Annotated in this window: 58 protein-coding genes (1 of these 58 cut by a window edge); 23 read left to right on the top strand and 35 right to left on the bottom strand. The window is 66.9% G+C overall.

All coding sequences use genetic code 11. The annotated features are described in order from the left end of the window. Positions 1-905 (top strand): calcium-binding protein (locus LJ725_RS21020; RefSeq protein ID WP_268990798.1); only part of this gene is annotated, 905 nt, incomplete at its 5' end. A 65-nt stretch (positions 906-970) separates the two neighbouring features. On the opposite strand, the gene LJ725_RS21025 is transcribed toward LJ725_RS21020, so the two are convergent. The 13 genes from LJ725_RS21025 to LJ725_RS21085 all read right to left on the bottom strand — a co-directional run bounded on the left by LJ725_RS21025 (position 971) and on the right by LJ725_RS21085 (position 13,140). Continuing rightward, entirely contained in the window at positions 971-2,167 is a 1,197-nt protein-coding gene (locus tag LJ725_RS21025; protein WP_230552792.1) for an acyl-CoA dehydrogenase family protein, read from the bottom strand. Between the two features lie 114 nt (positions 2,168-2,281). Continuing rightward, complete coding sequence (locus tag LJ725_RS21030; RefSeq protein ID WP_230552794.1) at positions 2,282-3,241, bottom strand: tripartite tricarboxylate transporter substrate-binding protein; 960 nt, start codon at positions 3,239-3,241, stop codon at positions 2,282-2,284. A gap of 57 nt (positions 3,242-3,298) precedes the next feature. Further along, positions 3,299-4,162, bottom strand: coding sequence for a TauD/TfdA dioxygenase family protein (locus tag LJ725_RS21035; protein WP_230552795.1), 864 nt, complete (start codon positions 4,160-4,162; stop codon positions 3,299-3,301). Positions 4,163-4,263: 101 nt separating this feature from the next. Beyond that, positions 4,264-5,223 carry an OmpA family protein gene (locus tag LJ725_RS21040; RefSeq protein WP_230552796.1) on the bottom strand — a complete coding sequence of 320 codons (960 nt, stop codon included), beginning with the start codon at positions 5,221-5,223 and terminating at the stop codon, positions 4,264-4,266. 165 nt (positions 5,224-5,388) lie between these two features. Then, positions 5,389-6,171, bottom strand: a complete 783-nt coding sequence (locus LJ725_RS21045; RefSeq protein ID WP_216959018.1) for a 3-hydroxybutyrate dehydrogenase — start codon at positions 6,169-6,171, stop codon at positions 5,389-5,391. A 24-nt stretch (positions 6,172-6,195) separates the two neighbouring features. Next, positions 6,196-6,951, bottom strand: a complete 756-nt coding sequence (locus tag LJ725_RS21050; protein WP_230552797.1) for an acetoacetate decarboxylase — start codon at positions 6,949-6,951, stop codon at positions 6,196-6,198. Then, on the bottom strand, positions 6,948-8,102 hold the full coding sequence (locus LJ725_RS21055) for a patatin-like phospholipase family protein (RefSeq protein ID WP_230553103.1): 1,155 nt from the start codon (positions 8,100-8,102) through the stop codon (positions 6,948-6,950). Before LJ725_RS21055 ends, LJ725_RS21050 begins: the two co-directional genes overlap by 4 nt. Positions 8,103-8,248: 146 nt before the next feature. Then, entirely contained in the window at positions 8,249-9,385 is a 1,137-nt protein-coding gene (locus tag LJ725_RS21060) for a nucleotidyltransferase domain-containing protein (RefSeq protein ID WP_230552798.1), read from the bottom strand. A 34-nt stretch (positions 9,386-9,419) separates the two neighbouring features. Then, positions 9,420-9,635 (bottom strand): hypothetical protein, encoded by a 216-nt coding sequence (locus LJ725_RS21065; protein WP_230552799.1) that lies wholly within the window; start codon positions 9,633-9,635, stop codon positions 9,420-9,422. Between the two features lie 14 nt (positions 9,636-9,649). Beyond that, positions 9,650-10,030 carry a PqqD family protein gene (locus tag LJ725_RS21070; protein WP_230552800.1) on the bottom strand — a complete coding sequence of 127 codons (381 nt, stop codon included), beginning with the start codon at positions 10,028-10,030 and terminating at the stop codon, positions 9,650-9,652. Next, positions 10,024-11,772 (bottom strand): asparagine synthase-related protein, encoded by a 1,749-nt coding sequence (locus LJ725_RS21075; RefSeq protein ID WP_230552801.1) that lies wholly within the window; start codon positions 11,770-11,772, stop codon positions 10,024-10,026. The genes LJ725_RS21070 and LJ725_RS21075 overlap by 7 nt, the downstream gene beginning before the upstream one ends. 1 nt (position 11,773) lies before the next feature. Next, positions 11,774-12,202, bottom strand: a complete 429-nt coding sequence (locus tag LJ725_RS21080; RefSeq protein WP_230552802.1) for a lasso peptide biosynthesis B2 protein — start codon at positions 12,200-12,202, stop codon at positions 11,774-11,776. Continuing rightward, on the bottom strand, positions 12,199-13,140 hold the full coding sequence (locus LJ725_RS21085) for an HPr kinase/phosphorylase (RefSeq protein ID WP_230552804.1): 942 nt from the start codon (positions 13,138-13,140) through the stop codon (positions 12,199-12,201). The genes LJ725_RS21080 and LJ725_RS21085 overlap by 4 nt, the downstream gene beginning before the upstream one ends. Positions 13,141-13,274: 134 nt before the next feature. Here LJ725_RS21085 and LJ725_RS21090 point away from each other — a divergent pair, with 134 nt between their 5' ends. Together LJ725_RS21090 and LJ725_RS21095 are read left to right on the top strand one after the other, a co-directional pair. Then, on the top strand, positions 13,275-14,063 hold the full coding sequence (locus tag LJ725_RS21090; RefSeq protein WP_230552805.1) for a phytanoyl-CoA dioxygenase family protein: 789 nt from the start codon (positions 13,275-13,277) through the stop codon (positions 14,061-14,063). Further along, a complete protein-coding gene (locus LJ725_RS21095) occupies positions 14,063-15,058 on the top strand; it encodes a phytanoyl-CoA dioxygenase family protein (protein ID WP_230552808.1) in 996 nt (331 codons plus the stop codon). Before LJ725_RS21090 ends, LJ725_RS21095 begins: the two co-directional genes overlap by 1 nt. Here the strand turns inward: LJ725_RS21095 and LJ725_RS21100 are convergent. The 3 genes from LJ725_RS21100 to LJ725_RS21110 all read right to left on the bottom strand — a co-directional run bounded on the left by LJ725_RS21100 (position 14,977) and on the right by LJ725_RS21110 (position 18,837). Next, complete coding sequence (locus LJ725_RS21100) at positions 14,977-15,936, bottom strand: hypothetical protein (RefSeq protein ID WP_230552810.1); 960 nt, start codon at positions 15,934-15,936, stop codon at positions 14,977-14,979. The two genes, LJ725_RS21095 and LJ725_RS21100, sit on opposite strands and share 82 nt — an antisense overlap. Then, a complete protein-coding gene (locus LJ725_RS21105) occupies positions 15,933-17,645 on the bottom strand; it encodes an ATP-binding cassette domain-containing protein (protein WP_230552811.1) in 1,713 nt (570 codons plus the stop codon). Before LJ725_RS21105 ends, LJ725_RS21100 begins: the two co-directional genes overlap by 4 nt. A gap of 73 nt (positions 17,646-17,718) precedes the next feature. After that, positions 17,719-18,837: an LLM class flavin-dependent oxidoreductase gene (locus LJ725_RS21110; RefSeq protein WP_230552813.1), complete on the bottom strand. Its 1,119-nt coding sequence runs from the start codon at positions 18,835-18,837 to the stop codon at positions 17,719-17,721. Positions 18,838-18,914: 77 nt separating this feature from the next. Here LJ725_RS21110 and LJ725_RS21115 point away from each other — a divergent pair, with 77 nt between their 5' ends. From LJ725_RS21115 to LJ725_RS21130, 4 genes are read left to right on the top strand one after another with little or no spacing between them, the layout of a single operon-like run. Continuing rightward, positions 18,915-19,604: a LolA family protein gene (locus LJ725_RS21115; RefSeq protein ID WP_230552814.1), complete on the top strand. Its 690-nt coding sequence runs from the start codon at positions 18,915-18,917 to the stop codon at positions 19,602-19,604. A gap of 43 nt (positions 19,605-19,647) precedes the next feature. Further along, on the top strand, positions 19,648-20,184 hold the full coding sequence (locus LJ725_RS21120) for a GNAT family N-acetyltransferase (RefSeq protein ID WP_230552816.1): 537 nt from the start codon (positions 19,648-19,650) through the stop codon (positions 20,182-20,184). A gap of 13 nt (positions 20,185-20,197) precedes the next feature. Beyond that, positions 20,198-21,733 carry a class I adenylate-forming enzyme family protein gene (locus tag LJ725_RS21125; protein ID WP_230552817.1) on the top strand — a complete coding sequence of 512 codons (1,536 nt, stop codon included), beginning with the start codon at positions 20,198-20,200 and terminating at the stop codon, positions 21,731-21,733. Beyond that, entirely contained in the window at positions 21,733-22,680 is a 948-nt protein-coding gene (locus tag LJ725_RS21130; RefSeq protein ID WP_230552819.1) for a DMT family transporter, read from the top strand. Before LJ725_RS21125 ends, LJ725_RS21130 begins: the two co-directional genes overlap by 1 nt. Here the strand turns inward: LJ725_RS21130 and LJ725_RS21135 are convergent. Next, positions 22,628-23,005, bottom strand: coding sequence for a YkvA family protein (locus LJ725_RS21135; RefSeq protein ID WP_230552821.1), 378 nt, complete (start codon positions 23,003-23,005; stop codon positions 22,628-22,630). The two genes, LJ725_RS21130 and LJ725_RS21135, sit on opposite strands and share 53 nt — an antisense overlap. A gap of 93 nt (positions 23,006-23,098) precedes the next feature. Between LJ725_RS21135 and LJ725_RS21140 the strand changes: the two genes are divergently transcribed. Together LJ725_RS21140 and LJ725_RS21145 are read left to right on the top strand one after the other, a co-directional pair. After that, positions 23,099-23,860 carry an SDR family NAD(P)-dependent oxidoreductase gene (locus LJ725_RS21140; protein ID WP_230552823.1) on the top strand — a complete coding sequence of 254 codons (762 nt, stop codon included), beginning with the start codon at positions 23,099-23,101 and terminating at the stop codon, positions 23,858-23,860. Positions 23,861-23,879: 19 nt separating this feature from the next. Beyond that, positions 23,880-24,248 (top strand): hypothetical protein, encoded by a 369-nt coding sequence (locus LJ725_RS21145; RefSeq protein WP_230552825.1) that lies wholly within the window; start codon positions 23,880-23,882, stop codon positions 24,246-24,248. A 15-nt stretch (positions 24,249-24,263) separates the two neighbouring features. Here the strand turns inward: LJ725_RS21145 and LJ725_RS21150 are convergent, their stop codons facing one another. Next, positions 24,264-24,875 carry a hypothetical protein gene (locus LJ725_RS21150; protein WP_230552826.1) on the bottom strand — a complete coding sequence of 204 codons (612 nt, stop codon included), beginning with the start codon at positions 24,873-24,875 and terminating at the stop codon, positions 24,264-24,266. Positions 24,876-25,071: 196 nt separating this feature from the next. Here LJ725_RS21150 and LJ725_RS21155 point away from each other — a divergent pair, with 196 nt between their 5' ends. From LJ725_RS21155 to LJ725_RS21165, 3 genes are read left to right on the top strand one after another with little or no spacing between them, the layout of a single operon-like run. Beyond that, entirely contained in the window at positions 25,072-25,902 is an 831-nt protein-coding gene (locus tag LJ725_RS21155; protein ID WP_230552827.1) for a chromate resistance protein ChrB domain-containing protein, read from the top strand. Then, complete coding sequence (gene chrA / locus LJ725_RS21160) at positions 25,899-27,263, top strand: chromate efflux transporter (protein WP_230552828.1); 1,365 nt, start codon at positions 25,899-25,901, stop codon at positions 27,261-27,263. The genes LJ725_RS21155 and chrA overlap by 4 nt, the downstream gene beginning before the upstream one ends. 7 nt (positions 27,264-27,270) lie before the next feature. After that, positions 27,271-27,516 carry a DUF3297 family protein gene (locus tag LJ725_RS21165; protein ID WP_230552829.1) on the top strand — a complete coding sequence of 82 codons (246 nt, stop codon included), beginning with the start codon at positions 27,271-27,273 and terminating at the stop codon, positions 27,514-27,516. 187 nt (positions 27,517-27,703) lie between these two features. Here the strand turns inward: LJ725_RS21165 and LJ725_RS21170 are convergent, their stop codons facing one another. Beyond that, complete coding sequence (locus LJ725_RS21170; protein WP_230552830.1) at positions 27,704-28,981, bottom strand: SGNH/GDSL hydrolase family protein; 1,278 nt, start codon at positions 28,979-28,981, stop codon at positions 27,704-27,706. Between the two features lie 79 nt (positions 28,982-29,060). On the opposite strand from LJ725_RS21170, the gene LJ725_RS21175 reads away from it, so the two are divergent. Then, positions 29,061-29,996, top strand: coding sequence for a TAXI family TRAP transporter solute-binding subunit (locus LJ725_RS21175; protein WP_230553105.1), 936 nt, complete (start codon positions 29,061-29,063; stop codon positions 29,994-29,996). A 50-nt stretch (positions 29,997-30,046) separates the two neighbouring features. After that, the gene (locus LJ725_RS21180) at positions 30,047-30,274 is read left to right on the top strand and encodes a hypothetical protein (RefSeq protein WP_230552832.1); all 228 of its coding nucleotides are present in this window, start codon (positions 30,047-30,049) and stop codon (positions 30,272-30,274) included. 14 nt (positions 30,275-30,288) lie between these two features. On the opposite strand, the gene LJ725_RS21185 is transcribed toward LJ725_RS21180, so the two are convergent. Continuing rightward, positions 30,289-31,263: a Bug family tripartite tricarboxylate transporter substrate binding protein gene (locus LJ725_RS21185; RefSeq protein ID WP_230552834.1), complete on the bottom strand. Its 975-nt coding sequence runs from the start codon at positions 31,261-31,263 to the stop codon at positions 30,289-30,291. Between the two features lie 270 nt (positions 31,264-31,533). On the opposite strand from LJ725_RS21185, the gene LJ725_RS21190 reads away from it, so the two are divergent. Then, on the top strand, positions 31,534-31,920 hold the full coding sequence (locus LJ725_RS21190) for a hypothetical protein (RefSeq protein WP_230552836.1): 387 nt from the start codon (positions 31,534-31,536) through the stop codon (positions 31,918-31,920). Here LJ725_RS21190 and LJ725_RS21195 read toward each other — a convergent pair whose 3' ends face one another. The 3 genes from LJ725_RS21195 to LJ725_RS21205 all read right to left on the bottom strand — a co-directional run bounded on the left by LJ725_RS21195 (position 31,921) and on the right by LJ725_RS21205 (position 34,403). Next, positions 31,921-32,289 carry a copper-binding protein gene (locus LJ725_RS21195; protein ID WP_230552838.1) on the bottom strand — a complete coding sequence of 123 codons (369 nt, stop codon included), beginning with the start codon at positions 32,287-32,289 and terminating at the stop codon, positions 31,921-31,923. Between the two features lie 156 nt (positions 32,290-32,445). Continuing rightward, positions 32,446-33,420, bottom strand: coding sequence for a tripartite tricarboxylate transporter substrate binding protein (locus LJ725_RS21200; RefSeq protein WP_230552840.1), 975 nt, complete (start codon positions 33,418-33,420; stop codon positions 32,446-32,448). A gap of 65 nt (positions 33,421-33,485) precedes the next feature. Continuing rightward, positions 33,486-34,403, bottom strand: a complete 918-nt coding sequence (locus LJ725_RS21205) for a TauD/TfdA dioxygenase family protein (RefSeq protein ID WP_230552841.1) — start codon at positions 34,401-34,403, stop codon at positions 33,486-33,488. A gap of 87 nt (positions 34,404-34,490) precedes the next feature. Between LJ725_RS21205 and LJ725_RS21210 the strand changes: the two genes are divergently transcribed. After that, on the top strand, positions 34,491-35,210 hold the full coding sequence (locus tag LJ725_RS21210; protein ID WP_230552844.1) for a GntR family transcriptional regulator: 720 nt from the start codon (positions 34,491-34,493) through the stop codon (positions 35,208-35,210). Positions 35,211-35,213: 3 nt separating this feature from the next. Here the strand turns inward: LJ725_RS21210 and LJ725_RS21215 are convergent, their stop codons facing one another. Beyond that, positions 35,214-35,507, bottom strand: a complete 294-nt coding sequence (locus LJ725_RS21215) for a 4a-hydroxytetrahydrobiopterin dehydratase (RefSeq protein ID WP_268990801.1) — start codon at positions 35,505-35,507, stop codon at positions 35,214-35,216. Positions 35,508-35,582: 75 nt separating this feature from the next. Here LJ725_RS21215 and LJ725_RS21220 point away from each other — a divergent pair, with 75 nt between their 5' ends. Beyond that, on the top strand, positions 35,583-37,121 hold the full coding sequence (locus tag LJ725_RS21220; RefSeq protein WP_230552847.1) for an ABC transporter substrate-binding protein: 1,539 nt from the start codon (positions 35,583-35,585) through the stop codon (positions 37,119-37,121). Between the two features lie 55 nt (positions 37,122-37,176). On the opposite strand, the gene LJ725_RS21225 is transcribed toward LJ725_RS21220, so the two are convergent. From LJ725_RS21225 to LJ725_RS21240, 4 genes are read right to left on the bottom strand one after another with little or no spacing between them, the layout of a single operon-like run. Beyond that, positions 37,177-38,139: an ABC transporter ATP-binding protein gene (locus tag LJ725_RS21225; RefSeq protein ID WP_230552849.1), complete on the bottom strand. Its 963-nt coding sequence runs from the start codon at positions 38,137-38,139 to the stop codon at positions 37,177-37,179. Next, positions 38,136-39,092: an ABC transporter ATP-binding protein gene (locus LJ725_RS21230; RefSeq protein ID WP_230552850.1), complete on the bottom strand. Its 957-nt coding sequence runs from the start codon at positions 39,090-39,092 to the stop codon at positions 38,136-38,138. The genes LJ725_RS21225 and LJ725_RS21230 overlap by 4 nt, the downstream gene beginning before the upstream one ends. Next, on the bottom strand, positions 39,089-39,955 hold the full coding sequence (locus LJ725_RS21235; RefSeq protein WP_230552852.1) for an ABC transporter permease: 867 nt from the start codon (positions 39,953-39,955) through the stop codon (positions 39,089-39,091). The genes LJ725_RS21230 and LJ725_RS21235 overlap by 4 nt, the downstream gene beginning before the upstream one ends. A gap of 10 nt (positions 39,956-39,965) precedes the next feature. Continuing rightward, positions 39,966-40,880, bottom strand: coding sequence for an ABC transporter permease (locus tag LJ725_RS21240; RefSeq protein ID WP_230552853.1), 915 nt, complete (start codon positions 40,878-40,880; stop codon positions 39,966-39,968). 134 nt (positions 40,881-41,014) lie between these two features. Here LJ725_RS21240 and LJ725_RS21245 point away from each other — a divergent pair, with 134 nt between their 5' ends. Further along, positions 41,015-41,470, top strand: a complete 456-nt coding sequence (locus LJ725_RS21245; protein ID WP_230552855.1) for a metallopeptidase family protein — start codon at positions 41,015-41,017, stop codon at positions 41,468-41,470. 52 nt (positions 41,471-41,522) lie between these two features. Here LJ725_RS21245 and LJ725_RS21250 read toward each other — a convergent pair whose 3' ends face one another. The 4 genes from LJ725_RS21250 to LJ725_RS21265 are packed head-to-tail and all read right to left on the bottom strand — an operon-like array spanning position 41,523 to position 45,171. After that, the gene (locus LJ725_RS21250) at positions 41,523-42,236 is read right to left on the bottom strand and encodes a superoxide dismutase (protein ID WP_230552857.1); all 714 of its coding nucleotides are present in this window, start codon (positions 42,234-42,236) and stop codon (positions 41,523-41,525) included. 34 nt (positions 42,237-42,270) lie between these two features. Then, positions 42,271-43,683, bottom strand: coding sequence for a DUF1254 domain-containing protein (locus LJ725_RS21255; RefSeq protein WP_230552859.1), 1,413 nt, complete (start codon positions 43,681-43,683; stop codon positions 42,271-42,273). After that, on the bottom strand, positions 43,680-44,222 hold the full coding sequence (locus tag LJ725_RS21260) for a mismatch-specific DNA-glycosylase (RefSeq protein WP_230552860.1): 543 nt from the start codon (positions 44,220-44,222) through the stop codon (positions 43,680-43,682). The genes LJ725_RS21255 and LJ725_RS21260 overlap by 4 nt, the downstream gene beginning before the upstream one ends. After that, positions 44,197-45,171, bottom strand: coding sequence for a Bug family tripartite tricarboxylate transporter substrate binding protein (locus LJ725_RS21265; protein WP_230552862.1), 975 nt, complete (start codon positions 45,169-45,171; stop codon positions 44,197-44,199). The genes LJ725_RS21260 and LJ725_RS21265 overlap by 26 nt, the downstream gene beginning before the upstream one ends. A gap of 183 nt (positions 45,172-45,354) precedes the next feature. Between LJ725_RS21265 and LJ725_RS21270 the strand changes: the two genes are divergently transcribed. The 3 genes from LJ725_RS21270 to LJ725_RS21280 are packed head-to-tail and all read left to right on the top strand — an operon-like array spanning position 45,355 to position 48,774. Further along, complete coding sequence (locus tag LJ725_RS21270) at positions 45,355-46,515, top strand: acyl-CoA dehydrogenase family protein (protein ID WP_230552863.1); 1,161 nt, start codon at positions 45,355-45,357, stop codon at positions 46,513-46,515. Between the two features lie 10 nt (positions 46,516-46,525). Continuing rightward, positions 46,526-47,671 carry a CaiB/BaiF CoA transferase family protein gene (locus tag LJ725_RS21275; protein ID WP_230552864.1) on the top strand — a complete coding sequence of 382 codons (1,146 nt, stop codon included), beginning with the start codon at positions 46,526-46,528 and terminating at the stop codon, positions 47,669-47,671. Further along, the gene (locus LJ725_RS21280) at positions 47,668-48,774 is read left to right on the top strand and encodes a CaiB/BaiF CoA transferase family protein (protein ID WP_230552865.1); all 1,107 of its coding nucleotides are present in this window, start codon (positions 47,668-47,670) and stop codon (positions 48,772-48,774) included. Before LJ725_RS21275 ends, LJ725_RS21280 begins: the two co-directional genes overlap by 4 nt. A 105-nt stretch (positions 48,775-48,879) precedes the next feature. Here LJ725_RS21280 and LJ725_RS21285 read toward each other — a convergent pair whose 3' ends face one another. Both LJ725_RS21285 and LJ725_RS21290 read right to left on the bottom strand, forming a co-directional pair. Further along, positions 48,880-50,673: an acyl-CoA dehydrogenase family protein gene (locus LJ725_RS21285; RefSeq protein ID WP_230552866.1), complete on the bottom strand. Its 1,794-nt coding sequence runs from the start codon at positions 50,671-50,673 to the stop codon at positions 48,880-48,882. A gap of 23 nt (positions 50,674-50,696) precedes the next feature. Continuing rightward, positions 50,697-51,431: an NAD-dependent deacylase gene (locus tag LJ725_RS21290; protein ID WP_230552867.1), complete on the bottom strand. Its 735-nt coding sequence runs from the start codon at positions 51,429-51,431 to the stop codon at positions 50,697-50,699. Positions 51,432-51,466: 35 nt separating this feature from the next. Here LJ725_RS21290 and LJ725_RS21295 point away from each other — a divergent pair, with 35 nt between their 5' ends. After that, positions 51,467-51,952, top strand: a complete 486-nt coding sequence (locus LJ725_RS21295; protein ID WP_230552868.1) for a low molecular weight protein-tyrosine-phosphatase — start codon at positions 51,467-51,469, stop codon at positions 51,950-51,952. Here the strand turns inward: LJ725_RS21295 and LJ725_RS21300 are convergent. Then, on the bottom strand, positions 51,936-54,086 hold the full coding sequence (locus tag LJ725_RS21300; protein ID WP_230552869.1) for a N,N-dimethylformamidase beta subunit family domain-containing protein: 2,151 nt from the start codon (positions 54,084-54,086) through the stop codon (positions 51,936-51,938). The genes LJ725_RS21295 and LJ725_RS21300 overlap by 17 nt on opposite strands. A gap of 54 nt (positions 54,087-54,140) precedes the next feature. On the opposite strand from LJ725_RS21300, the gene LJ725_RS21305 reads away from it, so the two are divergent. After that, positions 54,141-54,275, top strand: the start of a protein-coding gene (locus tag LJ725_RS21305) for a Bug family tripartite tricarboxylate transporter substrate binding protein (RefSeq protein ID WP_230552871.1). Its footprint extends 888 nt past the window's final position; 135 of the gene's 1,023 nt are visible here — the first part of the coding sequence; it begins with the start codon at positions 54,141-54,143; its stop codon lies beyond the right edge, outside the window.

Genomic DNA, 54,275 nt, shown 5'->3' on the forward strand with positions numbered 1-54,275 from the left:
GGATCTATGGTGCCGCCGGCAACGACACGCTATCAGGCGACCACGGAAGCGACCGCCTCTATGGCGAAGAGGGCAACGACACGCTGTCCGGCGGAGGTGGTGCCGATCACCTGTTCGGCGATGACGGCAACGACACGCTGACGGGCGGCGGTGGAAACGACCGGCTCGTGGGTGGCACCGGGGCGGACGCGATGAGCGGCGGGCTCGGCAACGACGTCTACTACGTCGACGACGCTGGCGACGTGGTGACCGAGGTGGCCGGCGAGGGCATCGATTCAATTTATACCAGCGTCAACCTGACCCTGACCGCGGGCCAGGAGATCGAGTCCCTGTGGGCGAATGCCGGCGCCACCGGCCTCGTTCTCGGCGGCAACGATTTTAACAACCGGATCTATGGTGCCGCCGGCAACGACACGCTATCAGGCGACCACGGAAGCGACCGCCTCTATGGCGAAGAGGGCAACGACACGCTGTCCGGCGGAGGTGGTGCCGATCACCTGTTCGGCGATGGCGGCAACGATACGCTGAACGGCGGCCATGGCAACGACAGGCTCAACGGCGGCACCGGGATGGACCAGCTCACCGGCGGCGCCGAAAGAGACACGTTCATTTTCAACGCCCCGCTCGACGGCGCGACGAACGTGGATACGATCATGGATTACGTGGTTGCCGACGACTCCATCTATCTTCACCAGACCTACTTCGACGGGCTGGCCATGGGCAAACTGCGTGCTTCGGCATTCGCGCTCGACAGCGCCACCGGCTCGGCCGCGCAGATCGTGTATGACACGACGACCGGTGCGCTATCCTACGACAGCAACGGCGCCCTCGCGGGCGGTGCGACGCAGTTTGCCATAATTCACGGCGCGCCGACCCTCAGTGCGAACGAGTTCCTGATCGTCTGAGGACGGGCGAGCCCGCTGATTGCCCGTCCCGATCATGCCCGGCGCAGGAGCGCGCCGGCACCGCCTCAGATGTTCTGGAGCTTGTTCTCGACACCCAGGATGTGTCGCCCGACCATCTCGACATGGCCCATCATGCCCTGCAGGTGCTGACTGGCGCTCATGGCGTCGCGAAAGCGCCGCTCGAACGGGGCGCTGTCCAGGATCGCCGTCGTTCCCGCCGCACGATAGGCGGCGATCGCCACGTCGCTCGCCTCGTTCATGCCGTGCGTCGTGGCCAGCCGCAGCCGCATCCGCCGGTCGATATCGAGCGTGCCCGTCGAGGCTGCGTCGTAATTCGCACGAACCTCGGCATGCAGGAAGGCGCGGGCGGCCGAGAGGCGGGCGTCGAGCAGGGCGATCTCGCGCTGGATGGCATTGTTGGACGCCATGGAATTGATCGATGCGCGGCTGTGCTTGCCGCGCGCCAGGTCGACATAGGCCTCGAGCAGACGCCGCGCCAGGCCGATGGTGACGCTGCAGAAGCCGCTGGCATAGAGGAGCGTCGAGCCGATCGTGTAGATCGGCCCGGTCTCACGCCGTTCCTGCAGCGCGTCGCGCGCCGGCGCCATCGCGTCGGGAACGAAGAGATTCTCCACCGTGTAGGTGTCGCTGCCGGTGCCGCGCAGGCCGAGCACGAACCAGTCGTCGACGATCCGTGCCTCGCTGCGCCGGAACACGAAACTGCGGTCGTCGGGCCGGCCGTAGCGCAGGTGCGGCGTGCCGTCGGGGTTCTGCACGGCGCTGTGCGCGCCCATCCAGGTCGAATGGCGTCCACCGCTGGCGAAACTCCAGGTGCCGGTCAACCGGTAGCCGCCCTCGACGCGGATCGCCCTGCTGGCGCCGTGGCGCGCGCCCCAGGCGAGGCCCACGCCCGGGCTGCCGAAGGTGGCGAGCGCCGCTTCGTGCGGCATGGCGGCGGCCGAGGTCGCGGAGGAAACGTTTGACTGGTTGACGAACCAGGCGGTGCTGGCGTCGGCCCAGGCGATCGCCTCAACGGCCTCGCAAAAATCGATCAGCGGCAACTCCTGTCCGCCGAGGCTGCGCGGCAGCAGTAGGCGCAGCATGTCCTGGGCGATCAGCGCCTCCACGACGTCCGGCGTGAGTTCGCGGCGACGGTCGATCTCGGGGCCATCCCGGTCGAGCAGCGGCTGCAGGGCCCGCGCCCGCTCGGGAGCGCTGAGGGTCGGAGCGTTGAGAATAGGGGCCGACTGAACGCTGTCCATGGAAGTCCTCGGGCGATGCCTGTTCCCGCAATACTGGGCCGGATTGGCGGTCCGTCAATCCGGCCAGTCACGAATGCGACTACCCAGCGAAAGAGCCTCGCCAGGCCGAGTCCGCTAGCGGCCGAGGCCCGAGGCGACGCGGCGGTCGCGCGCGATCGCGGCGACGACGGCGGAAGGACCGTCGAACTGCATCGGGATGGCGGCGAGCCGGGCCTGGGTCTGCAGCGCCCTGTCGTCGCGCAATCCGAGCAGCGCCGAGGTCAACCGGCTCGCTACCGCGGGTGCGGTCTTTGCGGGCGCGAACAGGGCGAAGCTGATCGTGTAGGCGACCTTGGGATCACCCACCAGTTCGGCAAGGGTCGGGACGTCCGGAAGCTGCGGCGAACGGTTGGCCCCCGAGGTGGCTAGGACGCGCAGTCTGGTGCGGTTGCGCGCGTTGTGGAGCAGCGCGGACCGCGTATCCATCACCGCGAGATCGGCGCGACGGGTCAGCAGCATGTCGATCGCCGCCGTGCTGCCGCTCACGTCGATGGGCTGAAACGACAGGTTCATCCGGCGCTCGGCGAGAGACAGCAGCAGGCCAATGGTCGAATCGGATCCGGTGGTTGCAGCCCTCAGCCGGTCGGCCTTCGCGGCGGCGACCAGGCCGGTCCAGTCCCGGATGTCTGAGAACTCGTTGACGACCAGTGCCGTCGAGAAGCCGCGCGTGATCTTGGCGATCGGCTGCAGCCGCGACAGCAGCGGCTCGGGCGGTGTCTCGAGCAACACGAGACTCAGGATCTCGGCGATCAGCAGCAGGCGGCCGTCCGGCTCCGCCCCGATCACTTCGAGGGCCGCGCGGCGGCCGCCTTCGCCGAGCGTGTAGTCGAACTCGACCGGTTCCTTGAGAGCGGCGGAAAAGCCATCCTGGATGAGCTGGGCGCAAAGATCGGTCGGGTTGCCGACGCCTAGTCCACAAATCAGCCGGATGGCCGTCGTGGCGGCGGTCGCCTCTCGGCTGCCCGGCCCTGCGGCGGCGAGGGCGGTGGCCAGTGCGGCGGACCATCGAAGCAGGTCGCGGCGGGTCTGTCTCATTCTGGGTCGATGGTACAGGCGGTGCACCCGGCCGAGAAGCAGGTCGGCGGACCGAGCCTAGTCGGCCACGGCGGATTCGCTGGCCGGATCGCCGGCGATGCGGCTGTGCCACATGATGCGCCTCTGGGTCATGTCCCAGGGTGTCGCCTGATGCAGCAGGCAGCGGTTGTCCCACACCACCACGTCGCCCGGCGCCCAGTCGTGATGGTAGGTGCGCGGCGGCTGGCAGGCGAAGTCGATCAGCGCCTGGAGGAAGGCCTCGGACTCGTCGGGCGCCATTCCGGGCACGGCGTGGGCATGCCGACCGATCAGCAGCGACTTGCGACCGGTCTCGGGGTGCGTCTTCACCAGCGGGCGCAGCGGCGCCGGCCCGTCGTGCAGGCCGTAGCCGCTATATTCGCCGTCGGCCTTCTTCGTCTGGTGGCCGAGCTTCGACTGGCTGTAGTGCAGCGAGTGACGGGCCTGCATCGTCTCGATGCGCGCCTTCAGCGCCTCGTCCAGCGCGTCGTAGGCCGCACGCATGTCGGCGAAGCCGGTCTGGCCACCGATCGTCGGTACGATCTCGGCGCTGAACACGGCGCCCTTGGCCTGGATGGGCATATAGGTGCTGTCGGCGTGCCAGCCCATGTTGCCCTTGAGGATCTTCATCATGTCGTCGTTGTCGCTTTCGACCCGCAGGCTGCCGTCCGGGCGCACGTTGCTGATCGCGGCCATCTCGAACTCGAGCGGCCCGAATCGGCGGGCAAAGGCGATCTGCTCATGCCGCTCGAGGTGCTGGCCGGGGAAGACGAGAAGAGCGTAGCGGAGCCAGGCGGCGTGCAGATCCCGCCACCCGGCGTCGTCGAGTTCGGCGAGCCTCACGCCCGTGACGACGGCGCCGAAGGTGGCGTCGAGCGGAGCAATGTCGAAGGCGTGCGTCATGCCTGTCCCTCCCGATCGTTTCAAGAAGTCTAGCGAGTCGCGGCCAAAAGAAAACGGCCGGGGGATGCCCGGCCGTTCCCTTGTTCCGAAGCGACCCGGTCTTACTGGATCACGATCTCGACGCGACGGTTCTGCGGCTCGCGGACGTTCGGGCCGGTCTGCACCAGCAGGCCCTGCTCGCCACGGCCGACGACGGCAATGTTGGTCGCCGGCACGCCCTCGCGGACCAGCGCGTCCTTGACCGCGTTGGCGCGCCGCAGCGACAGCGCCATGTTGTAGGCCTCGGTGCCCGACGTGTCGGTGTGACCGGTCGCGGTGATGCGGGCGTTGCCCTTCTGCTTATAGGCCGAAGCGGCCTGGCGGATGGTGGTCAGCGCCTGTTCGCTCAGGTTCGCGCGATCCCAGTCGAAGAACACCATGAACGACGGCGGGGCGACGGTCTGTGCCGCCGGCGGCGGCGGCGGGGCGGCGGCGGGCTGGCCGAACTTGTACGCCACGCTCAGCATCGTCGTGATGTTGTTGTTCTGGTACCAGCCGGGATTGGTCGTGCCGTAGTAGCGGCCGTCCAGGTTCACGCGGAAGTTCTGGTCGACGTTCCAGCCGAGACCGATGATGCCCTGATAGGCGAACTGCGTGCTGCAGAGCGAGCAGCCGTTGATCGAGGCATCGGCGAAGGCGATACCGGCACCCGCACCGATATATGGCGTGATGGTTGCACCCGGGACGAAGTCGTAGAGCAGGTTGGCCATGATGGCGAGCTGCTCGATACGGCCGCTGGTGTTGCTGAAGATGTTGCCGAAGTTGGCGGTGCCGCGGCCGTTGTTGGAGCGGAAGACGCCTTCCAGCTCGATCCTGGGACCGACGAAGTCGTAACCGACGAAGCCGCCGGCGGCGAAGCCGAGGTCCATGTTGTAGTTGTTGTTGTTGAGCAGCCAGTTCAGGCCGCCTTCACCACCGATGTAGATACCGGGGTTGGACGGGCCGGGACTCCACATCGACTGCGCGTTGGCGGCCATGGGGACAGCCATCAATGCTGCAGCAGCGAGAAGCGCCTTTTTCATCTTCAATAATCCCTCGTTGGGTGACCGCGTCCGGGGCTGACGGACGCATGCCTCACCAACGAGGGTTGCGTGGATCAAGTTGCCGTTCCCGGGGAACCCGACGGCACTCGCCCAGCGACCGTGGCCGCAGGGCAACAGTTCGGCAGGTTCACTGCACGAACATGGTCACTGCATGAACCAGCCGTGGCTGACCACGGCGGACTGGCCGCTGTGCACCGTGCTCTTGGCCGCGGCATAGAAGAGAACGGCGTCGGCCACGTCGTCGGTCGTGGTGAACTGGCCGTCGATCGTGTCCTTCAGCATGACGTTCTTGATCACCTGCTCTTCGGTGATCTTCAGTTCCGCCGCCTGCTCGGGGATCTGCTTCTCGACCAGCGGCGTGCGCACGAAGCCCGGGCACACGACGTTGGACGCCACGTTGTACTCCGCGCCTTCCTTGGCCAGCACCTTGCTGAGGCCGATGAGGCCGTGCTTGGCGGTGACGTAGGGCGCCTTGAGCTTGGAGGCTTCCTTGGAATGCACGGAGCCCATGTAGATCACGCGGCCGTACTTGGCCTTGTACATGTGCTTCAGGCACGCCTTGGTGGTGAGGAAAGCGCCGTCGAGGTGGATCGACAGCAGCTTCTTCCAGTCGGCGAAGGGGAAGTCGACCAGCGGCTTCACGATCTGGATGCCGGCGTTGCTCACCAGGATGTCGATCTTGCCGTACTTGGCGATGGTGTCGGCGACGCCCTTCTCGACCTGGGCCTCGTCAGTCACGTTCATGGCGACGGCGAAGGCGTCGCCGCCCTTGGCCTTGATCTCGTTCGCGGTCGCGGTTGCGGCATCGAGATTGAGGTCGGCGATGACCGGCGTGCCGCCCTCGGCCGCGAGACGCAGCGCGATTTCCTTGCCGATGCCCGAGGCGGCGCCGGTGACGATGGCAATTCTTCCCGTGAAACGCGACATGGCTTGATCCTTCTCTGTCCCTGATTACTTCGCGAGATAGTCGAACACGACTTCACCGAGGCCCAGCGTGAGGTCGGTGACGTAATGGCTGGCCGAGACGACCTCGCGTACCGGCAGGCGCGAGACGTCGCACATCGCATGATCGAATAGCTGGAGCGCCGCCGGCCCGGTCCAGGCGCCCTTCAGCGTGACGTCCTCGCAGTAGTAGCGCACGAGTTCGCAGATGCGCGGCGTGCAGTCGACGTGCGGGACGATCTTGATCATGAAGGCGGGCTTGGCCAGCGCCTTGATCAGCGGCGCGTGGTCGAGTTCGCGGTGCTTGTAGCCCATGGTGGCGTTGACGCAGAGCACCGAACCATAGTGCAGGGTGCAGACCAGCGTCTCGTTCTCGTGGCTGATCTTCGGCGTGGCGAGCTTCTTGGGGAAACCCCAGATTTCGCGACCCCCGGCGATCGGCGAATTGTCGTCGAGGTACATGGCGTGCACGTAGCCGCCTTCCTGCACGGTGCCGTCCTTGTCCTTGAAGCGCACCGGAATCACCTGTCCGGTCTCGGTATAGTCCCCGAAGCCCGTCGAGTCGGGCATGCGGATGAACTCGTAGTTCACCGTGTCGCCGACCACCTCCAGCGGCTCCGGCACCACGGCGCGCAGCAGCTCGGGATCGGTGCGGTACGTGATGACGACGAATTCGCGGTTGTAGAACTTGTACGGCGGCTTCGGATAGCTCGGATTGTTGAGCGGCATCGCGAAGGCGTTCTTGCGGACGTCGTCGATTTTCATTTCTGCGGCTCCTTGCGGCCCTGCAGGGCCAGGTCGAAGGTGAACACGCCGTCCGGGCTCTCCGGACGCTGCAAGACTTCTGGATGTTCGAGCGTGCGGGTCATGTCGGAGTAACCCGACTCCCAATGCTCCTCCATCGTCCGCCGCGAGAACTCGTAGTCCTTCGAGGAGCCCTCGTATTTCCGCGCGTGATAGATCGTGTGGATGATGTTGTAGACCTTGCTGTCGGCTTCCTTCGCGACCAGCTCGGCCTCTGGGCTCTGCCGCAGCTCCGGCGGCATGTCGGCCAGGATCTTGGCCATGGCGCGGCGCAACGCCTGTATCTGCCGGAACTGATCCGTGCCGGCACGCGTGCGGCTGGAATAGCGGATGTCCTTCATGCGCGTGTCGACCTCGACCATGTCGCGCGGCAGGTCGCCCCGCGCGCTCCACAGGTCGATCTGGAAGGCGAGGGTGTCGGCACGCGGGCGGGCGTCCAGCACCCATTGCAATGGCGTGTTGGAGACGACGCCGCCGTCCCAGTAGAACTCGCCGTCCACCTCGGCCGCGGGAAAGCCCGGAGGCAGGGAGCCGCTCGCCATGACGTGCTGCGGGCCGATCGTGTGCGTGTCGTTGTCGAAATAGATGAAGTTGCCGGTCCTGACGTTGGTGGCGCCGACGCTGAAGCGCATTTCCCTGGCATTGATCCGGTCGAAGTCGACCAGCCGTTCGAGCAGGGCCTTGAGGGGCGTCACGTCGTAGTAGGCGAGGTTGCCCGGATTGCCGGCGGGCAGGAAGATCGGCGGCGGGAAACGGGGCTTGAAGAATTCCGGGGCGCCCCACATCAGCGTTGCAAAGGAGCGTATCTGGTTCACCACCTGATGGTGCATGTCGCTGGTGAACTCGAAGCCCTTCATGACGGGCAGACCCAGGGGCGGCTGGGTCACGGTCTCCCAGAAGGCACGCAGCTTCTCGACCCGCGTCTCGGGCGGATTGCCGGCGATCAGCGCCGAATTGATGGCGCCGATCGAGATGCCGGCCACCCAGTCGGGATGCAGGTTGGCCTCGGCCAGCGCCTGGTAGACGCCGGCTTGGTAGGAGCCCAGGGCGCCGCCGCCCTGCAGCAGGAGCGCGATCCGTTCGAAAGGAGGGCGGGTGACTGACGTATTGATCGCGCAATCTCCTCTGAGGGCCCCGGCGGGACGACGCTTTCTGGCGCGCCGTCTGGACCGGAGCAATGACGTTTCCGCAATTTCCGGACCGAAGCCTAATCGGTCGCGGTTCTAGCCGTGTGAAAGGGGGCGGCCCTTGCGCTGTGTCAAGCCCGGCCGAGAACGGCCCTGAAGGCGAGCCGGCACGGGCGAGTCACATAGTAGGCACCCCAGAGCGCGGGCGGCAGCTGCAGGGCCGCATGGTCGCCGGCCGTCGGCGTGAAGGTCAGCTTGAGCCTGGCGGCGGTCCGGTCGATCCACCGGTCGCACAGGAGGAGATCGGTGAAGTGATCGATCCCGCGCGGCGCGTAGGCAGGGTCCCGCAGGGAGGCGGCCACCGCGGCGGTCCGTCGGCGCACCCGGTCGCTGCCCGCGACGAAGTCCCCCAATGCCTCGGGAATGGGTACCTCAAGCAGGGTTTGGGCCACCGAGCAGGCCAGCAGGACCGCCTCTCCGCAGCGACGTTCCCGGGCGCGCCGATACAGCTCTTCCCAGTCCAGATCGGGGTGCCGGTCGACCAGCCGGGCGAAGTCGCTCACCCATTTCAGCATCGTCCAGCCTTCTTTCGTGCCGTGCCCGGCCAGCAGGAGAGCCAGGTTGGGCGTCGACAGGACCGGCACGGTGCGGTTGCCGACCGTCAATGGAATCGCACTCTCCCAGGCGTCGGCCGCCGCCAGCGGGAAGGGAACGTGGGAACCGCTGAAGGCCCAATGCAGGTCGATCGCTGTGTGGGCCTCGTCGCGCACGAAGGCGTATTGCCGCTGCGGCGAGAGGAACATCCGACGGAACGTCCGGTCTCCCTGCGGGCTCCGATAGTCCATCGACAGGATGGCGTCTTCCGCGACGTCCACCTGTTCCGGGGGAACGATCAGGTCGAGGTCGTTGTATTCGCGCCCCGCAAGGTCGCCATAGAGGGCAAGGGAGAGCGTCGGGCCCTTGAAGGCGACGAAGCGGATGGATCGCCCGGCCAGGTCGGCAGCGAGCTGGGCCAGATCGCCCGCGAGCGTGAGGGTCCGCGCCAGATGATACTGGCGAAATCGCTCGAGTTCGGCCCTCTCGGCGGCCGGCATCGAGCCCCATGAAACCTTGCCAAGGCAATCGAGAAGGGCTGGCCGGACGCCATGGGACGCGGCCAGCGTGACGAGAGCGGCGTAGTCTACGCCGTCTCCGAGCGATTGCCGGAAGCGTTCCAGGTTGGGGCGTGGCCGCGCCACCTCCCGAAGAACTTCGAATTCCGCCGTCACCACTTGGCCGGCGGCGTCAACGCGAATGTCCCGTTCAGGGGGAGCAATGCCCGGACAGTCCGTTCACGCCACCGCGCCCGGTGTACCGACTCTTGCGGCCGTCGCGATTGCCTCGCGCGAAGAAGATCGTCATCGTGACGTCGCGCAGGGCGCCCAGCTTGGTGAAGACGGGCGGATCGTAGGGCTTCTTGGCCGCGTCCGGCGCAGGCTCTGTGCCCTCGTCGCCGTTCTGCGTCGATTTCTCGACCATTGATCGTCCTTCCATCAACGGCGGTCTTCTTGAAGAGTCGCCTCCACGAGGCCTTCCGCCTCGAGGCTTGCAAGGATTTTCTCGATATCGGCCTTGCAGACGGATTCCGATACATCAAATTCGGCCATCACGGAACTGCACAGGTCCGCGACGGACTTGGGCTGTTCCAGCGCGTCCCAGATATGGACGCCCACCCCCTGCAAGCCAAAGTAGATCGCACGATCCAGGTCCAAAATCGCGACCTCGTCATTGATCTTGCAGGAAACCTGACGTGTCGTTTTTCTGTAGATGCCGGACGACCCGTTCATACCTGCGACCCGAGAAATGCCAGCGCCAAACCTAACAACAGTTTCTTTGCCGGGCAAATGCAATAAACCTTTGATTTGGCCTAACATTGGCACTTTTCGGCGAGCCAGTCATCGAGGGCATAGACCCCGAGCGACAAGGCCAGATCGGGGTCCTGTGCGGCAAGAATCGGCAGCGAGGCGGGATCCACGAAGCGTCCAACTCCATGCCCCTCGGGCAGCGACGGCAGGCCGGTGGCCCGCATGGTGGCGATCTCCGGATAGCATCCGAGCGGTGTCTTCTCTCGGGCCAGCACTGCCCTGGGGAGACGGCCCCGCATGGAAGTGCGGATCAGGCGCTTCTTCCAGCCCCAGGGAACGGGCGGCACCGCCAGCATGAATTCCAGGACGCGCAGGTCGAGAAAGGGGTAGCGCCATTCGAAGCCCGCCAGTGATTCCTCGAAGGCATGATCGTCGAAGTAGCTCTGCCACGCCGGGCTGGTGAAAGAATCGAAGGCCAACGGGTGCCAGGGATGGGACGAGTCGCCCCCGAGACCCAGCGCTTTCTGGCGTTCCGCAAGGTTCAGCTTCTTTGCGAAATCCTCCCGCAGCCACGGTGGCAAGACGTCAAAAGGCTCCAGCTCGGGGACGTGTCTCATCCCGGTACGACGCGCCAGCGTCTGGCGCCAGCCGGAGAAACCCTTGGCGAAGCCGTACTGGAGGACCGTCTGCGACAGCTTCAGCCACGAACGCCGACGCCAGAGCCAACCGAGATAGGCATTCCGCTCGAGTGTGAGGGCGTTGTCGGGCCCTTCGCCGTCGAGCCAGACCGGCGAAAGCGCGGCCATCTCGCGCCCGACCTGCTGCATGTTGTGCGCGTTGAGCCGCGCGACCGTCGGCTCGGCGGTGCGGAGACTGCGGGATCGCCATTGCGGATCGTGGGCGATGTCGTCGGCGGGCCGGATGCGCAGTTCGATGCCGAGGTGCCGGGCGGCCAGGGTGGCGTAGTGGTCCTCGCGTATGTGCATCAGCCGCTCGTAGTGCTCGCATTCGGCAACGATGCGGGAAGGATTGCCCGTGACCTCGACGGCGGTGGCTGCAAGCGTCGTGGAATCAACGCCGCCGCTCATGGCGATCCCGACCTTGCCGGCGGGCAGCCGGTCGCTCACAGCACGCGACAGCAGCTCGCGAAAGCGCTCGTGGTAGGCGGCGGCCCTGGGGAGATAGAGCGGTTCGGCGAGATCGAGCTTCCAGTAACGGCGGAGCGACAGCCCCCCGTCGTCGAGCCTCAATCGGTGCCCGGGGGGCACCCGCTTGATGTCACGATAGATCGTGCGCTCGAACTCGCGCGAGACGCCGAGGGTGAGGAAGTCCGCAATCCAGTACTCGTCGAGCGGCCGGCCTGCCTCCCATGCCGCGAGCCAGTCGAGAGAATCGCTGACCAACCAGGCCTGCTGGGTCTTCGTCTGGAAGAGGGCTCGCACGCCCAGCCGGTCGCGCACCGCCAACAGGCGCTGGCGTTCTTCGTCCCAGAGGGCAAAGGCGAAGTCGCCGGCGATGTAGTCGGTGAAGGCCTCGCCCCATCTGGCATAGGCTTCCAGGCAAAGGCCGGCGTCCGATGTGTTTGCCGAAAGGCTGCCGAGGCGCGTGCGCAGTTCGTCCCGTGCGTCGAGGCGAATGCGTCCGGTGAGCCACAGGCGGTCTCCCAGCGACGCGTGAACGCCGCCCTGTGCGCAGAGGAGAGCGACACGCCCGGAGCGGCCGACGGGCGTTGGTTTCGCCGCCCCCTGGCTGCCCACCGATCGCGGGATGTCGGGCAGTTGACGGCCGATCCCGAGAATCGCCGCGAACAAGTCAGCCCGCCGAGCCGTACGGCTCGCGCGCTTCCCAGGCGGTGAGCCGCGTGTAGCGCTCGTGCTCTTCCTCGCCGATCACGACGTTGCCGTCGTGAACCAGCCAGGCATGGGCGATGAAGACCGATGCCTCGCGCGCGACGCCGATATGAATTTGCGACCGGTGCCCGTTCGAGGACAGCATGCGCTGCAACGACAAGGCCGAGCTGAGGCAGGTGGTGCCCGGCACGCGGCGGGCCGCCGCGCGTACCGCCCAGATGATGCGATCGGCGGGACGCCTGCCCGGCCGGACATGGCCCGTCCAGTTGCGCAATCGGTCGATCGATACGACGTGCAGCGCGCCGCGCACGCACGCCAGCATGAGACTCGCCTCCATCAGCAGCCACCGGTCGCTGCCCTTCAGCGCAAGGAAGGCGGCCAGCGATTTCATACGCCGATGGCCCGCCGGATTTCACGGGCCACGCCGTCCAGCGCTGCAACGGTCCGCGGATAGCGCAACGCGTGCACCGGCAGCAGGTCAGCAACGCGGGCGGCGAAGCGGATCTGCCGCTCCATGCGGCTGCTCTTGGCGTAACGCGTGTCCATCGCGGAGGAAAGCAGCGTGCGGGCCAGCTCGAGACCGCTCAGCTGCCGGCTCGAAACCGTTGCAGCCTGCTCGTCGGGCGAGCCTATGTGGAACAGGGCGGCGAGCGGCGCGGACCCGCGATGACGGCGCGAGTCCCTGCGGGGGCGAACCATGATCTTCCCGCTCAACGCATTGAAGTGCCCGTCGGTCATGGCATCGGGCAGGAAGCTGGTGGCGGGCCCTTCGAGAAGCTTTAGGCGGTAGGGGCCGGGATGGGCAAGCATTGCCCCGTCGATGAACTCGACGCGCAGCATGTCGTCGGTGATCAGGTCGGCGCCGCGGCTGATCAGATAGGCGGCGAGGGTCGACTTGCCCGCGCCGCTCTCGCCGAGGAGTCCGACCGCCCGACCGCCCATGTCGAGAACAGTGGCGTGAAGCGCTTCCTCGCCCTGCAGCGTGAGCGAGGCGCTGACCACGAAGTTCAGGAGATTGGCCTCGAGGGCTCTCTGCTCGACGTCGCTCAGTTTGCGGCAGGTTGCGGTCCGGCCGTCCGCCGAGATCATGGCTTCGAAGACCTCGCTCGCCTTCAGGTAGACACGCCCGTCGTCCAACACGGCATGCTCGATCCAGTCCTCGGGATCGCCGGGGGCGGGCCGGGCCACGGCGGCGAAGTAATCCGGCGATCCCGTCAGGATCGTGATGTCGGCGGGGCGGTCGTCCGCGGCCGCGTCATGCACCGACGTCAGCGCCAACTCGCTCTCGATCACGAGGCCGTAGACGAGATAGCGGTGACGGGCGTTCATGAGCACTCCTGCCGGCAGCCCGGGATGGACAGCCTGCACTCTCATAGCAGAATGCCTTGACTTCCTCGATTGTTGGGACAGTTTAGTCGCACACATACCACCGCACCGGCAGGGCAGGGTAACAGGCGACGCGCATGAATCGTTTCGATTTTAAGGGCGTTTCGACCGAGGATCTCGCGCAGTCGAAGCTGATCGAAGCCGCATTCGAGGGTTTCACGCGTCACGGCTACGTGATCCTCGACAACGTCGTGCCGCCGGAAACCATCCGCGCGCTTCATGTGGAGTTTTTCCAGAACTACAAGGATCAGATTCGCGACCAGGAGGCGGCCGACTCGCTCGAAGTGGGCGCCCGCCGTTTCATGATCCCGCTGCGGTTCTCCGGCGGCCTCGGCGCGCCGGGCATATTCGCCAACCCCTACGTGCTGGCACTCGTGCGCACGATCCTCGACAAGGCAGCGATCATCGACGCCTTCGGTGCGATCCTGTCGCTGAGCGGTGCCGAGGATCAGCACATCCATCACGACGGGCCGATCCTGTTCAGCTCGGAGATTTCGCGCCTGTTGCCCGCTTACGCGCTGACGTTCGGCCTGCCCCTCATCGAGATGAACGAGCTGTCGGGAACCACGGCAATCTGGCCGGGCAGCCATCGTCGCGGAAAACACGAGGACCAGGAGCCGTTGCGTCCCGTCATCCCCGTCGGTTCCTGCATGTTGTGGGACTATCGCACCTTCCACAGCGGCACCCCCAACCGCTCCGACCAGGTACGGCCTATGGTCTATGCGACCTACGCGCGCCGCTGGTACCAGGATCCGGTCAACTTCCGGAAGGAAACCCTGCAGCGGCTGGTTTTCGAGCCGGACTTCCTGACGGACCTGCCCGACGATCTGCGCCCCTTGTTTGCCCATGCGCGATCGGCCGGGTGATGCGCGCCTCGCCGCAGCAGCTCGCGTTGGCCGCAGAGGCGCTTCTCAAAGAGTCCGAACTTCCGCCCGAGGCGATGCAGAGGCGCTTTGAAGAGGCATTGGATCCCGACCGGTGGCGCCAGCTCGTGCCTTTCGGATCCATCGGCGAGGAACAGCGGGTGGGCGATGAGGCGGCGCAGCTCTGCGAGGAGGATTCGGCGCGTGAAGAACGCCGCCTCGCCCGGGATGGCTATTTCAGGCTGCACGGTGTTTTCGATCCCGGCCGGATCTCCCGGATGCGGCGCATCGTCGAGGCGGTGCGCGCCGACGGCTGGCCCGTGGCCTTCGCTTTCGTCTTCGACGATTTCTGGACCATCGCGCGTTCGCCTGCCGTCGCTGCCTTTCTCGAGCGCACGGTCGGCGAGGGCTATTTCCAGAACACGGTGGTCTGGGCGCACTGGGTGTGGGGTGGACGAGGCGCGGCCGGGTGGAGCCCGCACGACGACTACCGTGACAGCGGCGAGACGTTCCTGTCTCTCTGGATCCCGCTGTCGGATGCCACTGTCGACAATGGCTGCATGTTCCTGCTGCCCGCCGCCGCGTCGCGAGAAGTCTCTACCGCGGTGGAAGAACAGCGGGACCTGGCGCCCAGGGCGTTCCGCCGCCTGTTGCAGGAGGTGATTGCCTTGCCGGTTCCGGCGGGCTCGCTGATCGGCTGGAGGGGCGACCTCGTCCATTGGGGTGGCGCCAATGCCGGCGGGGTCGAGCCACGTCTCAGTCTGGCCCTCGAGTTCAGGTCACGCGACGCCAAGGCGTCCCGCTTCGAAAGCCCGCTGATCGATCCGCGCGCTTCCCTGCCGCCGTTCAGGCTGCGCCTTTTCGCGATCGTGAAGGCGCTGCGCGAGTACACCAAGTTCGAGCCGGTGCTGGCCCGCTACCTGCCGCTCGCCGAGCGGATCTTCGCCGAAACGGCGGACGCCAGCGCAGCCGTGTCGAAGGCACCGCCGGCGTCGTAGGTCAGCCATCCCGGCTGCGAGGCAAACGATCCGTCTGCCAGGACGACACCGTCGCACAGCAGGCCCGTCACGTGACTGAAGGTGCCGCGCGTCGTCACCAGCAGGTCGGAGTCGATCATCTCGCGCATGCTCCAGAGTGGGTCGGCGTCGATGAACAGACAGTCGTCCGGCAAGTCGAGCGCGCGAAACTCCGAGCGGTCGCCCTGCGAGAAGACACGCAGCGTGTACGCCAGCCCCAATTCGCCGAGACCGCGGCGCAGTTGCGCAACGACCGCGGCCACGCACGCCATGTCGGTCGAATCCTCGGCGTGGAAGTCATGACGGTTCCGGCGGCGTACATGAATGCAGACGCTCGGAAGCGGCTGCACGGTGCGCGGCTTGTCCAGCCTGTACTTGCGCCGGAACTCGCCGACGAGCGCCTGTTCGAACGGCCTCTCGTCGTCGCTGACGCCGAACAGGGCCTGAAGGACGGGAAAGGTGAACGCGAAGTTGACGGCATCGCGCGTGTCGGTCGTTTCACCGGCGCCGAGGTTGAACTGCGCTTCCCAGGCGGCGGCCCACTCGGGCATCGGCCGGTCGGCGTGATGCAGTTCGCGGAACGGCGTGTGGCAGTAGGTGAGGCCGTGGGCACGGGCAAACCGGATGGCCCGCATGGTGAGCAACGCCTGCGATCCCGCGCCCTCGAGTGTCGAGCAGCGGCAGGTGATCCTCGCGATCCGGGGCCCACCCAGGAGTTGCCGCACATACTGCCGGTACAGGACGTCGGTGTCGGTGTAGCGATGCGGGCGGCCAAGCACGCCTTTCACGACGTGCTTCGCCGCGCTTCGCAGGTAGCGCAACGACCCGGCGGCGAGAAAGCGGAAGGCCGTGCCGTTCATCCCAGCCTGCCGTCGAGCAGCTCCCCATCGACCAGCCTGCCACCGGCCAGCGCCACGTGACGGTCGGGGGCCGCGATGGCGTGGGGCCGGTGGGTCACGAGCAGGATCGTGCAGCGTCCCCTTAGGCCGGCGATCGTCTCGAGGATGCGCTCCTCGTTGTCGGCGTCGAGGGCGCTGGCCGGTTCGTCGAGGAGGATCAGGCGCGGCGCGCGCAACAGCAGGCGCGCGAGCGCCAATCGCTGACGCTCGCCGCCCGAGAGGCTGGCGCCGCGGTCACCCACGACCGTGTCGAGTCCCTGCGGCAACGCGGCGATCAACCCGGAGAGGCCGGCCAGGCGGAGAGCTTCGAGCATCGCCTCGTCGGAGGCGCCGGGGCTGGACCAGGCGAGGTTCTCCCGGATCGAGGCGTGGAAGAGGAAGGCCTCCTGCGCCATCGTGCCGACCGAACGCCGCCAGGCCGGTGCGATCTCCGGCGTCAGTTCCCGCCCGTCGATCAGGATGCGTCCCGATTGCGGCGCCAGCAGGCCGGCCAGCAGGTCGAGGATGGTGCTCTTGCCTGCCCCGGATGCGCCCGACAGCACGGTGAGGGAGCCCGCGGGCAGCGAGAGATCGATGCCCCGCAGCACCTCCGGATGATCGCCGCCGTAGCCGAAGCGGACATCCTCCAAGCTGATCTCCCGCTCGAAGGCGATGGGCGGCGCATCCGGGGCCGCCGCGGGATCAGCCGCGGCCTCGCACGCCTCGATTGCAGCAGCGACGGACCGGTAGGCCGGCGATGCGTGGACGAACTGCTGGCTGAGTTCCTGCACGCTCTGCAGCATCGGCAGCAGCCGCTGGAAGACGAGGATCAGGACCAGCAGGTCGGCGAGCGGCAGCTTCGCCCACACGGCTGCCAGCCACAGGAAGCCTGCCAGCGCCACGGCGACGACGCAGTCGAGGAGCAGGCGGGTGTTGGCCTGCAGGCGCGCGGCCGCGAGATCGGCGCCCTCGGCCCCGCGCGCGGCGGCCTCGAAAGCCGCGACATGCTGCGTCTCGGCGCCATAGGCCTTGGTGAGCTTGAGGGCCTGCAGGAACTCGGTGATCTCGCGGCTCACCCGCAGATTGGCTTGTGAGGAGAGTTCGCCGAGGCGCCGGCTTTCCGTCAGCCGGTGACGCATCAGCCAGGCGAGCGCCGCGCCGAACGCGAGCGCCAGCGCTGTGAAGCCCGGCGCGATGGCGAAGGCGACGACGAAGTGCGCGGCCAGGATGGACAGTCGCGCCGGCGTGTCGAGCAGCAGGTGGGTCGCGTACTCGACGCGATCGATCTCGGTCGAGAAGAGGGCGTGGAAATCGGCCGCCCGCTGGCGGCGAAGATGGGACCACGACGCATGGGCGATCGCGGCATAGGCGCGAACCCTAAGCGCCACCGCGAAGTCGAAGGAGAGCTCCGCCGTCGCGATCTGCCGGGCGCGCGAGACCAGGGCCCGCAGCAGCACCACGGCGAGGAACAGCAGCAGCAGCGCCGGCAGCGAACGCGGCAGTAGCGCGTAGAGGCCGGCTGCCGGCCCGGCCTCGGTGGCGCCCAGCGAGTTCAGCAGGGGCACGAGAAGCGCGAGGCCGATGCCATCGGTGGCGCCGGCCAGCATCACCAGCAGGGTCAGAAGCGCGAGTCGGCGGACTCCGGCCTGTCCGCTGCGCAGGCGCCAGGCCGCCTTGAGGTCAGCCAGCATTCAGTTCGGCCGGCCGGGCCGGTATCGCATCCATGCCGCATCGTAGCAGGCGCCGCGGGCTCGCGCCTGCCTGCTACTCCGCGGCCGCGGCGGCGAAGCGCAGGTCGGGCAGGGGCATGGAGCGGTCGACCGGCGCGCCGGCATCGAACTTCTTCAGTTCGGGCATGACGGTCCGGGCGAACATCGCCATGTTCCGCGCCGCCTCCTCGTGCGGCATGCCGGCATAGGAGAAGACGCCGACATAGCCGCAATTGTTGGTCTGCCTGTGGATCGCCATGATCTTGTCGTGGACCTGCTCGGGGGTGCCGTAGACCTGCAGGTCGGCGAAGAATTCGATCGCCTTCTGGTCGCCATAGACCGCGAGCTTCTCGTTCATCTTGGCGTAGTACTCGTAGCCCCGCTGGTTCTTCATGTGCGCGCCGGCGAACTGGTAGTGGTCGAGTACCGTGCGGTAGTAGCCGCCGATGTATCTGACGGCCATCTCGCGCGCCCGCTCCGCGCTTTCGTCGACGAAGGTCCACCCGGCAGAGATCGGCTGCGGCGCATCGCTGCCGTTGATCTCGCGATAGAGCGCATTGTACTCCGCCAGCTCCTTCTCGACCTCGCGCCACGGCTTCTGCGGGATGATCAGCAGGCCGACGCCGAGCCGCGCCATGATGCGTGCGCTCTCCGGCGAGACGGCGGCGGCGTAGGTGCGGCCGCGGAAGCTCTTGAAGGGGGCGGGACGGATCTCGACTGGCGGCTGCTTGTAGTGCTTGCCCTGGTATTCCATCACGCCGGTCTCGAGGCCCCTGAGCAGCGCCTCGCCGTATTCGACGAACAGTTCGCGGCTGTCGCCCATGTCGAGGCGGAACCCGTCGAACTCGACCTTCCCGGCGCCGCGGCCCAGTCCCAGGATCATGCGGCCGCCGGACAGGTGATCGAGCATGGAGATCTGCTCGGCGACCCGCATCGGATCGTGCCATGGCAGGACCACCACCATCGAGCCCAGCCGGACGTGCTTGGTGCGGCCGGCCATGTAGGACAGGAACTGCACCACGTCGGGACACATCGTGTAGTCGGTGAAATGGTGCTCGACCGACCAGATGGAGTCGAAGCCCAGCGGCTCGGCCATGTCGGCCAGCGCCAGCTCGTTCAGGTAGATCTGGCGGTCGCTCAGCGCCCGGCCGGTGTTCTGGAAGACTGCAGCCATTCCGACATGCATGGCGTTACCTCCTGCTGTTGCCTCCATGGTAAACGGCCGTTCATCTGATTGGGAAGTACCTGCCGATGCTTGATTCCGCCGTATTCGACCGTCATATCCGCGGCATGCGCACGCTGCTCACCGCCCTTTCCGCCGCCGCTCTCCTCACTCTCGGAACGGTTCAGGCTCACGCCCAGGCTCCGGTGCAGCAGGCCCAGGCGCCGGCCTCCAACCCGCAGGTCGCGGAAGTGGAGCGCTACTTCAACAGCATTCGCACGATGCAGGCCCGCTTCGTCCAGTCGAACCCCGGCGGCACGGTCGTGCAGGGTACGCTCTCGGTGAGCCGCCCCGGCCGCATGCGCTTCGAATACGACCCGCCCTCGCAGCTCAAGATCGTGGCCGACGGCAGCCAGGTGACGATGTGGGACATCGCCAACCGCGATTTCGGCCAGTGGCCGATCGGCTGGACGGCCGCGTCGTTCCTGGTACGCGAGCCGATGGTGCTGCAGGGCGGCGACCTGACGGTCGAGAAGGTTGACCGCACGGACGGCATGCTGCAGCTCACCATGAGCCAGACCAAGAAGCCCAACGAAGGCAAGGTCATCGTGCGGCTGAACGAGAACCCGATGGTTCTGCGCGGCTGGAGCATCATCGACAATCGCGGCCAGCGGGTCGACGTGGCCCTGAACGGCCTGCAGACCGGCCTGCCGCTCGCGGCCTCGCTGTTCAAGTTCGACGGGCCGGATGCCGGCCAGATACGGCGCGGCGCGAACTGACGCGCTATAGTCCCCGCCTGAACCGGCGTGGGGATTTGAAGACGTGAGCGGATTGACGGTGAGGGCCTCGACCGAGGCCGACGTGGCGCGCTGCGCCGAAATCTACGGACATCACGTGCTGCACGGCACGGCCTCCTTCGAGGTCGATCCGCCCGACCTCGCCGAGATGAAGAAGCGCCGGGCGGCGGTGCTCGACCTCGGCCTGCCCTACATCGTGGCCGAAAAGGAAGGGCGCGTATTGGGTTACGCCTATGCCGGCCTCTATCGCACCCGCCCGGCCTATCGCTTCACCGTCGAGAACTCGATCTACATCGACAAGGACGCGATCGGGCAGGGCGTCGGAAAGGCACTGCTCGTGCCGCTGATCGACCTCTGCGCCCGCGACGGCCGTCGGCAGATGATCGCGGTGATCGGCGATTCCGCGCACGTGGCCTCGATCAATCTCCACGCCTCCTGCGGCTTCGAAATGGTCGGCACGCTGAAGAGCGTCGGATTCAAATTCGGCCGCTGGCTCGACAGCGTCCTCATGGAGCGGCCGCTGGGGCCGGGCGACACGACGCTGCCCGAAGCCGGAGCATAGGGAGAGGGATGCCATGCGGCTGATCGACTACTTCGACCGTGGTGCCGATCTCTATCCGGAGCGGCATTGCTTGCATGACGGCACGCAGGGCTGGACCTATCGCGAGGTGCGCGGGCAGACGCATCGCGTCGCCAACGGGCTGCTGGCGATGGGTCTCGGGCGCGGCTCGAAGGCCGCCGTCTACAGTCCCAACCATGCGATGGCCTATGCCTGCCTGCTGGGCATCGTGCGCGCCGGCGTCACCTGGGCGCCGGTCAATGCGCGCAACGCGCTGGAGGAGAACCTCTACATCCTGAACAACACCGACGTGGAGGTGCTGTTCTACCATTCGAGCTTCGAGGCCTATCTGCCGCGCATTCGCGAGGCCTGTCCGCGCATCACCGGCTTCATCTGCATCGACACGCCATCCTTCGATGGGTGGCTGGCGGCGCAGAAGGAACTGGCGCCGGACCTGCCCGACGCGCCGGACGACGTGGCCTTCCTCGCGAGTTCGGGCGGCACCACCGGCCGGCCCAAGGGCGTGCAGATCACCAACGGCAACATCGAGACGATGAACTCGATCTTCTGGGCCTGCATGCCTGTGAAGTCGCCGCCGGTCCATCTGATGGTGGCGCCGATGACGCATGCGGCCGGCGTGTGCTCGTTCCCGCTGCTGCCGTTCGGCGGCACCAACATCTTCATGGGCACGGCCGATCCCGGCGGCATTCTGGCCGCAATCGAGAAGCACAAGGTCACGCATGTCTACATGCCACCGACCCTGATCTACATGCTGCTCGCCCATCCCGACGTGGCCAAGTACGACTACAGTTCGCTGCAGCACCTCGTCTATGCCTCGGCGCCGATGTCGGTCGACAAGCTGATCGAGGCGGTGAAGGTGTTCGGTCCTGTGCTGACCCAGACCTACGGCCAGGCCGAGGCCTGCATGATCTGCACCTTCTTCTCGCCGGCCGACCACGTGGCGGCGCTGGAGAGCAACAACCGCCACCGGCTCGCGAGTTGCGGCAAGGTCTCGCCGCTGGTGCGGCTCGAGGTCATGGACGATCACGGCAAGCTGCTGCCGCGCGGCCAGCGCGGCGAGATCGTCGTGCGCGGCAATCTCGTGATGAAGGGCTACTACAACAACGTCGAGGCGACCGCCGAGGCGTCCGCCTTCGGCTGGCACCATACCGGCGACATCGGCGTCATCGACGAGGACGGGTTCGTCTACATCGTCGATCGCAAGAAGGACATGATCATCTCCGGCGGCTTCAACGTCTTCCCGGGCGAGGTCGAGCAGGTGCTGTGGAGCCATCCCGCCGTCCAGGACTGCGCGGTGATCGGCGTGCCCGACGAGAAGTGGGGCGAGGCGGTGAAGGCCGTCGTCGAGCTGAAGCCCGGCATGACGGTGGAGGCCGACGAGCTGATCCGGCTCGCCAAGGAGAAGCTGGGCGGCGTCAAGGCGCCCAAGACGGTGGACTTCGTCGCCACGCTGCCGCGCAGCCCCGTGGGCAAGGTCCTGAAGAAGACGCTGCGCGAGCCTTACTGGGTCGGTCACGAGCGGAAGATCTGATGCGGGACTGGCTGCGGCGCCTGCCGCCCAACGTGCAAGGCGCGCTGTGGCTGGTGAGCGGCGGCTTCATCTTCACCTCGACGGGCGTGATGATCCGCCTGCTGTCCGAGCAGGTCGAAAGCGTCCAGACAGCGTTCTTCCGGGCCGTCATCTCGGTGGTGATGCTGCTGCCGCTGATGCTCTCCGGCCGCGTGAAGCCGTGGCTCAGCCAACGCATCAAGGGGCATTTCTGGCGTACCTTCATGGGCACCACCTCGATGGTGCTGGGTTTCTATGCGATCTCGATGCTGCCGCTGGCCGATGCGACCGCCATCGCCTTTTCCCAGCCGCTCTTCTCCGTGGTCGTGGCGGCGCTGATCGCGAAGGAGAAGGTCCGCTGGCGGCGCTGGACGGCGACCGTCGTGGGCTTCGCCGGCGTGCTGGTGATGGTGCGGCCGGGCGAGGGGAGCCTGCAACTCGGCGCGTTGGTGGCGTTGGCAAATGCCGCCTGCGTGGCGATCTCGATCCTGCTGGTGAAGCGCCTGTCGGATTCGGAGTCGCCGCTGATGATCCTGACGCAGTTCGCCATCTTCTCGACCCTGCTGCTGGCGCCACCAGCGATATGGGTGTGGCGCTGGCCCGATCTCTGGGGCTGGGTTCTGGCGATCGGCATCGCCTCGACCGCGACGGTCGGTCAGTACTTTTGGGTCCAGGCCTTCAAGGCGGGCGAGATGTCGGCGATCGCGCCGTTCGAATACATGCGCCTGCCCTTCGCGGTGTTCATGGGCTGGCTGATGTGGGGCGAGATGCCTGTGGTCTGGACCTATGTCGGTGCCGCCATCGTCATCGCCTCGGCGCTCTACATCGCCCATCGCGAGCACGTGGTCGCGCGCGAGCGTCGCCGCGCGGCGGCGGTCAGCCCGCCGGAGAAGCCCCCCGAGAAGCCTCCGTCTGGCTCTGCTCCTTGAGCAGCCACGCGCGCGCCTGGGCGCGATGCGCCTCGGTGATGTGCATGCGGGCGGCGGTGAAGGCAGCCACCATGATGGCGGCGTCGTCGGTGAAGCCGAGGCCGAGCAGGAGGTCGGGGATGGCGTCGAACGGCAGCACGAAATAGGCCAGTGCCCCGAACAGGGTGGCGCGGATCGGCAGCGGCGTCGCGCTGTCGGTGGCGCAATAGAAGGCTGCGACCGCGTCCTCGGTGAAGGGGACCCGGCCCAGAGTGCGGCGGGCCTTCTCCCAGAAGTTCCGGCGGACGGTCGCCTCGTTCCTCGCCAGATCGGATACGTCGCTCATGCCGGAAGAGGTTGGGTCGGGCACCCGGCTTGGCAAGGGGGATGGAAGTGCTAAAAGCGCCCCACTGCTCGAGAATGGGCACGGAGGACAGCAATGAACGTCAAGGGTCAGGCCGCCATCGTCACGGGCGGCGCTTCGGGATTGGGCGGCGCCACGGCGTCGGCGCTGGCAGCCGCAGGCGCCAAGGTTGCCATCTTCGACCTGCAGGACGAGCTGGGCGAGCAGAAGGCCAGGGAAATCGGCGGCCTCTTCGTGAAGACCAACGTGGCGGACGCCGCCAGCGTCGAGGCCTCGGTGAAGACGGTCGTCGAGAAGCTGGGTACGCCGCGCGTCGTCGTGAACTGCGCCGGCATCGGCCGCTCCGGCCGCACCATCTCCAAGTCCGGCCCGCACGATCTGGCGATGTTCAGCCAGGTCATCCAGGTGAACCTGATCGGCACCTTCAACGTGATCCGCATCGCGGCCTACGCGATGAGCCAGGCCGAACCGCTGGACGGCGGCGAGCGCGGCGTCATCGTCAACACCGCGTCGGTTGCGGCGTTCGACGGCCAGATCGGCCAGGCGGCCTATTCGGCGTCGAAGGGCGGCGTGGTCGGCATGACCCTGCCGATCGCGCGCGACCTCGCGAGCCTCGGCGTGCGCGTCTGCACCATCGCGCCGGGCCTGTTCCTCACCCCGATGATGATGAGCCTCCCCGCGGAAGCGCAGAAGAGCCTCGGCGCGCAGGTGCCGTTCCCCTCGCGTCTCGGCGATCCGAAGGAATATGCGCAGCTTGCCATGAGCATCGTCGAGAACCCGATGCTGAACGGCGAGACGATCCGCCTGGACGGCGCGATCCGCATGGCGCCGAAGTAAGCAGCCGGGGAGCACCCAGATGCGGCTTGCGACATTCCTGGTGACGGTGGCCGGCATGGCCGTCGTCGCCGCGCCGGCGATGGCGGAGTCGCGCTGGCTCGCCTGCAAGGTCACGGACCAGGGCGGTCAGGTGCGAAACTTCAGCGTCGTCTTCGACGATCGACGCAACACGGCGGGTGTCTGGGACGGCACGTCGATGGCCGACGGAACGAACGTCGCGATCACGTTCCAGGCCGTGCGGGCAAGCTTCCCGAACTTCACGATGACGTACAACAGAAACGACGGCGCCTTCTCGATGACGCCGCTCGGTGCCAATTACGGTGGGCTGCTCCATGGCGAATGCCGCCGCAGCCCCCCGCCGCCCGGCGTTCCCGCCGACCGGCGCTGAGGCACTTCGTCCGCGTCAGTAACCCAGGTCGGCCGGCTGCTCGCAGCGCAGGTCGGCCACGCTGTTCTCGGTCGCCTGACGGCCCGGCGTCGTCTGCCCGTTGCAGGTGTAGCGGATGCGAAGGGTCTTGGTGAGGCGATCGGGCATGCCGAAGATGTAGGCCATCGCCGGCACCTGGCAGCGCGTCGAGCCCTCGCCGCAGATCTCGCGGACCTGCTGGGTCACGTCGATGGTCGAAGAGGGCCCACCCCACGAGGCTTCGAGAATGTCGATACGGCGCGGCACGATCGGAGCGGCGCCGACGCAGGCCATGCGGACCTTGAAGGTCGGCGGTGCGACCTCGGCCAGCACGAAGTTCTGCGGCTGACACGTCCAGATGACGGTCAGCTTCTTGTTGAGATCGTAACGGTTGTCGTTATAGGCCGGGCCATTGGCGAACACGTCGCAGGGATAGCCGCCCGGGCACGTGACCATGCTGGTCACGTCGGCGCCCGGTCCGGCCTGCGGCAGCCCCCAATAGGCGCGCTTGATCTGCGCGGTCGACTGCACGACGCGCGAGGCCTGGCTGCACGCCACGACCGTACCCACCACGGCCAATGCAACAAGAACGAGACGACCCCAAGCCATGAAACCCCCGGTATATATCCGCACTGACAGTCCCAATATCCCGAGGGCAAACTACCGTCAGCCCGCGGCCGCGGCAATCGGGCAAGCTTGACACTATTTGCACTCCCTTTAAAAAGGGCGCGATGGGGATCGCGATCTCCCCACGAGGCGACAGCCGAAGCATCGCGTCCTGCTCCACTCAACAAGGACGCCGCGCATGCCTTCGCCCAACACGATTTCTCCGGACAAACTCGCCCGTCTCATCGGCCGCCCCGATTCACCCTTGGTGATCGACGTCTGCACGGATGAAGACTTCGCCGCCAACCCCCAACTCGTTCCCGGCGCGGTGCGCCGCCCCTGGGCGGACGTTCCCGCCTGGGGGCCGGCCTTCGTGGCTGCCGGCCGCCCGGCCGTGATCGTGTGCAAGAGAGGTCTGAAACTCAGCCACGGCGTTGCCGCGTGGTTGCGCCACGAGGGCGTGCCAGCCGACGCGCTCGAAGGCGGCATCGTGGCGTGGCAGGCGGCACGGCTGCCGACCGTCCCGGCCGAGCGCCTGCCGCGCCGCGATTCCCAGGGCCGAACCGTCTGGGTGACGCGCAGCCGGCCCAAGGTCGATCGTATCGCCTGTCCGTGGCTGATCCGTCGCTTCGTCGACCCGCAGGCGGTGTTCCTCTATGTCGCGCCCGCGGAAGTTCTCGACGTCGCCGACCGTTTCGGTGCCACGCCGTTCGATGTCGATCACGAGAACGTGCACTGGAGCCATCGCGGCGAGCGCTGCACCTTCGATCTGATGGTCGAAGAGTTCGGTCTCGAAACCGAGCCGCTGAAGCGGCTTGCGACGATCGTGCGCGGTGCCGACACGGCGCGACCGGAACTGGCGCCGGAATCGGCGGGGCTCCTGGCCGCCTCGCTTGGCCTGTCGCGCATGTATGCCGACGATCTTGCGCAGCTTGAGGCCGGGCTTGCGCTCTACGACGCCTTCTATCGCTGGTGCCGCGATGCCGTCGACGAGGGACACGACTGGCCGCCGACCGCGAGGAAGTCATGACTGAGCCGAAGCCGCACGGCGTTTCATTCGGCGAGGCCATGAAGGTCTGGCTCCGGGTCGCCGCCCTGTCGTTCGGCGGCCCGGCCGGCCAGATCGCGGTGATGCACCGCATCGTGGTCGAGGAGAAGAAGTGGGTCGGCGAGCAGCGTTTCCTGCAGGCGCTGAACTACTGCACCCTGCTGCCCGGTCCCGAGGCGCAGCAGCTGGCAACCTATCTGGGCTGGCTGATGCACCGCACGGCGGGCGGGCTTCTCGCCGGCACATTGTTCGTGCTGCCGGGCATGGTCGCCATCATGGCGCTGTCCTGGATCTACGTGCTGCTGGGCAAGGTGACCCTGGTCCAGGGCCTGTTCTTCGGCCTGAAGGCCGCGGTGCTGGTGATCGTGATCGAGGCGGTGATCCGCGTGGGCCGGCGGGCACTGCGCAACAACGCCATGCGCCTTCTGGCGGCCGCTGCCTTCGTCGCGATCTTCTTCTACGGCGTTCCCTTCCCGGTGATCGTCGTGGCGGCCGGCGTGATCGGCTACGCCGCCACGAGGTTTGGCTCGACCGCTTTCCAGGCCGGCGGCCATGGGGTCGGCAAGGGCCCGGCGCTGGGCGATGCCGAGTCCCTGCTGGGGGAGGCGACGCCGGCGCACGCCAGACCCAATCTCGCCTGGACCCTGTCGATCGGCGCGATCTTCCTCGCGCTGTGGCTCGTCCCGGTGGCCCTGTTGTGGTTCCTGCGCGGGCCCGACGACATCTTCACCCAGATCGCAGTGTTCTTCAGCAAGATGGCGGTGGTCACGTTCGGCGGCGCCTACGCGGTGCTGGCCTACGTCGCCCAGCAGGCGGTCGAGCACTATGGCTGGGTCACCGCCGGCGAGATGCTGGACGGTCTCGGCCTCGCCGAATCGACGCCCGGTCCGCTCATCATGGTGACGCAGTTCGTGGGCTTTCTGGGCGCCTGGCGGGACCATGGCGGGCTGAGCCCGCTGCTCGCCGGCACGCTGGGCGGCCTGCTCACGACCTGGGTGACTTTCGTGCCCTGCTTCCTCTGGATCTTCGTCGGCGCGCCCTATGTCGAGGCGCTGCGCGCCAACAAGGCGCTGTCGGGCGCGCTTGCGGCCATTACCGCGGCGATCGTCGGCGTGATCCTCAATCTCGCCGTCTGGTTCGGCCTGCAGGTGCTGTTCGCCGAATTGCGCACGGTCCGGCTGCTGGGCGCCACCGTCGACCTGCCGGTCATGGGCTCGGCAAACATCGCCGCCGTGGCACTGGCGGCAGCCTGTGCTGTTGCTGTATTCCGCTTCCGCTTCGGGATGATCCCGGTCCTGCTGGCCAGTTCGATAGCCGGCATCGTCTACGCGCTGATGCTATAGGAAACAAATGACCGATACGCTCCCCGACCGCCTCTCGACCAATCCCAAGAGCCCGCACTACGACGAAGCGCTTCTCCAGCGCGGCATCGGCATCAAGTTCGACGGCCAGGAGAAGACCAACGTCGAGGAGTATTGCGTGAGCGAGGGCTGGATCCGCGTTGCCGTCGGCAAGACCGTCGACCGCAAGGGCAATCCGCTCACCATCAAGCTGAAGGGCAAGGTCGAACCCTACATCGAGACCAAGAAGTCCTAGAGCGCTTCTGGGCGAGATTGAATCAAGCCGAACATTCAAACAACGACCTCACCCTGAGGAGCATCGCGCAGCGATGCGTCTCGAAGGGTGGGAACGCGCACTTTGCCTGTTGCCCATCCTTCGAGACGCGCTGCTCCGCAGCACTCCTCAGGATGAGGTAAGTGGGTCAATGTGACCTGGAACGGCTCTAGGCGCCCGGGCGCGCCAGCGCGGCGAAGGCCACGACGAGGTTGATAAGCAACAGGCTGATGTCGAGGCGGCGCGGCACATCGGTCAAAAGCGAATCGCTGCGGAACGCTGCCGCGAGGTCGATCGGCGCCACCGGGGCGAGGCCCTCCACTGCCTCGATGCGTTGGCAGACCGCTTGCGCCAGGATCGCATAGCCGACGGCGGTGGGATGCAGGTTGTCGAGCCCGTAGAGTCCGCCTTTGTGCGGCCAGCGCTGCAGCGGCACGTTGTTGATCCGCCAGTCCTTGATCCAGACCTCGTGTTCGCGGGTCTCGCGATAGTGCTTGTTGTCGTGCAGCTCCATCATCGCGTAGGCGTCGACAAAGGCGAGCCCGTCGCCGCCGAAGGTCTCCGTGAGGTCGTCGGCGATCCGCCGGTTCAGGTCGCGGACGCCCTGGTCCAGCGCCTTCATCTCGGCGCCGCTCAGGCCGCCGATCTGGCCGAGCCGCCCGAGATATTCGGGGAAGTAGTCGGCACCGCGCGGCAACGCGCCGGGATCGACGCGGGGCATAAGGTTGGCCACGCAACTCGGCTTGGGCAGCAGGTTGAGATAGACGCGGTCGATCCGTCCCGCCTGCCGCATGTCGTTCAGGCGCACGCCGAGATCGTGCATGTCGGTGGCGATGGCGTCGGGCGCGAACTGGTCCTTCGTCGCCATCAGGCAGATCGTCCAGATGCCGTCGTTGATGCCGATGTTGACCAGCAGCCGCTTCGGCCGGCGTTCCGCCACGATCTCGAGCGGCGTCCTGTCGGCGAATACGCTTGCCGGATCGTTCGAGGGATTGAGCAGGAAGCTCGCGTTGATCGCCTCGTAGAGCGCCGGTACCACACCCACGAAATCGAAGCCCTCGGCGTCCCGCACCTTGTCGATCAATCCGGCGGTCTTCGAGACGCTGTTGTTGTAGGTGAGGGCGGCCTGGTCGGCGATCGTGGTCTGGGCGATCGAGATGTTGTCGAAGCAGTCTTCGTCGGACCAGCGGCCTTGGTCTAGCCAGGCCTGCGCGTTCGCGAGCACCGACTGCTTCAGCCCGTCGAGATCGAAGCGGCCCGAGCGGAAGAGATCTTCCAGGTCGAACAGGATCTCGCGGGGATACGAAGGTGTCCGGAAGTCCCAGCCGAAGGCCCGCGCGACCTGAGCCGGCACGGCGAGTGCTGCAAGCTCGGCGTTGGTGGTCAGCGAGCGCGTGCCGTTGTAGATGGAGTCGCCTATGGCCATCAGTTCAGGGCGGTCAGGCATGTCTTCTCTCCAGGGGCCTACAGCACACTCGCATGAAGAGCATTGCACCACAAAGACACGTCTTGGCCGCCGGGTCGCGTTGCAGGCCGGCGGGGCGGCAGGTCTGCTGCTCGCGGCGGGGCCGGCCCGAGCGCAGACCATGAAGATTCGCCTCGGCACGGCCACGCCGGGCGGCGGGTTCCCGGTCTATGGCGCAGCCTTCGTAGAGGGCGTGCGCCGTTTCGATCCGACACTCCAGATCGAGGCGATCAACACCAGGGGCAGTACGGAAAACGTGCCGATGCTCGAAGCCGGCACGCTCGACATCGCGCTGGTGCAGGGCGAGGTGGTGCACGAGTCGCTGCAGGGCATCGGCCGCGCGCCGGCCGATCTGCGCGTGCTGACGGCCATGTACCCGACGGCCGGGATGTTCGTCGTTCGGGCCGACTCGCCCTATCGCACGATCGCGGACCTCAGGGGCCAGTCGATCGCATGGGGGGCTGGCGGCTCGGGTCTGGTCATTCTCGGCCGCTATGCCATGGACGGGCTCGGTCTCGACGCGGCGAAGGATTTCCGGCCGATCTATCTCGAACGCGCGGGCGACGGCCCGGCCATGGTGCTCGACGGGCGGGTCGCCGCGCTGTGGGGCGGGGGCAACGGCTGGCCGGGTTTCGTCACGATGGCCAACAGCCGCGACGGGGCGCGCTTCATCGCACCCGATGCCGGCGAGATCCGGCGCATCCTGGCCCGCCACCCGTTCCTCAAGCCGGTGACCCAGGCCGCCGGCAGCTTCACCGGCCAGACGACCGCGATCCCGTCGATCGGTTCGTGGAGCTTCGTGCTCGCGCGCCCCGGTCTCGATGACGCGGCGGGCTATCTCATCGCGAAGGCGTTGCACGCCCTGCACCAGGCCGGCAACCCGCCGCCGCAACTGGTCGACACCACGGCGGCCAATACCGTCGCGGTGGTCCCCGGACGCGAGAGGCTGCATCCCGGCGTGGCGCGTTTCTATCGCGAGATCGGACTGCTCACGTAACCTCCGGCCGGCCTCCGCGTTGTCCGCACAGGACAATGACGGAGGGTGACATGGACAAGGCAAAGGCCGACGGGAAGATCGAGGGCGAAGGCAGCTACAGCGCCACCGCCGACTACAACAAGCGCACGGCCGAGTTCCTCAAGAAGGGCAGCGTGGACTCGGCCGCCCGCGACGCCGCGCAGGCGCTGGACTCCGACGAGGCGGACTCGCTCAAGGCGGCTGAAGCCAAGGGCAAGGCCGGCGACCCAACAGGCCAGGGCGCGGCCAGGACCAAGTAGGCCGTTCGTCCGGGCTATTCCGGCTTCAGCAGGCCCTTCTTCGCGAGATCGCCGATCCCGGCCTCTTCCGTCTTCATGAAGGCGGCAAAGCCCTCGGGCGTCGAGGGACGCACGGTTGCGCCCAGATCGACGAATTTCTGCTTGATTGCAGGGTCGTCGAGCGCGGTCACGGCGGCGGCGTTGAGCGTCGCGATGATCGGCGCGGGCGTGTCCTGGCGCACGAACACGCCGAGCGTGGTCCCGCCGTCGAACGGGGTGCAGCCGACTTCCGCTAGCGTCGGCACGTTGGGCAGCTCGGGCGTGCGCTTCTCGCCAATCACGACGAGCGCGCGCAGCTTGCCCGATTGCAGATGCGGCAGTGAGCTGCTGAGTTGGTCGACGTAACTGTCGATCTGGCCGGCCAGGACGTCATTCAGCCCCACGCCCGAGCCGCGATAGGGCACGATCGAGAAGCTCACCTTCTCGTTTTCCTGCAGGCGCAGGATGTCGGTGTGATTGGGCGTCCCGTTTCCGGCGTGTCCCATGCTGATCGTGCCGGGCTTGGCTTTGGCGGCCGCCAGCAGCGACTGGAAATCGGTAAATCGGCTGTTGGCCGGCACCACTACGATCATCGGAACCGTGCTCAGCATGCTGACCGGCGCGAACGACGGCACCATGGAAGGCTTGCCTGCCATCAAGGGCGAAACATAGAGCGTGCCGAAAGCGGCGATCACCATCGTGTAACCGTCCGGCGGCGCCTGCAGCACCAATTCCTGTCCGACCACCCCGCCCGCTCCCGGACGGTTGTCGACCAGGACGGGCTGCCCGAGCTTGCGCGACATGCCCTCGCCCGCGAGGCGGGCCGTCACGTCGGCATTGCCGCCCGCCGCGAACGGAACGATGAAGCGGATCGGCTTGGTCGGGAAGGCCTGAGCCCGCGCGCCGATACCGCTTGCCATCGCAGCCGTCGCCGCGAGCCCGCCCAGGATGAGGTTCCGTCTCTTTGCCACGTTGGTTTCCTCCGGATTGGTTGCACAAAGCATCCGCTTCGGGTGCGAGGGAGGCCACTCAAATCGATGATCCCCTTTCGCGCCCCGGAAACCCTGAAAGACGACGAGCCGGTTTCCGGCCCCCGCAACCTGCCGGCAACCACGCCTTCTGCGGTGGCGTTCCCTGTCCTGAGGCGGCGAAGAACAGGAGAAGGAAGATGCAAGTGAGCAATACGATCACCTGCGGGGTACGCGGGCCCCGGCTCAGGTCCGGAAGTGCCCCATGCGTGATTGCTCACCCCGGTGGTCGTGCCGATCGGACGGCCGACGAACGCGGAGGGGCCTGTGAGCGCACCGCATGCCGCCGTATGGCTGAACGCCGACGAAGCACACATCTTTCGCTTCGGATCGGGTGAGGTGGAGAAGTGCGAAGTGCGGGCCGACGGCAATGGCCGCGTTCGCGACGACCGCGAGTATTTCGAGGCGATCCTTGCCGAGCTGACCGAAGTCGAGGCCTGGATGATTGCCGGTCCGTTGGGGCCGAGGCAGGACTTCGAGAAGTACGTTCGGGTCGGCCACGCCGAGCAGCTTGCGAAGAAGCTGGCCGGCGTGGAAACCATGGATCGACCCGGCGACGGCGAACTGCTGCGTCACGCCCGTCGGCGGCTCGCTGGCTAGCTAGTTGCTGTTCTCGAGCCGTGTGACCACGAAACCGCGGCCATCGCGTTCGAGTTCGAAACGGACGCGATCGCCCGGGCCCAGACCCTTGAGCGACGAGGGATCTTCGACCGCGAAGACGCGAACGCCTCCCTCCGGGAGCAGTGGCAGTGGACGATAGTCGATCGTGACGCGGCCCGCTTCCTTGTCCACGGCAACAATGCGTCCGCTGGCGAGCGGCGTGTCGCTGGGGGCCTCGACGGTGCACTCTTCGAGGGCCTGGTCCTGAAGGTTCTCGTGGGGGCTCGGCAGCCCTGCGGCCTGGGTCGCCAAGGGCGCGACTGCCATCGCGGCGAAAAACGCCGAAAGGGCGATTCTGGTCTTGAACATCGGTGGGCTGACTTTCCGGTGGTGAACGCTACTGAGCGCACCATCTGGGAAGGGCTTCGCCGATTTCCAGAGGTTGCGGCGCGGTGACGGGGACAGCGCCGTCGCATGTCACAGCCCTCACGTGCATGTGACCCGCACAGGCGATATGCAGATTTCCTACTCCGGCTTGATGTTGCCGTCGCGGATCACCTTGCCCCAGCGGTCGCGGTCGTTGCTCACCAGCGTCACGACGTCCTGCGGCGGGCCCGCGAGCGGTTCGGCGCCCAGCGTCGCGAGCCGCTCGGCCGTCGCAGGCGCGGCCAGCACCTTGTTCACCGCCTCGTTGAGACGCTTCACCACCGGCTCCGGTACGCCCGCCGGGCCGAGGACGATGAACCAACCCTCGATCTCCGCGGCGGCGAGGTTGAGTTCGCGCAGGGTGGGAAGATCGGGCGCCAGCGCGCTGCGCTTCGGACCGGTCACGGCCAGTGCGCGCATCTCGCCGCGCTGCACGTACGGCAGCATCACGGCGACGTTGTCGAACATCGTCTGGATGCGGCCGGCGAGGATGTCGGCGCGCACCGCGCCGCTGCCGCGATAGGGCACGTGCAGGATCTGGACGCCGGCGGTGCGCTGCAGGATCTCGCCGGCGAGATGCTGCGCCGTGCCCATGCCGGTCGACGCATAGGCGATGCCGTTCGGCTTCGACTTCGCCAGCGCAATGAGGTCGGCGACGGTCTTCACGCCGAGGTCGGGATGCACCACGAGCAGATAGGGCGTGCGCGCGACCGTGGCGATCGGCGTGAAGTCCTTCAGCGGGTCGAAGGAGAGGTTCGGGTAGAGCGCACCCAGCGTGGCGTGCGAACTCGGCGCGAACAGCAGCGTGTAGCCGTCGGCCGGCGACTTCACGACCATCTCCGAGGCGATGATGCCGCTCGCGCCGCCCTTGTTCTCGACCAGCACGTTCTGCCCGAGTTCTGTCGTCAGCCCCTGCGCCATCAGCCGTGCGATGACGTCGGTCGCGCCGCCCGGCGGGAAGCCGACGACCAGACGGATCGACTTGTCGGGAAAGGCCGGTGTCTGGGCGGCGGCGGGCAAGGCAAGCGCCAGCAGGCCGCCGGCCAGCAGCCCCATCAGCTTCGAACGCAGCATCTTCGTCCTCCCGATTCGTCTTCTTTTCTGGGTTTAGCCCTGTTGCCGGGTCGTGGCGGCGCGGTTCAGGAAACCGCGGCGACGGCCTGCAGCATGGATTCCCGATCGGCGCCTGCGACGTTCTCGGCGATGCGGCCCGACTCGACCTCGCCCTCCAGCGAGCAGCGGTACATCACGCGAGGCTTGGTCTGGTCGAAGTCGCCCAGTGCCACGTGGCAGCTGCAGCGATTGTCCCACATCACCACGTCGCCCAGGCTCCAGCGATGGCGGTAGACGAACTCCGGCGATGTCGCATGTGCGTTGAGCATTGCGAGCAGGCTCTGGCTCTCGTCGTCGGACATGCCGAGGAAGCGGCGGATGCGCTGATTGACCAGCAGCGACTTGCGACCGGTCTCGGGATGCGTGCGCACGACGGGGTGGATGATCGGCGGATTGCGCCGCTTCATTTCGGCGACCACGGTCGGATCGCGCTGCTCGATGCCGCGCACCATCGAGACGTCGTGCACCGCCTCGAGGTTCTCGAGCAGGGCACGGATGGGCGGCGTCAGCGTTTCGAGCGCGAGATAAAGGTTGGCCCACATCGTGTCGCCACCGACCGGCGGCTTCTCCTTGCAGTGCAGGATCGCTCCCTTCGCGGGACGCGACGTGTAGCTGAGGTCGGTGTGCCAGTTGCGGCCCGAATTGTAGGTGCCCGACTTCTTGCCGCCGACCGTCTTGTTGCTGAGGACCAGGATCTCGCGATGGTCCGGATGCAGCGTCGACGGCGCCTGGGACTCGTGATTGTCGAGCACCCCGAAGCGGCGGGAGAAGGCAATCTGCTCCTCCGGCGTCAGGTCCTGTTCTGGAAAGACGAGAACGATATGCTCGAGCCAGGCCTTGTTAATCTCCTCATGCTGCGCGTTGGTCAGCGGCTTGCGAAGGTCGATGCCACGGATTTCCGCGCCCGCCGCGAAGCCCAGAGGGGTGATTTCGAGTGAGTTCATGTCATTTCTCCCGGGCTGCGAACCTACCCAGCGCCCTGATGATCGGTCAATATACTGTTTATTGTCAGACAAGATAGGTTCATTGCCATGGACGTCAGCCCCGACTCCGAGACCCCGCTCGGACGGCTTGTGAAGTCGCTGCCCGAGCGACTGGCGGAGCGCGTGCTGGAGGACGTGATGACGGGTCGACTGAAGCCCGGGGATCGTCTCAAGGAGGAACTGCTCGCCCAGACCCACGCGGTCAGCCGCGCCACGGTGCGCGAGGCGCTGATTGCGCTGGCGCGGCAGGGCTACGTGGTGCGCATCCCGCGCTCGGGCGCGCGCATCGCCGAATTCTCCCGCCGGGATCTCGATGACCTGTTCGAACTGCGCGCCGCGTTGCTCGCGACCGCGGCCGAGCGTTACACCCGCCAGGCGGGTCCGGATCAGAAAGCCGAACTGGAGGTGTTGGTGGCCGACCTGGAAAGGATGGCGGCAACGATAGACACCTCACCGCAGGACTTCGCCAGCCAGTCGGTTCGAATCCAGACCTTCCTCACGGAGCGCTGCGGCAACAACCACCTGCCCGACATGTACAAACGGCTGGCGGGAATGGGCATGTGGCAGCTGATCCGCGGCCAGGCCAGCAGCTTCCTGACACCGGCAGGCCGTGCGGAGTCGGCGGCCGACTGGCGGCGCCTTGCAGATCGAGTCTCGGCCGCCGATCCGGAGGGGGCCGGGCGCGCGGCCCGTCTGCTGCTCGAACACTCAGCCGTTCGCGTGCGCCAGCACTTTGACGAGGTCGTGCGCTCGGGTCCGCGACCCTAGCGATCAGGCGACCGCGTCGATCACCCGGGCCAGCGCCACGTCCTTCAGTGACACGCCGCCGGCATCGTGGGTCGAGAGCACGATCTCGACCTTGTTGTAGACGTTCGACCATTCGGGATGATGGTCGGCCTTCTCGGCGGCCATCGCGACGCGAGTCATGAATCCCCAGGCCTCGTTGAAGTCGGCGAACCTGAAGCTCTTCTGGATCGCATCGCGGCCACGCACCTTCTTCCAGCCCTTGATGGTGGCGAGGGCCTGGCTTCGGGCCTTGCCGGCGAGTTTGGCGGTCATCTGCATTCTCCTTGGTTGGCGTGAAGCTTGCCTCATCGCAGCGCAGCGGCCTAGGCTCGTGCCAACAAACCGGAGGCTTTCTTGAAGATCACCCGACGTACCGCCCTAATTTCTACGACGGCCGCCGTGCTGGGCGCCGGCGCCGCCGTGCCGGCGTCCGCGCAGAAGAGCGCCGACCAGCTGCGCATCCTGTTCAACGACGCCGTGCCCAACGTCGACATGTACTTCAACAGCCAGCGCACCGGCCTGATCCTCGCGCACCAGGCGTGGGACATGCTGGTCCATCGCGATCCCGCGACTTTCGAGATCAAGCCGTCGCTGGCCACCGACTGGAAGTTCACCGACGACAACACGCTCGATCTTACGATCCGGCAGGGCGTGAAGTTCCACGACGGCAGCGGTCTCACGCCCGACGATGTCGTCTACACGATCAACATGGCGGCCGATCCCGCGTCCAAAGTCGCGACGCCGTCGAACTATGCCTGGATCGACAAGGCCGAGAAGACCGGCGACTGGACGGTGCGGATCAAGATGAAGCGTCCGACCCCGGCGGCGCTCGAGTATCTCGCCATGGTGACGCCGATCCATCCCAAGGCCTATCGCGAGAAGGTCGGTCCCGAGGGCTTCTCGGCCAAGCCGGTCGGCGCGGGCCCGTACAAGATCGTGAAGAACGACCAGGGCAAGGAGATCTTCTTCGAACGCTTCGACGATTACTGGAAGGGCTCGCCCAAGGGCGTGCCGGCGATCAAGAAGCTGCATGTGCGCTTCGTGCCCGACCTCGCCACCGCGGTGACCGAGGTGCTGGCGCAGAAGGCCGACTGGATCTGGAACATCAACCCCGACCAGGCCAACGACATCAACAAGATGCCGTTCCTGCAGGCCGTCCGGCAGGAATCGATGCGTGTCGGCTACCTCTCGATCGATGCCGCAGGCCGCTCGGGCGCCGGCAATCCGCTGACCAACCTCAAGGTGCGCCAGGCGATCTGGCACGCGGTCGACCGCAAGCAGTTCGCCGAGAAGCTGGTCGGCGGCGGCAGCCGCGTGCCGCCGGCGCCCTGCTTCCCCAGCCAGTTCGGCTGCGATGCCGATGCCGCCGTGAAGTACGACTACGATCCGGCCAAGGCCAAGGCACTGCTGGCGGAAGCGGGCTTCCCCAACGGCTTCGACGTCGAGATGGTGAGCTACGTGCAGCCGACTTCGTGGGGCGCGGCAATCCAGAACTATCTCAACGCCGTCGGCATCCGCGCCAAGATCACCCAGCTGCAGGTCGCGCCGGCCATCCAGAAGGCCCAGAAGGGCGAGGCGCCGCTCTACATGGGCAGCTGGGGCAGCTACTCGATCAACGACGTGTCGGCGATCCTGCCGGTGATGTTCGGCGCCGGGGCGCTTGACAACTATTCGAAGGACCCCGAGCTCGAGAAGCTGGTCGCCGAGGGTGGCGCCACGTCCAACACCGAGGCACGCAAGAAGGCCTACTCCGCGGCGGTGAAGATTGCGACCGAGAAGGCCTACTGGCTGCCGATCAACACCTACGTGAACACCTACGCCTTCTCCAAGGCGCTGGACTTCAAGACCTTCCCGGACGAGCTGCCGCGCTTCTACTTCGCGAAGTGGAAGTGACACGCCGAAGGCGTGTCATCCCGGGCGTAGCCCAGGGATCTCTTTTCCAGAGATCCTAGGGAACCAGCAGACACTCCACGCCGCCGCCAGGTCGAGGCCTGAGCGGCGGCGTTTCCGTCGCGCAGCGCGGTTCGGCGATCGGGCAGCGCGGATGGAAGCGGCATCCCGGCGGGATGTTGGCCGGATCAGGCATGACGTCGCCCAGGCCCACATCGGGCACGCCGAGGCCGGGCTCCGGCGTCAGCACCGAGGCCAACAGCGCCTTGGTGTAGGGATGCTCCGGGTCGTGGAACAGCGCCTGCGTCGGCTTCTTCTCGACGATGCGGCCGAGATACATCACCGCCACCTCGCTCGCGACGTGCTCGACGACCGCGAGATTGTGGCTGATGAACAGATAGGTGAGGCCGAGGTCGCGGCGCAGCTCGGCCAGCAGGTTCAGGATCTGCGCCTGTACCGAGACGTCGAGTGCCGAGGTTGGCTCGTCGCACACCACGATGCGCGGCCGCAGCACCAGGGCACGGGCGATCGCGACCCTCTGGCGCTGGCCGCCGGAGAGTTCGGCCGGCAGGCGATTGCCCATCTCGCCCGGCAGGCCGACGCGGCTCAGCATCTCGTCGACGCGCCGGGCAATCTCGGCGCGCGAGAAGGTCCCCTGCGCCTGCAGCGGCATCGCCACGATGTCGCGAATGCGGGTCAGCGGATTGAGCGAGGAGAACGGATCCTGGAAAACCGGCTGGATCAGCCGTGCGCGGGCCTTGCGGTCCATGTCGACGATGCGCTGGCCCTCGACGGCGATATCGCCGGAGTCGGGTTCGAGCAGGCCGAGGATCAGGCGCGCGAGCGTGGACTTGCCGCAGCCCGATTCGCCCACGACGCCCAGCACGCCGCCCGGCGGCACGGCAAACGAGACGCCGTCGACGGCGACGACGCGACGGTCCTTGCCGAGGACACCGCCGGCGACGCGGAAAGTCTTGCCCACCGAGCGGAGTTCGATCGCGGGTGTGGTCGTCGTGCTCATGGCGCCAGCCGGCAGAGATAGTCGTGGCCCGGCGCAGCGACCTGGTGCGGTACGCTCCGGGCGCAGGTCGCGTCGGCGAAGCTGCAGCGGTCGCGGAAGCCGCAACCCTCGAAGCCTGGGCCGATGCGCGGCACGGTGCCCGGGATCGAGCCCAGCGGTTCATCCTGCCGCTGCTTGCCCGGCACCGGCACGCAGCGCAGCAGGCCCTGCGTGTAGGGATGCCGGGGATCGGCGAAGAGCTGCGCGGTCGCGGCGCTCTCGACGACTTCGCCGGCATACATGACCGAGACCCGATGGGCGACGCGCGCCACGATGCCGAGATCGTGGGTGATCAGCAGCAGGCCGAGGCCGAGGTCGCGCTGCAGCTGGGCCAGCAGGCGCAGGATCTGCGCCTGCACCGTGACGTCAAGCGCCGTGGTCGGCTCGTCGGCGATCAGGAGCTGCGGCTCGCACATCAGCGCCATGGCGATCATCACGCGCTGGCGCAGGCCGCCCGAAAGCTGGTGCGGGAACTGGCCGAGGCGCAGGCCGGGTGCGGTGATGCCGACGCGGCCCAGAAGATCGGCGGCGCGGTCGATGGCGATCCGCTGGCTCACCTTCTTGTGCCGGCGCATCACCTCGGTCATCTGCGAACCGATCGTGTAGGCCGGATTGAGGCTGGTCATCGGCTCCTGGAAGATCATCGCCATGGCATTGCCGCGCAGGCGCGCCATGCCGCGATCGTCGAGCTTCAGCAGGTCCTCGCCCTGGAAGCTGAGCCGCTGCGCCGTGCGATGGCCGCCGCGGGCCAGCAGGTTCATCACAGCCAAAGCCGTCACGGACTTGCCGCAGCCCGATTCGCCCACCAGGCAATGGGTCTCGCCACGCTCGACCGTGAGCGAGGCGCCACGCACCGCCGAGGTGTTGCCGCCGAAGCCCACTTCGAGCTTTTCGACTTCGAGCAGCGCGCTCATGAGCGGGACCTAGTGCCGAAGGCGTCGCGCAACCCGTCGCCCAGCAGGTTGATTCCGAGCACCAGCACGAACAGCGCCACGCCCGGAATCACGATCACCCACGGGCTGAAGAACATGTAGTCCTTCGCCTCCGCGATCATCAGGCCCCAGGAGGGCAGAGGTGGCGGCACGCCGAGGCCGAGGAACGACAGCGTCGCCTCAAGCAGGATGGCGAGCGCGATCTCGAGCGTCGCCACCACGACGAGGTGGCTCGCGATGTTGGGCAGCACCTCGCGCGACAGCACGCGGAAGCGCGAACAGCCGGCGCACCAGGCGGCGGCCACGAAGTCGAGGTTGCGCACCTGCATGGAGGTCGATCGCGCCACGACGGCGAAGCGGTCCCACAACAGCAGGCCGAGCGTCAGCACCAGCAGGGTCATCGAGGTGCCGAGCAGGCCGACCACGGCCAGTGCCACCAGCACGACCGGGATCGAGAGGCGGGTGGTGATGGCGAACAGCACGGCGTCGTCGATGCGCCCGCCGAAGAAGCCGCCCAGCACGCCGATGGTGATGCCGATCAGGCCTGACACGATGGTGACGGTGATGCCGATCAGCATCGAGATGCGGCAGCCCCAGATCAGGCGCGAGAGATAGTCGCGACCGAGCTGGTCGGTGCCGAGGATGAAGTCGGGATTGTGCCCCTCCATCCAGAACGGCACGAGAAGGCGGCGGTTGAGGTCCTGGGCGAACGGATCGTGCGGCACGATCAGCGGCGCGAAGACGGCGCAGAACAGCGCGATGCCCACGATGATCGCGCCGATCCAGGTGCCGGCGCTCTTCCAGCCACGTCGCGGGCCGGCATTGACCGTGACGGCGGTGCTCATGCGCCCATCCTCATGCGCGAAGCCTCGGGTCGAGCACGGCGTTCAGCAAGTCCGAAACCATGGTCAGGGCGACGTAGATGACGGCGAGGACGAGCACGACGGCCTGAACCACGGGGAAATCGTTCTTGGCGATGCTCTCCCAGGCGAGGAAGCCGACACCATGCAGGGCGAAGACCTGCTCGATCACGATCGAGCCGCCCAGCATGAAGCCGAGCTGCACGGCGGCGATCGCCACGACCGGAATGGCGGCGTTGCGCAGCGCGTGCTTCAGCAGGATCGAGGCGCGCGACAGGCCCTTGGCGCGCGCGGTGCGAATATAGTCGCTGCCCATCGCCTGGATCATGCCGGCGCGCGTCAGGCGCGTGAGGGCCGGCACTGCGGAGAAGGCCAGCACGATGCCGGGCATCACGAAATGCTCCCATGAGCCCGTACCCGAGATCGGCAGCCAGCCCAGCGTCAGTCCGAAGACGATCATCAGGAGCAGACCGAGCCAGAAGGACGGCATCGCCTGGCCGATCAGGGCGATCATCTGTACCGCGCGATCGAAGTTGGTGTTTTCACGCACAGCCGCAAGAATACCCATCGGGATCGAGATCAGGAGCGCGAGCGAGAGGCCGGTCAGGCCAAGGGTCAGTGTCACCGGCATGCGCTCTGCAATCAGCGTCGAGACGCGCGTCTGGAAGAAATAGCTGTTGCCGAGATCGCCGGTGACGGCGCGGCCCACCCAATCGAAGAACTGCGTCAGCACGGGCCGGTCGAGGCCATAGGCCTTGCGGACCGCCTCGATGTCGGTCTGCGTGGCGTTCGGACCGGCGATGGAAATGGCGAGATCGCCCGACAGCCGCGTCAGGATGAATGCGAGCGTCATGACGGTCGCGGCGACGAGCAGTGCCACGATCAGGCGGCGGACGAGGAAACGAAGCATGGGCGGCGGCGAGCTTAGTCGGGATCGGTCGGGAAGGCGATGCGAATACCGCGCCAAACCTCCGGACAGCAAGGGCCGCAAACGGTCACGACGGAGCGCTTGGCGCGGGCGCGCCGGTCCTATATGGGGGAGTCATGCCGGTCTTCAACAATCCTCGGCGCACGCCCTGCTTCGGCCTGGCGCCCACATTGGAGGATTTCGAAGCGATCGCCGCCGAGGCGCTCGCGACGATCCCCGAGGAGTTTCGCAAGCATATCGGCAACGTGCGCATCCAGATCGACGATTTCCCGTCGGACGAAGTCGAGAAGCAGATGGAGCTCGACACGCCGTTCGACCTGCTCGGTCTCTATCAGGGCGTTTCGATGATGGAGCGCGGCGCGGGCCACGTCGCCAACGATATCGACCGGATCTTCCTCTATCGCCGTCCGATCCTCGACTACTGGTGCGAATCGGGCGAGGACCTGCCGCACATCGTGCGCCATGTGCTGATCCACGAGATCGGCCATCACTTCGGCCTGAGCGACGACGACATGGAAGCGATCGAAGCCAAGGCCGAGGAAGAATCGCAGCGCGTGCAGCCCAACGCCTGACGCGCTTCCTCTTCTTCCTCCTCTCCCCGTCAGCGGGAGAGGAACATGATAATCAAACCCTCATCGCCTCGCGGTAGAGCCGCTCCGCGTTCGTCCACTTGATCGCCTGGACGAAGGCCTCGATGTAGCGAGCGACGTCCTTCTCGTAGTCGGCGGCGTAGGCATGCTCGTACATGTCCATCACGAGCAGCGGCACGCCCCCGGCCGGAGCCATGGAATCGTTCTCGGCGCGGTAGTTGAAGAGACGCTTGTCGCGCGGTGCATAGGCGAGGACCACCCAGCCCGTTCCCGCGCCGAGCGACCTGCCGATGCCGCCGAACTCCGCCTTCCAGCGATCGAGGCTGCCGAAGTCGCGCGACAGGGCCTGGGCCAGCAGACCGGACGGCTGGCCGGGTGTCTCGGAAAGACCCTCGAAGTAGATCTCGTGCAGGATGATCGCGTTCTGTGCCGCCTGCTCGTCGCGCTTGAGTTCGCCCAGCCGCTCGGGCGTGACGTCCGCAAAGTCGATGCGCGCCAATTCCTCGCTGACCGCGTTCAGCTTCTTCACCATGCCGGCATACTCGGTGTCGTGATGTCTGCGCAGGAGGTCGGCCGACAGCCCCTTGACCTTGTCGGGATTGATCACGAGCGGCTTGGGCGTCGCCTTCGGGGCAGCGACAGAGGTGGCCAGTTGCGGGGCGGTCGACTGGGCGCGCGCGCCCAGCGCAAAGCCGCCAACCAGTAAGCCGGCGCCTGCGGCCAGCGAACGGCGCGACATGTCGGTCATGAGGGCTCCTGCGTGTTCGCTGGAAGAACGCCGGTCAGGGAGAGGAGTTGCGCCGCACCGGAGGGACCCGGTATCGCCCCTCGATCAGCGCCTGCTCGGGCAGGAAGGCGCGCAGCACAAGGCGCATCGGTCCCGCGGGGGCGGGCAGCCAGTTCGCCACCCGATCGGCCGACGGCCGGTCCCGCTGGATGTAGATCGTGAGCGATCCGTCGGCGCCGTGAACCAGACCGGGAGTCCGGTCGCCCACCGAATATCGGTCGATGACGTTTTCGCTGAAATAGGCACGGCCTTCCGGCGTGACCTCGTAGGCGGACAGGGACCAGAAGGCCCTCACCGGCGGCAGGCCTCCGGCGGGGAAGGTGAGCACATAGCGCTCGGTGCCCAGGAGCGGCTGCCGGTCCGCATCCTGGGAGCCGGTCACATAGACCGCCTCGCCGGGCATCAGAGCGCCGAGCGCCGTCAGCGCGGTGGCGGCCCGATAGAGATAGTCGTCGCCGAAATTGCCGAAATGCCGCTCGCCATAGGTCCAGCCGTCGATCGTGCGGCCCCTTCCGGCGGCGGCGCGGATGTCGGCATGACCCTGCTCTATGCCGGTGCGGATGGCGCGACGTTCGGCTTCGGTGAAGGCGCGCTGGTCGAACTTGCGTCCGGGCTTCAGCTTCAGCGGCGCCAGCGCCTCGAACAGCGGGCCGTCGCGCGCCGGCAAGGGGCTCTCGCCGAGCGCCCGCATGCCGACGTCGAACAGGTCGAAAGGCTCGTCGGGATGGGCGGCCGGCCAGTCTGCGACGGGTTCGGGCGGTGCCTGCGTGCGGAAGCGCATCAGCTCGCCGGTCTCCAGGATACGCCGTTCGTTGCGCATGTCCGGCGTTTCCAGCAGCACGCGGCTCTGCAGGATGCGCGCACGGTCAAGTTCCTCGGGACCGTCGACCAGGATGCGGCCCAGAAGCCAGACCGACGTCGTCGGCGCCCGCACCAGCACGACGTCGCCCGGCGCATCGCCATTCCACGTCGGGCCGACGATCATGTGCGTGGCCCGTCCCTTGCTGCCGAGCCGATGGCTGACCACGAGAAAATTGTCGGTGAACAGGTCGATGAAGGCATAGCTGTAATAGAGGTCGCCGACCGGCGGTACCGTGAGGAACAGGGGTTCAAGCGAGAGATCGAGCCAGGCCGATGAATAGAGTGTGTCGGCATTGGGCGCTGTCATCTCGCGCGTGCGGGCGTCGGCGAGGGTCGGGACATGACGGAACCGATTGAGCCTCTGCCGCTGCGGGTTCTGCTCATCGACCGTCGCGCGCCAGCGGGCGCGATACATCTCGTAGATCGGGAAGAGGTAGATGGTCGCGCGCGCGGCGAGGTCGCGCAGGCTGGTCGATGCTTCCTGGGCCCCGGCGAGGGCGGGCATGCCAAGCAGGCCTGCCAGCGCGGCACGGCGACCGATCCTCACGCCGCGCGCTCCCGCCGGCGACGCCGTTCAGCGACGAAGTCGGCAGCCTCCTTCCACGGCGCCAGAGTCCAGAAGGAGCGGGCGCGCCCCGAGGGCGAGGCCAGCACGAAGGCGACGGCGCCTTCGAGAAGTTCGACCTGCCGCCCATACACGGGTGTCTTGATGCCGAGCGCGAGCGACGCCGCGTTCTTGGAGGTGAAGGCGATCGCGGCGGGTCGGTAGCGGCGCAGCTTGGCATGCAGCGACGTTGCGTCCATGGCCGCCGGCGTCAGCTCGTGGTCCGACCCGACCTCGGTCTTGTTGAGATCGGTGAGGCCGAGGCCCAGCGCCAGCAATTCGGGGAAGCGCTGCGGTGCCAGCCGCTCCGGCGTCAGGCCGACCGCATGCAGGGTCGGCCAGAAGGCATTGCCGGGGTTGGCGTAGTAGGCGCGCGCCTTGAACGAGATCGGGCTGGGCGCGGTGCCGCAGAACACCAGGTCGAGACCGGGCGCCAGCAGGTCCGGGATGAGGTGATTATTCCGGCTTGATGCCCGCGGCACGGATGACCTCGCCCCAGCGCTTGATCTCGGTCTGGATGTAGGCGTCGATCTCGGGGACCGTCATGATGCCGGGCTCGAAGCCGCCGGCCTTCATGCTCTCCAGCACGTCCGGCGACTTCAGCGCCTTTTCGGTCGCGACGCGAAGCTTGTCCTTGATCTTGGCCGGGGTGCCGGTCGGCACCGCCCAGATCGACCAGGAGGTCACGACCAGATCCGGCGACACGACCTCCGCGAAGGTGGGCGTGTCGGGCACGACCGGCGACCGCTTGGCACCGCTGGAGGCCATCGGCTTAAGCTTGCCGGCGCTCACCTGGCCCATCAGCGAATCGATGTTGGAAATCACCATGGGCACGTGACCGGCCAGCACGTCGGCCGCCGCCGCCGCAGCCCCGCGATAGCTGATGAAAGTGATGTCGACGCCGGTCTTCTGCTTGAACAGTTCCATGGTGAGCGTGGGCGAGGTGCCGAGGCCGGACGAGCCGAAGGAATACTTGCCGGGCTCCTTCTTCGCCGCCGCGATCAGCTTCTGCAGCGTGTTGTGCTCGAAGTTGGGATGGCAGCACAGCAGGTTGGGCTGCGTGCCGATCCAGGCCACCGTCTCGAGGTCGGTGACGGCGTTGTAGGCGGGCTTGCGATAGAGATGCGGCACCAGCGCATGGCTGCCGATGTTGCCCAGCAGCACCGAGTATCCGTCGGGCGGCGACTTGGCGACGTTGTCGGCCGCGATCGATCCGCCGGCGCCGGTGCGGTTCTCGACCACGAAGGTCTGCCCGAACTCGTCGCTGAGCTTGACCGCGAGACGGCGGGCGATGTTGTCCTGCGACCCGCCGGGCGTGAAGGGGCAGACGATGCGGACGTTTCGGTTGGGCCAGTCGTCGCCCTGTGCGAGGGCGAAGGTCGGCACGAACGGCAGCGTCGCCAGGCCGGCCGTGAAGTGACGTCTCCTCATTTCCTGTTTTCCTTCATTGCGGAATTTGTTGTTGGGCGCGGATGATGCACGACCTGTGTCGTCGCGCCTAGGGGCCGTCCGGCGTCGCGGCCGTCCCGTTTCGCGTTCGTCCGGTTTCGACCTGAGGTTCCCCGGCCTTGTCCACTCCCCGCCGTCGGGCATGATGCCCTCCGGGAGGACCGAATGAAGACGATCGACAAGGCCGACGAAGCGCAGCTGCTTGCCACCATAGACCGGTGGATCGAGCGCGAGGTGGCGCCGCGCGTGAAGGAATTCGACCATGCCGACAAGTGGCCGGCCGAGATCGTCGAGCAGATGAAGGAGCTCGGCCTGTTCGGCGCCACGATCAGTCCGGAGTATGGCGGCCTTGGCCTCCCGGCCACCACCTACGCCGAGATCGTGATGCGTATTTCCTCGGTCTGGATGGCCATCACCGGCATCTTCAACTCCCACCTGATGCTGGCGCTGGCGGTCGAGAAGTTCGGCACGCCCCGCCAGAAGGAGCGCTGGCTGCCGAAATTCGCCACCGGCGAGATCCGCGGCGGCCTGGCGCTCACAGAGCCCGATGCCGGCACGGATCTCCAGTCGATCCGCATGGTGGCGAAGCGCGACGGCAACGACGGGTATGTCATCAACGGAACCAAGACCTGGATTTCCAACGGCATCGAGGGCCATTGCTTCGCCATGCTGGTGAAGACCGACCCGGAGGCCAATCCACGGCATACCGGCATGAGCCTGTTCATCACGCCCAAGGGGCCGGGCTTCACAGTCGGCCGCAAGCTCGAGAAGCTCGGCTACAAGTCGATCGATTCCGGCGAGCTGGTGTTCGAGGATTACCGGATCCCGGCCGATCACCTGATCGGCGAGGTCGAGGGCCAAGGCTTCGCGCAGGTCGCGGGCGGCCTCGAACTGGGCCGTATCAACGTCGCCGCGCGGGGCGTCGGCATCGCCGAGGGCGCGCTCCGGCTGGCGACCAGCTACTCCCAGATGCGCAAGACCTTCGGCAAGCCGATCTGCGAGCACCAGGCGATCCAGCTCAAGCTCGGCGAGATGGCCACGCGCGCCCGCGCCGCCCGCCTGCTGACGCTTGACGCCGCCGCCATCTTCGACCGCGGCGAGCGCTGCGACATGGAGGCCGGCATGGCGAAGTATTTTTCATCCGAGGCGGCGCTGGAAAACAGCATCGAATCGATGCGCATCCACGGCGCCTACGGCTACTCCAAGGAGTACGACATCGAGCGCCTCTATCGCGACGCGCCGCTGACCTGCATCGGCGAGGGTACCAACGAGATGCAGCGCATCATCATCGCGCGGCAGCTGGTCAAGCGGAACCCGATCGCGTGAGGCCGCGTCCATGAACGGCAAGCCCCTCGAAGGCATCCGAGTCCTCACTCTCGAACAGTTCGGCGCCGGCCCCTATGGCACGATGTTCCTTGCCGAACTCGGCGCCGAGGTGATCAAGATCGAGGCGCCGCAGGGCGGCGATCCCTCGCGCCAGGTCGGGCCTTACAAGCTCGGCGAGAACGACAGCGAGTATTTCCAGGCCTGGAACCTCGGCAAGAAGAGCGTGACCCTCGACATGAAGTCGGCGGAGGGGCGACGGCAGTTCGAGGCGCTGGTGAAGGGCGCCGACTGCGTCGTGAACAACATGCGCGGCACGCAGCCGGCCAAACTCGGCATCGACTATGCCAGCCTGAAGCACCTGAAGCCCGCGATCGTCTGCCTGCACATCTCCGCCTACGGCCGCGACAACGAGCGCCGGGATTGGCCCGGCTACGACTTCCTGATGCAGGCCGAGGCCGGGCTGATGGAACTGACCGGCGAGCCCGACGGGCCGCCGACACGCGTCGGCGTTTCGATGATCGACAGCATGAGCGGACTGACCGGCATCGTCGGTCTGTTGAGCTGCCTGCTGCGCGCCCGCACCACGGGACAGGGCTGCGACGTCGACACCTGTCTCTACGACGTCGCCATGCACCAGCTCACCTATCCAGGCCTATGGTACCTGAACGAGGGCGATGTCTCGCCGCGGGTGCCGCGCAGCGCGCATCTCTCGCTGGCACCGGTCCAGACCTTCCCGACCAAGGACGGCTGGATCTTCATCATGTGCATGACGCAGAAATTCTGGCTGAACCTGTGCGAGGTGACGGGTCGCGGCGATCTGGTGACCGATCCGCGTTTCCCCGATCCCAATACGCGCGCGAAGAATCGGGCGGCCATGTCGGACGAACTCGACGCGACGTTTCGCACGCGCACGACGGCCGAGTGGCTCGCATCGATGAACGGGCTGCTGCCGGCCGCGCCCGTCCATCGTCTCGACCAGGCGCTCGACAGTTCCTTTGCGCGCGAGACCGGCATGGTCACCGCCGTATCGCATCCGGTGAAGGGTGACCTGCGCATTCTTGCCAATCCCCTGCGCATCGACGGCGAGCGGCTGGCGCAGTCCGCCTGTTCGCCGCTTGGTGCCGACAACGAAGCTTTGCTGGGCAAGTCGTCATGAAACTTCAGGGCATCAAGGTCGTCGATCTCTCCTGGTTCCTGCCGGGCCCCTATCTCACCACCTCGCTGGCCGATCATGGCGCCGAGGTGATCAAGGTCGAGCCGCCGGGCGAGGGCGATCCCGGCCGTCACATCCTGCCGCCCGACGAACGCACCTCGGTGTTCTTCCGCAACATGGGCCGCGGCAAGAAGAGCGTCGTGCTCGACCTCAAGAGCGAGCAGGGCCGCGCCGATCTGTTTCGTCTCGCCTGCGAGGCCGACGTGCTGGTCGAATCGTTCCGTCCCGGCGTCGCCGCCCGCTTCGGCATCGGCTACGACGCGGTCGCGGCGAAGAACCCCGGCATCGTCTATTGCTCGATCAGTGCCTTCGGGCAGGACGGCGCCTATCCCGGCCGCGCCGCGCACGATCTCGCGCTGGAGGCGATGACCGGCGTGTTGAGCCTGACCCTGGGCGACGACGGACGTCCCGCGATCCCCGGCATTCCTGTCGCCGATCTGGTGAGCGGCCTTCATGGTCTGGCGGGCGTGCTGATGGCGCTGCTGCGCCGCAAGGACACCGGCCGTGGCGACTATATCGACGTCTCGATGCATGAATCGCTGATGGCCTCCTGCGCCAACGTGGTCGGCACGACCTTCGCCGAGAACAAGGCGCCCGACGTGAAGCAGCAGCGCACGACCGGCGGCTCGGCCTTCTATCGCGTCTACGACACATCCGACGGCCGCCAGCTCGTGATCGCGGGCCAGGAGATGAAGTTCATCAAGAACCTGCTGGGCGCGCTCGGCAAATCCGAGATGGCCTCTCTCTGCGAATGGCCTGGCGCCCACCAGAAGCCGGTGATGGATTTCCTCGCCGAAACCTTCCGCGCGAAGCCGCTCGCCCACTGGATGGAGTATCTGGCAACGCTCGACATCTGCTACGGCCCGGTCAACACGCTCCCCGAGGCCATCGCCGACGCCAATCTGCAGAAACGCGGCTTCATGGTGACGGACGACCAGGGCCGCCTCCACTTCGGCCCGGTGGTGCGCTTCAAGGACGAGCCGTCGAACCCCATCTATCGCGAGCCGCTGCTCGGGGAGCATACGGACGAGGTACTGAAGCGTTAGAGGAAAGGTCCCTCGCTACGCTCGGGATGACAACCTTATCTTAATGGATTGTTTGCGCCAGCAACCCACGATTGTCATCCGAGCGTAGCGAGGGACCTTTGGCTGCTACGCCGCTACCAGCGCCGCCGCCTTTGCCAACGGCACCGGTGCGTCGTCGAGGAGGAGGTTGATGGCTTCTTCTTCCCAGCCCGACTCGCTCAGCGACAGCGGATCCTGCGGGGCGAGGCGATGCTCTATCGCGAGGCGCGATAGCAGCAGGCGGCGAGCGTCGCCGCCTTCGGCGCCGAGGGTGGCGCCTTCCCAGGCCAGGAGCGCCGCCGTCGTGGCGTGATAGAGCGCGCCGGCGGCGAGGCGGGAGCGCTTTTCCTGCTTCGGGTCGGCGGCGACGGCTTCGACGAAGCGCTCGACCCGGTCGAGCGTGGCGCCCAGAAGGCCCTTGTACTGGCCGGGCAGGGCGCCGCTCGGCTCGTACTTGGACTTGAGCGCGGCGGAGAGCGTCTTGTGGCCACCCGACTTGCCGACGGCGCGCTGCACGACGTCCAGTGCGTTGATGCTGGACGTGCCTTCCCAGATCGTGCCGATCTGGGCGTCGCGCACCAGCCGCGCCGTGACCCATTCCTCGATGTAGCCGATGCCGCCGCGGACCTCGAGGGCCGCGCTGGCGACCGGGATGTTGTCGCGGCAGGCGCGGAACTTGTAGACCGGCGTCAGGATACGCAGCAGGTTCGCGGCGTCCCTGTCGCCCTTATCGGCGCGGCCCATCGCATCGGCGGAGAAGGCGAACATCGACAGCGCCTGCTCGGTCGGCAGCATGATCTTCATCAGCTGGCGGCGCAGCAGCGGATATTCCGACGTGGCCTTGCCAAAGGCGCGGCGGCCGCGCGCGGCTGCCAGCGCTTCGTTGAGGCAGCGGCGCATCATCGCCGCGGCGCGCACGCCGTGGCTCAGCCGGGACAGGTTGACCTGGCTCATCATCTGCTTGAAGCCGTGGTTCACGTCGCCCACCAGATAGGCGACGGCGCCGTCGAGGACGATCTCGCCCGACGCCATGGAGCGTGTGCCGAGTTTGTCCTTCAGGCGCACGATCCGATAGCTGTTGCGCGAGCCATCCTCGAGGCGTCGCGGCAGGGCGAACATGGCGAGACCCTTCGTGCCCGCCGCCGCGCCGCGCGGGCGCGCGAGGATCAGCGCCAGGTCGGCGTCGGCGTGGCTGCAGAACCACTTCTGGCCGTAAATCTTCCAGCGCTCGATTCCGTCGGCACCGACGCCGATGCGCTCGGCCTCGGTCTCCAGCGCGCCGACGTCCGAGCCGCCGGCCTTCTCGGTCATCAGCTGCGCGCCCTTCATCATGTCCGCCGGGTCCTGGCTCAGCAGCCGGTTCATGAGCAGGCGCTTCAGCTCGGGCGAGGCGTGAGTCTTCATGGTGAAGTTCGACGTGTCGGACATCGAGACGGGGCACATCAACCCGAACTCGCCCTGCACGAAGAGATAGGTGAAGGCATATTTCACCAGCGGGTGCGCCGGCTCCGTCATGCCGAGCACGCCGGCGCGATGGCTCATCGCGTGCAGGCCGAATTCCTCGTAGGCGATCTTCTCCATCTCGCGATAGGCGGGATGGTAGTCGATCCAGTCCTCGTCGCGGCCGAAGCGATCGCGCGGCTGCAGCACCGGCGGATGCTTGTCGGCGATCATCGCCAGTTCGTCGAGCCGGCCCCCGGCCAGTTCGCCCAGCCGCCCGAAATGCGGCGTCATCTGCGCCCGCAGGCCGGGCTCCATGTAGAGCCGCATCAGGTCCTGGAACTGCCGGTCGATCGCGTAGAAGTTCTGCCCGTGGACGTCTGGGGCGATGTGGTGCGCGCCGTGCGGGCCCTTCGCGATGTCGTGGGTCATGTCGGGCATGTCTTCCTCCGTTTGCGTTTCTTCTATTTCCAGCCGTGCTTCAGCACCCGCGCCACATAGGGCGGCACGGTCGCCGTCGCGGGGCCGTAGATGTGTTCGTGGAACAGGCTCTTGTTGCCGGTCGGCTCCAGGTTGAGCTCGACGGTATGGGCGCGCGGCGCATGGCGGCGGACATGCAGGACGAAGCCGGCCGCGGGATACACCTCGCCCGACGTGCCCACCGCCAGGAAGAGGCCGCAGCGCTCCAGCACCTCGTAGATCTCCTCGAGATGCATCGGCATCTCGCCGAACCACACGATGTTGGGCCTGAGCTCGCCCACGGCATTGCAGGCGGGACAGACCGAGCCTGGAGTGAGGTCCTGCTCGGATTCGAACACCGTGCCGCAGGCCATGCAGCGGACTTCGCCGTCGCGCCCATGCATGTGGATCACCCTCTTCGAGCCGGCCTGCTCGTGGAGGAGGTCGATGTTCTGGGTGATGACCGTGACCTCGCCCTCGTACTCGCGCTCGAGCCAGGCCAGCGCCTTGTGGGCGTCGTTGGGGTGGATGTCGGCTGCCCGGAACAGGTTCCGGGTCTCGTTGTAGAAGTCGAGCACCTTCTTCCTGTCGCGGTGCCAGGCTTCCAGCGTCGCCACTTCCTCGAGGTTGACGCGGCTCCACAGCCCGTCTGCGTCGCGGAACGTGTCGATTCCGCTCTCTTTCGAGATGCCGGCGCCGGTCAGCACGGCGATGCCCGGCGGGAAGAAATCCTGATGCATGCCGTCAATCTAGCGCCGTGCTAGGGTGCACGACCATGACCATCGGCATCCTGTTCGTCTGCACTGCAAATCTCTGCCGTTCCCCCACGGCCGAGGGCGTATTCCGGTCGCTCGCCACCAAGGCGGGCCTCGCCGAGGCTTTCGAAATCGATTCGGCCGGTACCGGCGCCAGCCATGTCGGGCAGCCGCCCACGCCGGCGGCGATCGACGTGGCCGCCGCGCGCGGCTACGACATCAGCGGCATCCGCGCCCGTCAGATCACGGGCGGGGACATCGAGCACTTCGACTATGTCCTGGGCATGACCCGCGGGCACCTGGCAGAGATGCGCTGGCTGGCGCCGCGCGATCTCGCCGACAAGCCGCAGCTCCTCATGAACTATGCCCCGCCGCTCGGCATCCTCGACATCCCGGACCCGTTCGGCGGCACGACGGACGACTATGAGCGCGCCATCGGCATGATCGAGTCCGCCACGCGTGGTCTGCTGGCCCGCCTGACCCCCCAGGTCAAAAGGGCCATTTGAGGCGGAGCTCGCCGAAGCGGTTCAGCACGTTGAAGGTAAGCCGCGACACGTCGTTGTCGAACTTGTTGTGGGGCAGGCTGCCGCAGTAGGTGATCGAGCCCACCGAGAAGACCGCGCCGCCCTTCGGCTTCTCGATATAGGTCATGTCGGCCCGGATGAGCTGCTCCAGCGTCTGGCCGGGAATGGTCGTCGTGAATCCCAGCCGCTCCTCGTGCACGACGACGAAGTTCCGGCGGTCGTGGCCTTCCGACGAGGCCAGCACCACGGCATTGAGCGGACTGCCCAGCCGGTGGTCGAGCCGGTCGAGTTCGAAACCCGCCGCGCCGCCACCCGAAAAGCCGTAACCGCCGAACAACTCGTCCTTCACGCCCTCAAAGATCCAGGCATGGGTATTGTCGCGCGCCGCCGGCGACTGACGGTAGGAATCGCCCACGAACGTGCCCTGGCTCGAGAAGCCGATGCCGCACAGGAGATTGGGCGCGCGGTCGGAGCGCCGCCACAGGCCGCCATAGGCGCCGTCGAACGCGTGATAGTATTCGCCGGGCTCGGCGGCCCAGGTGCGGATGCCGCCCTCGGTGCGGCGAACCTCGATGGCGCCCGGCACCTTCGGCGACAGGGCCACGCGCCAGTAGAAGCCGTTGCCGCCGAGATACATCAGCCGCCCCCCGGTTTCAGTATAGGCCTGCAGCGCGTCGAGCGTGCCCTCGGTGTGATATTCCGGGTGCGATCCCGTCAGGACGACCTTGTAGGACGAGAGCAGTTCGACGCCCTTCTCGTCGAGGTCGTGGTCGGTGATGACGTCGAACGGCACATTCATGCGATCGAGCCAGCCGGTGAGATGCGTGTCGGCCGGCAGGTGGCGCAGGCCGGAGCCGGCCTCGTCGTTGAAGCTCAGGAAGTTCGGCCGCCAGGTGAGGAGTGGTCGCAGGCGCGACGAATAGGCGACGCCGGATCCGTCGCGATGGTGGTTGTAGGTCGAGAGTCCGTAGTCGCGGTGCTCGTCGGGATTGTGCGGGTAGGCCTTCCAGTCGGAGACGCGCTTGCGGAAGGCGTCGTCGTACATGCCGCGCGAGAAGTTGGAATAGACCTGATAGGTGAAGGTCGCGGCGAGGTAGCAGACCTTGGCCTGCGGCTTGCCGACCTGCGGGCGCACGACGAAGGGGATGACGTCGCGCTGCGTGCCGCAGGTGAGCTGCATGCCGTAGATGCCGCTCTTCATGTCCTTCGGAACCGTGAAGCTGAAATCGTCGAGCCAGCCGCAATCGTGCAGGTCGTCGTCATGGAAATGGATCGCCGCATAGTGATGCGGCGCGCGGCGCCAGTCGCGTTCCGCGCCGGTCCAGGCCGAGCCCTTCATGGCGCGCGTCGGCAGGTTGAGCAGTCGGCCGTGCAGGCCATTGGGGCCTGTATCCTCGATCTCCATAGAATCCATGTGACGCGTGAAGTCCCAGGCAGCGAAGCCCTGCACGCGCGGCGCCTCGATCTTGCCGTTGAAGCAGCGCCGTGCGGGCCGGTCCGTGGCCGCCTCGGCGGCGATCAGCACAGGGGAGGCGGAGTCGAGATCCAGGCCCGTGGCCTTGCCGCTGGCTTCGCCCTCGTCGTCGGTGCCGAAGGCGCGGACCAGCGGTTGCTGGCCGACGCGCAGCGTTCCGGTCTCCGGATCGGCGCTGGCCCAGACGCGGTACCAGATGCGTCCGCGCAGCTTCTTCCCGACCACGACCCGATCCTTGCCGGTCTCGAACGCCATGCCCTCCGGCGTGAGAACGAGGGCGAAGCCCGCCCCGCTGGCCGGATCGCGGCGCGAGATCACGGTCTGCGGCCCGTCCTCGGGCAGCGTGGGCCAGATCAATGCCTCGACATGGAGCGAGGCCGGCAAACGTGCGTCCCTGGCCGCCTCGACCAGGCCGTAGGAGCCGGGCCAGGCATGCTGGACGCGGGAGGCAAAGCGGCCGTCGAAGAGGTCCGAAAGGTCCTCGAGCTTGGGCGGCGGGCCGTCTGGATTGGGATCGCCGCGCACGATGCGCACGAGCATCGCGTGATAAGGCGTGGGGCCGGCGCTCGAAACCTTGAAAGCGATCGTCTCGCCGCTCCGTACCGAGATGCGATCCGAGTAGCCAATCAATCCTGCGGTCACATTTATCTCCCAATTGCCGGGCGATATAGTCGCCTGAAATCAGGGAGCTTTGCTATGTCCAAGACGAACAAGACAACCTCCGGGAAGATGATAGGGCGCCGTACGCTCATTGCGGGTGCCGCCCTTGCGCCGCTCGCGGCGCCGATGCTGGCCCGACACGGCTGGGCGCAGTCGACCTATCCCAACAAG

This window comes from Reyranella aquatilis, assembly GCF_020880995.1.
Lineage (GTDB): Bacteria > Pseudomonadota > Alphaproteobacteria > Reyranellales > Reyranellaceae > Reyranella > Reyranella aquatilis.

Excerpts from the sequence above, each read along its gene's own strand:
- LJ725_RS21025 (WP_230552792.1), bottom strand. The coding sequence starts at position 2,167 with ATGGACAGCGTTCAGTCGGCCCCTATTCTCAACGCTCCGACCCTCAGC.
- LJ725_RS21030 (WP_230552794.1), bottom strand. The coding sequence starts at position 3,241 with ATGAGACAGACCCGCCGCGACCTGCTTCGATGGTCCGCCGCACTGGCC.
- LJ725_RS21035 (WP_230552795.1), bottom strand. The coding sequence starts at position 4,162 with ATGACGCACGCCTTCGACATTGCTCCGCTCGACGCCACCTTCGGCGCC.
- LJ725_RS21040 (WP_230552796.1), bottom strand. The coding sequence starts at position 5,223 with ATGAAAAAGGCGCTTCTCGCTGCTGCAGCATTGATGGCTGTCCCCATG.
- LJ725_RS21045 (WP_216959018.1), bottom strand. The coding sequence starts at position 6,171 with ATGTCGCGTTTCACGGGAAGAATTGCCATCGTCACCGGCGCCGCCTCG.
- LJ725_RS21050 (WP_230552797.1), bottom strand. The coding sequence starts at position 6,951 with ATGAAAATCGACGACGTCCGCAAGAACGCCTTCGCGATGCCGCTCAAC.
- LJ725_RS21065 (WP_230552799.1), bottom strand. The coding sequence starts at position 9,635 with ATGGTCGAGAAATCGACGCAGAACGGCGACGAGGGCACAGAGCCTGCG.
- LJ725_RS21070 (WP_230552800.1), bottom strand. The coding sequence starts at position 10,030 with ATGTTAGGCCAAATCAAAGGTTTATTGCATTTGCCCGGCAAAGAAACT.
- LJ725_RS21080 (WP_230552802.1), bottom strand. The coding sequence starts at position 12,202 with ATGAAATCGCTGGCCGCCTTCCTTGCGCTGAAGGGCAGCGACCGGTGG.
- LJ725_RS21085 (WP_230552804.1), bottom strand. The coding sequence starts at position 13,140 with ATGAACGCCCGTCACCGCTATCTCGTCTACGGCCTCGTGATCGAGAGC.
- LJ725_RS21090 (WP_230552805.1), top strand. The coding sequence starts at position 13,275 with ATGAATCGTTTCGATTTTAAGGGCGTTTCGACCGAGGATCTCGCGCAG.
- LJ725_RS21095 (WP_230552808.1), top strand. The coding sequence starts at position 14,063 with ATGCGCGCCTCGCCGCAGCAGCTCGCGTTGGCCGCAGAGGCGCTTCTC.
- LJ725_RS21100 (WP_230552810.1), bottom strand. The coding sequence starts at position 15,936 with ATGAACGGCACGGCCTTCCGCTTTCTCGCCGCCGGGTCGTTGCGCTAC.
- LJ725_RS21105 (WP_230552811.1), bottom strand. The coding sequence starts at position 17,645 with ATGCTGGCTGACCTCAAGGCGGCCTGGCGCCTGCGCAGCGGACAGGCC.
- LJ725_RS21110 (WP_230552813.1), bottom strand. The coding sequence starts at position 18,837 with ATGGCTGCAGTCTTCCAGAACACCGGCCGGGCGCTGAGCGACCGCCAG.
- LJ725_RS21115 (WP_230552814.1), top strand. The coding sequence starts at position 18,915 with ATGCTTGATTCCGCCGTATTCGACCGTCATATCCGCGGCATGCGCACG.
- LJ725_RS21125 (WP_230552817.1), top strand. The coding sequence starts at position 20,198 with ATGCGGCTGATCGACTACTTCGACCGTGGTGCCGATCTCTATCCGGAG.
- LJ725_RS21130 (WP_230552819.1), top strand. The coding sequence starts at position 21,733 with ATGCGGGACTGGCTGCGGCGCCTGCCGCCCAACGTGCAAGGCGCGCTG.
- LJ725_RS21135 (WP_230552821.1), bottom strand. The coding sequence starts at position 23,005 with ATGAGCGACGTATCCGATCTGGCGAGGAACGAGGCGACCGTCCGCCGG.
- LJ725_RS21140 (WP_230552823.1), top strand. The coding sequence starts at position 23,099 with ATGAACGTCAAGGGTCAGGCCGCCATCGTCACGGGCGGCGCTTCGGGA.
- LJ725_RS21145 (WP_230552825.1), top strand. The coding sequence starts at position 23,880 with ATGCGGCTTGCGACATTCCTGGTGACGGTGGCCGGCATGGCCGTCGTC.
- LJ725_RS21150 (WP_230552826.1), bottom strand. The coding sequence starts at position 24,875 with ATGGCTTGGGGTCGTCTCGTTCTTGTTGCATTGGCCGTGGTGGGTACG.
- LJ725_RS21155 (WP_230552827.1), top strand. The coding sequence starts at position 25,072 with ATGCCTTCGCCCAACACGATTTCTCCGGACAAACTCGCCCGTCTCATC.
- chrA (WP_230552828.1), top strand. The coding sequence starts at position 25,899 with ATGACTGAGCCGAAGCCGCACGGCGTTTCATTCGGCGAGGCCATGAAG.
- LJ725_RS21165 (WP_230552829.1), top strand. The coding sequence starts at position 27,271 with ATGACCGATACGCTCCCCGACCGCCTCTCGACCAATCCCAAGAGCCCG.
- LJ725_RS21170 (WP_230552830.1), bottom strand. The coding sequence starts at position 28,981 with ATGCCTGACCGCCCTGAACTGATGGCCATAGGCGACTCCATCTACAAC.
- LJ725_RS21180 (WP_230552832.1), top strand. The coding sequence starts at position 30,047 with ATGGACAAGGCAAAGGCCGACGGGAAGATCGAGGGCGAAGGCAGCTAC.
- LJ725_RS21195 (WP_230552838.1), bottom strand. The coding sequence starts at position 32,289 with ATGTTCAAGACCAGAATCGCCCTTTCGGCGTTTTTCGCCGCGATGGCA.
- LJ725_RS21200 (WP_230552840.1), bottom strand. The coding sequence starts at position 33,420 with ATGCTGCGTTCGAAGCTGATGGGGCTGCTGGCCGGCGGCCTGCTGGCG.
- LJ725_RS21205 (WP_230552841.1), bottom strand. The coding sequence starts at position 34,403 with ATGAACTCACTCGAAATCACCCCTCTGGGCTTCGCGGCGGGCGCGGAA.
- LJ725_RS21210 (WP_230552844.1), top strand. The coding sequence starts at position 34,491 with ATGGACGTCAGCCCCGACTCCGAGACCCCGCTCGGACGGCTTGTGAAG.
- LJ725_RS21215 (WP_268990801.1), bottom strand. The coding sequence starts at position 35,507 with ATGCAGATGACCGCCAAACTCGCCGGCAAGGCCCGAAGCCAGGCCCTC.
- LJ725_RS21225 (WP_230552849.1), bottom strand. The coding sequence starts at position 38,139 with ATGAGCACGACGACCACACCCGCGATCGAACTCCGCTCGGTGGGCAAG.
- LJ725_RS21230 (WP_230552850.1), bottom strand. The coding sequence starts at position 39,092 with ATGAGCGCGCTGCTCGAAGTCGAAAAGCTCGAAGTGGGCTTCGGCGGC.
- LJ725_RS21235 (WP_230552852.1), bottom strand. The coding sequence starts at position 39,955 with ATGAGCACCGCCGTCACGGTCAATGCCGGCCCGCGACGTGGCTGGAAG.
- LJ725_RS21240 (WP_230552853.1), bottom strand. The coding sequence starts at position 40,880 with ATGCTTCGTTTCCTCGTCCGCCGCCTGATCGTGGCACTGCTCGTCGCC.
- LJ725_RS21245 (WP_230552855.1), top strand. The coding sequence starts at position 41,015 with ATGCCGGTCTTCAACAATCCTCGGCGCACGCCCTGCTTCGGCCTGGCG.
- LJ725_RS21250 (WP_230552857.1), bottom strand. The coding sequence starts at position 42,236 with ATGACCGACATGTCGCGCCGTTCGCTGGCCGCAGGCGCCGGCTTACTG.
- LJ725_RS21265 (WP_230552862.1), bottom strand. The coding sequence starts at position 45,171 with ATGAGGAGACGTCACTTCACGGCCGGCCTGGCGACGCTGCCGTTCGTG.
- LJ725_RS21270 (WP_230552863.1), top strand. The coding sequence starts at position 45,355 with ATGAAGACGATCGACAAGGCCGACGAAGCGCAGCTGCTTGCCACCATA.
- LJ725_RS21275 (WP_230552864.1), top strand. The coding sequence starts at position 46,526 with ATGAACGGCAAGCCCCTCGAAGGCATCCGAGTCCTCACTCTCGAACAG.
- LJ725_RS21280 (WP_230552865.1), top strand. The coding sequence starts at position 47,668 with ATGAAACTTCAGGGCATCAAGGTCGTCGATCTCTCCTGGTTCCTGCCG.
- LJ725_RS21285 (WP_230552866.1), bottom strand. The coding sequence starts at position 50,673 with ATGCCCGACATGACCCACGACATCGCGAAGGGCCCGCACGGCGCGCAC.
- LJ725_RS21290 (WP_230552867.1), bottom strand. The coding sequence starts at position 51,431 with ATGCATCAGGATTTCTTCCCGCCGGGCATCGCCGTGCTGACCGGCGCC.
- LJ725_RS21295 (WP_230552868.1), top strand. The coding sequence starts at position 51,467 with ATGACCATCGGCATCCTGTTCGTCTGCACTGCAAATCTCTGCCGTTCC.